This is a genomic window from Caenibacillus caldisaponilyticus (genome assembly GCF_002003465.1).
Classification (GTDB): Bacteria; Bacillota; Bacilli; order Bacillales; family Sporolactobacillaceae; genus Caenibacillus; species Caenibacillus caldisaponilyticus.
In genome coordinates this window covers 57,672-114,926 of sequence record NZ_BDDQ01000006.1, presented here as the reverse complement: position 1 = coordinate 114,926, position 57,255 = coordinate 57,672, and the positions used below count along the sequence as shown (strand labels likewise).

At 54.7% G+C, this 57,255-nt stretch carries 56 protein-coding genes (2 of these 56 running past the window's edge); 11 read left to right on the top strand and 45 right to left on the bottom strand.

Annotation, left to right across the window (positions count from 1 at the left end):
• The 16 genes from murG to CCB157_RS03165 form a co-directional block, all read right to left on the bottom strand.
• On the bottom strand, positions 1-32 hold the start of the coding sequence (gene murG / locus CCB157_RS03245) for an undecaprenyldiphospho-muramoylpentapeptide beta-N-acetylglucosaminyltransferase (RefSeq protein WP_077614492.1). Its footprint begins 1,075 nt before the window's first position; the window shows 32 of its 1,107 coding nt (coding positions 1-32); it begins with the start codon at positions 30-32; its stop codon lies off the left edge, out of view.
• Positions 33-323: 291 nt separating this feature from the next.
• Positions 324-1,424 (bottom strand): stage V sporulation protein E, encoded by a 1,101-nt coding sequence (spoVE, locus tag CCB157_RS03235; protein WP_077614490.1) that lies wholly within the window; start codon positions 1,422-1,424, stop codon positions 324-326.
• 32 nt (positions 1,425-1,456) lie between these two features.
• Positions 1,457-2,809 (bottom strand): UDP-N-acetylmuramoyl-L-alanine--D-glutamate ligase, encoded by a 1,353-nt coding sequence (gene murD, locus CCB157_RS03230; protein ID WP_077614489.1) that lies wholly within the window; start codon positions 2,807-2,809, stop codon positions 1,457-1,459.
• A gap of 33 nt (positions 2,810-2,842) precedes the next feature.
• Positions 2,843-3,817, bottom strand: a complete 975-nt coding sequence (gene mraY / locus CCB157_RS03225; protein ID WP_077614488.1) for a phospho-N-acetylmuramoyl-pentapeptide-transferase — start codon at positions 3,815-3,817, stop codon at positions 2,843-2,845.
• The gene (locus CCB157_RS03220) at positions 3,814-5,190 is read right to left on the bottom strand and encodes a UDP-N-acetylmuramoyl-tripeptide--D-alanyl-D-alanine ligase (RefSeq protein WP_077614487.1); all 1,377 of its coding nucleotides are present in this window, start codon (positions 5,188-5,190) and stop codon (positions 3,814-3,816) included. The genes mraY and CCB157_RS03220 overlap by 4 nt, the downstream gene beginning before the upstream one ends.
• Positions 5,171-6,655, bottom strand: a complete 1,485-nt coding sequence (locus tag CCB157_RS03215; RefSeq protein ID WP_077614486.1) for a UDP-N-acetylmuramoyl-L-alanyl-D-glutamate--2,6-diaminopimelate ligase — start codon at positions 6,653-6,655, stop codon at positions 5,171-5,173. The genes CCB157_RS03220 and CCB157_RS03215 overlap by 20 nt, the downstream gene beginning before the upstream one ends.
• Before the next feature lie 100 nt (positions 6,656-6,755).
• Positions 6,756-8,690: a stage V sporulation protein D gene (locus CCB157_RS03210; protein ID WP_077614485.1), complete on the bottom strand. Its 1,935-nt coding sequence runs from the start codon at positions 8,688-8,690 to the stop codon at positions 6,756-6,758.
• Positions 8,691-8,964: 274 nt separating this feature from the next.
• Complete coding sequence (locus CCB157_RS03205; protein WP_077614484.1) at positions 8,965-11,118, bottom strand: penicillin-binding protein; 2,154 nt, start codon at positions 11,116-11,118, stop codon at positions 8,965-8,967.
• A gap of 14 nt (positions 11,119-11,132) precedes the next feature.
• Positions 11,133-11,486: a cell division protein FtsL gene (gene ftsL / locus CCB157_RS03200; protein WP_158077186.1), complete on the bottom strand. Its 354-nt coding sequence runs from the start codon at positions 11,484-11,486 to the stop codon at positions 11,133-11,135.
• Between the two features lies 1 nt (position 11,487).
• Complete coding sequence (rsmH, locus tag CCB157_RS03195; protein ID WP_077614482.1) at positions 11,488-12,435, bottom strand: 16S rRNA (cytosine(1402)-N(4))-methyltransferase RsmH; 948 nt, start codon at positions 12,433-12,435, stop codon at positions 11,488-11,490.
• 20 nt (positions 12,436-12,455) lie between these two features.
• Positions 12,456-12,887 carry a division/cell wall cluster transcriptional repressor MraZ gene (gene mraZ / locus CCB157_RS03190; protein ID WP_077614481.1) on the bottom strand — a complete coding sequence of 144 codons (432 nt, stop codon included), beginning with the start codon at positions 12,885-12,887 and terminating at the stop codon, positions 12,456-12,458.
• Between the two features lie 168 nt (positions 12,888-13,055).
• Positions 13,056-14,687, bottom strand: a complete 1,632-nt coding sequence (gene bshC, locus CCB157_RS03185) for a bacillithiol biosynthesis cysteine-adding enzyme BshC (protein ID WP_077614480.1) — start codon at positions 14,685-14,687, stop codon at positions 13,056-13,058.
• Positions 14,688-14,772: 85 nt separating this feature from the next.
• Complete coding sequence (locus CCB157_RS03180) at positions 14,773-15,654, bottom strand: 2-dehydropantoate 2-reductase (RefSeq protein WP_158077185.1); 882 nt, start codon at positions 15,652-15,654, stop codon at positions 14,773-14,775.
• A 121-nt stretch (positions 15,655-15,775) separates the two neighbouring features.
• The gene (locus tag CCB157_RS03175) at positions 15,776-17,314 is read right to left on the bottom strand and encodes an acyl-CoA carboxylase subunit beta (protein ID WP_439951302.1); all 1,539 of its coding nucleotides are present in this window, start codon (positions 17,312-17,314) and stop codon (positions 15,776-15,778) included.
• Positions 17,315-17,444: 130 nt separating this feature from the next.
• On the bottom strand, positions 17,445-17,657 hold the full coding sequence (locus tag CCB157_RS03170; RefSeq protein WP_077614477.1) for an acyl-CoA carboxylase biotin carboxyl carrier protein subunit: 213 nt from the start codon (positions 17,655-17,657) through the stop codon (positions 17,445-17,447).
• A gap of 2 nt (positions 17,658-17,659) precedes the next feature.
• A complete protein-coding gene (locus tag CCB157_RS03165; protein ID WP_077614476.1) occupies positions 17,660-19,000 on the bottom strand; it encodes an acetyl-CoA carboxylase biotin carboxylase subunit in 1,341 nt (446 codons plus the stop codon).
• 259 nt (positions 19,001-19,259) lie between these two features.
• Here CCB157_RS03165 and CCB157_RS03155 point away from each other — a divergent pair, with 259 nt between their 5' ends.
• Positions 19,260-19,739 (top strand): N-acetyltransferase, encoded by a 480-nt coding sequence (locus CCB157_RS03155; RefSeq protein ID WP_077614474.1) that lies wholly within the window; start codon positions 19,260-19,262, stop codon positions 19,737-19,739.
• 276 nt (positions 19,740-20,015) lie between these two features.
• Here the strand turns inward: CCB157_RS03155 and CCB157_RS03150 are convergent, their stop codons facing one another.
• The 3 genes from CCB157_RS03150 to CCB157_RS03140 form a co-directional block, all read right to left on the bottom strand.
• Positions 20,016-20,651: an RsfA family transcriptional regulator gene (locus CCB157_RS03150; protein ID WP_077614473.1), complete on the bottom strand. Its 636-nt coding sequence runs from the start codon at positions 20,649-20,651 to the stop codon at positions 20,016-20,018.
• Positions 20,652-20,820: 169 nt separating this feature from the next.
• Positions 20,821-20,994: a 50S ribosomal protein L32 gene (gene rpmF, locus CCB157_RS03145; RefSeq protein ID WP_077614472.1), complete on the bottom strand. Its 174-nt coding sequence runs from the start codon at positions 20,992-20,994 to the stop codon at positions 20,821-20,823.
• 19 nt (positions 20,995-21,013) lie between these two features.
• Entirely contained in the window at positions 21,014-21,529 is a 516-nt protein-coding gene (locus CCB157_RS03140; protein WP_158077184.1) for a YceD family protein, read from the bottom strand.
• Between the two features lie 133 nt (positions 21,530-21,662).
• Between CCB157_RS03140 and CCB157_RS03135 the strand changes: the two genes are divergently transcribed.
• A complete protein-coding gene (locus CCB157_RS03135) occupies positions 21,663-22,889 on the top strand; it encodes a nucleotidyltransferase (RefSeq protein WP_077614470.1) in 1,227 nt (408 codons plus the stop codon).
• Positions 22,890-22,963: 74 nt separating this feature from the next.
• Here CCB157_RS03135 and CCB157_RS03130 read toward each other — a convergent pair whose 3' ends face one another.
• Positions 22,964-24,007, bottom strand: a complete 1,044-nt coding sequence (locus tag CCB157_RS03130) for a SepM family pheromone-processing serine protease (RefSeq protein ID WP_077614469.1) — start codon at positions 24,005-24,007, stop codon at positions 22,964-22,966.
• A gap of 3 nt (positions 24,008-24,010) precedes the next feature.
• On the bottom strand, positions 24,011-24,790 hold the full coding sequence (locus CCB157_RS03125; protein ID WP_238594575.1) for a patatin-like phospholipase family protein: 780 nt from the start codon (positions 24,788-24,790) through the stop codon (positions 24,011-24,013).
• 172 nt (positions 24,791-24,962) lie between these two features.
• Here CCB157_RS03125 and spoVV point away from each other — a divergent pair, with 172 nt between their 5' ends.
• Positions 24,963-26,174, top strand: coding sequence for a dipicolinic acid transporter SpoVV (gene spoVV / locus CCB157_RS03120; RefSeq protein ID WP_077614467.1), 1,212 nt, complete (start codon positions 24,963-24,965; stop codon positions 26,172-26,174).
• A gap of 4 nt (positions 26,175-26,178) precedes the next feature.
• On the opposite strand, the gene coaD is transcribed toward spoVV, so the two are convergent.
• From coaD to CCB157_RS03085, 7 genes are all read right to left on the bottom strand, one after another.
• On the bottom strand, positions 26,179-26,664 hold the full coding sequence (gene coaD, locus CCB157_RS03115) for a pantetheine-phosphate adenylyltransferase (protein WP_077614466.1): 486 nt from the start codon (positions 26,662-26,664) through the stop codon (positions 26,179-26,181).
• 10 nt (positions 26,665-26,674) lie between these two features.
• Positions 26,675-27,232, bottom strand: a complete 558-nt coding sequence (gene rsmD, locus CCB157_RS03110) for a 16S rRNA (guanine(966)-N(2))-methyltransferase RsmD (RefSeq protein ID WP_077614465.1) — start codon at positions 27,230-27,232, stop codon at positions 26,675-26,677.
• A 408-nt stretch (positions 27,233-27,640) separates the two neighbouring features.
• Positions 27,641-27,913: a YlbG family protein gene (locus CCB157_RS03105; RefSeq protein ID WP_158077183.1), complete on the bottom strand. Its 273-nt coding sequence runs from the start codon at positions 27,911-27,913 to the stop codon at positions 27,641-27,643.
• 126 nt (positions 27,914-28,039) lie between these two features.
• Complete coding sequence (locus tag CCB157_RS03100; protein ID WP_077614463.1) at positions 28,040-28,477, bottom strand: YlbF/YmcA family competence regulator; 438 nt, start codon at positions 28,475-28,477, stop codon at positions 28,040-28,042.
• A 178-nt stretch (positions 28,478-28,655) separates the two neighbouring features.
• Positions 28,656-29,081: a spore coat protein YlbD gene (gene ylbD / locus CCB157_RS03095; protein WP_158077182.1), complete on the bottom strand. Its 426-nt coding sequence runs from the start codon at positions 29,079-29,081 to the stop codon at positions 28,656-28,658.
• 121 nt (positions 29,082-29,202) lie between these two features.
• A complete protein-coding gene (locus tag CCB157_RS03090; protein ID WP_077614461.1) occupies positions 29,203-30,399 on the bottom strand; it encodes an amidohydrolase in 1,197 nt (398 codons plus the stop codon).
• 35 nt (positions 30,400-30,434) lie between these two features.
• Entirely contained in the window at positions 30,435-31,517 is a 1,083-nt protein-coding gene (locus CCB157_RS03085; RefSeq protein WP_077614460.1) for a CAP domain-containing protein, read from the bottom strand.
• 461 nt (positions 31,518-31,978) lie between these two features.
• On the opposite strand from CCB157_RS03085, the gene CCB157_RS03080 reads away from it, so the two are divergent.
• Entirely contained in the window at positions 31,979-32,344 is a 366-nt protein-coding gene (locus CCB157_RS03080) for a YugN family protein (RefSeq protein ID WP_077614459.1), read from the top strand.
• A gap of 45 nt (positions 32,345-32,389) precedes the next feature.
• On the opposite strand, the gene CCB157_RS03075 is transcribed toward CCB157_RS03080, so the two are convergent.
• The 6 genes from CCB157_RS03075 to cyoE all read right to left on the bottom strand — a co-directional run bounded on the left by CCB157_RS03075 (position 32,390) and on the right by cyoE (position 38,123).
• Positions 32,390-32,902, bottom strand: coding sequence for a GNAT family N-acetyltransferase (locus tag CCB157_RS03075; protein WP_077614458.1), 513 nt, complete (start codon positions 32,900-32,902; stop codon positions 32,390-32,392).
• 272 nt (positions 32,903-33,174) lie between these two features.
• A complete protein-coding gene (locus tag CCB157_RS03065) occupies positions 33,175-33,501 on the bottom strand; it encodes a cytochrome C oxidase subunit IV family protein (protein ID WP_077614456.1) in 327 nt (108 codons plus the stop codon).
• 2 nt (positions 33,502-33,503) lie between these two features.
• Entirely contained in the window at positions 33,504-34,124 is a 621-nt protein-coding gene (locus CCB157_RS03060) for a cytochrome (ubi)quinol oxidase subunit III (protein ID WP_077614455.1), read from the bottom strand.
• Between the two features lies 1 nt (position 34,125).
• Positions 34,126-35,952, bottom strand: a complete 1,827-nt coding sequence (gene ctaD / locus CCB157_RS03055; protein WP_439951304.1) for a cytochrome c oxidase subunit I — start codon at positions 35,950-35,952, stop codon at positions 34,126-34,128.
• A 102-nt stretch (positions 35,953-36,054) separates the two neighbouring features.
• Entirely contained in the window at positions 36,055-37,089 is a 1,035-nt protein-coding gene (gene coxB / locus CCB157_RS03050; protein ID WP_077614453.1) for a cytochrome c oxidase subunit II, read from the bottom strand.
• Positions 37,090-37,187: 98 nt separating this feature from the next.
• Positions 37,188-38,123, bottom strand: coding sequence for a heme o synthase (gene cyoE, locus CCB157_RS03045; protein ID WP_077614452.1), 936 nt, complete (start codon positions 38,121-38,123; stop codon positions 37,188-37,190).
• A gap of 394 nt (positions 38,124-38,517) precedes the next feature.
• Between cyoE and CCB157_RS03040 the strand changes: the two genes are divergently transcribed.
• Positions 38,518-39,426 (top strand): COX15/CtaA family protein, encoded by a 909-nt coding sequence (locus CCB157_RS03040; RefSeq protein ID WP_238594574.1) that lies wholly within the window; start codon positions 38,518-38,520, stop codon positions 39,424-39,426.
• 134 nt (positions 39,427-39,560) lie between these two features.
• Here CCB157_RS03040 and pyc read toward each other — a convergent pair whose 3' ends face one another.
• The 3 genes from pyc to CCB157_RS03025 all read right to left on the bottom strand — a co-directional run bounded on the left by pyc (position 39,561) and on the right by CCB157_RS03025 (position 44,711).
• The gene (gene pyc / locus CCB157_RS03035; protein WP_077614451.1) at positions 39,561-43,013 is read right to left on the bottom strand and encodes a pyruvate carboxylase; all 3,453 of its coding nucleotides are present in this window, start codon (positions 43,011-43,013) and stop codon (positions 39,561-39,563) included.
• 1 nt (position 43,014) lies between these two features.
• On the bottom strand, positions 43,015-44,154 hold the full coding sequence (locus CCB157_RS03030) for an FtsW/RodA/SpoVE family cell cycle protein (RefSeq protein ID WP_077614450.1): 1,140 nt from the start codon (positions 44,152-44,154) through the stop codon (positions 43,015-43,017).
• A 272-nt stretch (positions 44,155-44,426) separates the two neighbouring features.
• The gene (locus tag CCB157_RS03025) at positions 44,427-44,711 is read right to left on the bottom strand and encodes an Fpa/YlaN family protein (protein ID WP_077614449.1); all 285 of its coding nucleotides are present in this window, start codon (positions 44,709-44,711) and stop codon (positions 44,427-44,429) included.
• A 239-nt stretch (positions 44,712-44,950) separates the two neighbouring features.
• On the opposite strand from CCB157_RS03025, the gene CCB157_RS03020 reads away from it, so the two are divergent.
• The 3 genes from CCB157_RS03020 (at position 44,951) to CCB157_RS03010 (ending at position 46,572) form a co-directional block, all read left to right on the top strand.
• The gene (locus CCB157_RS03020; RefSeq protein WP_077614448.1) at positions 44,951-45,418 is read left to right on the top strand and encodes a hypothetical protein; all 468 of its coding nucleotides are present in this window, start codon (positions 44,951-44,953) and stop codon (positions 45,416-45,418) included.
• 226 nt (positions 45,419-45,644) lie between these two features.
• Positions 45,645-46,268, top strand: a complete 624-nt coding sequence (locus tag CCB157_RS03015) for a YhcN/YlaJ family sporulation lipoprotein (RefSeq protein ID WP_077614447.1) — start codon at positions 45,645-45,647, stop codon at positions 46,266-46,268.
• Between the two features lie 100 nt (positions 46,269-46,368).
• Positions 46,369-46,572: a YlaI family protein gene (locus CCB157_RS03010; RefSeq protein ID WP_077614446.1), complete on the top strand. Its 204-nt coding sequence runs from the start codon at positions 46,369-46,371 to the stop codon at positions 46,570-46,572.
• Between the two features lie 83 nt (positions 46,573-46,655).
• Here CCB157_RS03010 and CCB157_RS03005 read toward each other — a convergent pair whose 3' ends face one another.
• Together CCB157_RS03005 and typA are read right to left on the bottom strand one after the other, a co-directional pair.
• Complete coding sequence (locus CCB157_RS03005; protein WP_238594579.1) at positions 46,656-46,940, bottom strand: YlaH-like family protein; 285 nt, start codon at positions 46,938-46,940, stop codon at positions 46,656-46,658.
• Positions 46,941-47,199: 259 nt separating this feature from the next.
• Positions 47,200-49,038 (bottom strand): translational GTPase TypA, encoded by a 1,839-nt coding sequence (gene typA / locus CCB157_RS03000; RefSeq protein ID WP_077614445.1) that lies wholly within the window; start codon positions 49,036-49,038, stop codon positions 47,200-47,202.
• Positions 49,039-49,150: 112 nt separating this feature from the next.
• Between typA and CCB157_RS17520 the strand changes: the two genes are divergently transcribed.
• Positions 49,151-49,321 carry a DUF5325 family protein gene (locus tag CCB157_RS17520; protein WP_158077181.1) on the top strand — a complete coding sequence of 57 codons (171 nt, stop codon included), beginning with the start codon at positions 49,151-49,153 and terminating at the stop codon, positions 49,319-49,321.
• Between the two features lie 31 nt (positions 49,322-49,352).
• On the opposite strand, the gene CCB157_RS02995 is transcribed toward CCB157_RS17520, so the two are convergent.
• Together CCB157_RS02995 and CCB157_RS02990 are read right to left on the bottom strand one after the other, a co-directional pair.
• A complete protein-coding gene (locus tag CCB157_RS02995; RefSeq protein WP_439951301.1) occupies positions 49,353-50,186 on the bottom strand; it encodes an inositol monophosphatase family protein in 834 nt (277 codons plus the stop codon).
• A 279-nt stretch (positions 50,187-50,465) separates the two neighbouring features.
• Positions 50,466-50,654 (bottom strand): YkzI domain-containing protein, encoded by a 189-nt coding sequence (locus tag CCB157_RS02990; protein ID WP_077614444.1) that lies wholly within the window; start codon positions 50,652-50,654, stop codon positions 50,466-50,468.
• Positions 50,655-51,041: 387 nt separating this feature from the next.
• Between CCB157_RS02990 and CCB157_RS02985 the strand changes: the two genes are divergently transcribed.
• The gene (locus CCB157_RS02985) at positions 51,042-51,659 is read left to right on the top strand and encodes a YktB family protein (protein WP_077614443.1); all 618 of its coding nucleotides are present in this window, start codon (positions 51,042-51,044) and stop codon (positions 51,657-51,659) included.
• A 195-nt stretch (positions 51,660-51,854) separates the two neighbouring features.
• On the opposite strand, the gene CCB157_RS02975 is transcribed toward CCB157_RS02985, so the two are convergent.
• A complete protein-coding gene (locus CCB157_RS02975) occupies positions 51,855-52,820 on the bottom strand; it encodes an NAD(P)H-dependent flavin oxidoreductase (protein WP_439951303.1) in 966 nt (321 codons plus the stop codon).
• Positions 52,821-52,966: 146 nt separating this feature from the next.
• Between CCB157_RS02975 and CCB157_RS02970 the strand changes: the two genes are divergently transcribed.
• Complete coding sequence (locus tag CCB157_RS02970; RefSeq protein ID WP_077614440.1) at positions 52,967-54,439, top strand: aminotransferase class I/II-fold pyridoxal phosphate-dependent enzyme; 1,473 nt, start codon at positions 52,967-52,969, stop codon at positions 54,437-54,439.
• A 138-nt stretch (positions 54,440-54,577) separates the two neighbouring features.
• Here the strand turns inward: CCB157_RS02970 and CCB157_RS02965 are convergent, their stop codons facing one another.
• The 3 genes from CCB157_RS02965 to CCB157_RS02955 form a co-directional block, all read right to left on the bottom strand.
• Positions 54,578-54,709 (bottom strand): GapA-binding peptide SR1P, encoded by a 132-nt coding sequence (locus CCB157_RS02965; protein WP_143286904.1) that lies wholly within the window; start codon positions 54,707-54,709, stop codon positions 54,578-54,580.
• A gap of 291 nt (positions 54,710-55,000) precedes the next feature.
• On the bottom strand, positions 55,001-56,410 hold the full coding sequence (gene lpdA, locus CCB157_RS02960; RefSeq protein ID WP_077614438.1) for a dihydrolipoyl dehydrogenase: 1,410 nt from the start codon (positions 56,408-56,410) through the stop codon (positions 55,001-55,003).
• Between the two features lie 3 nt (positions 56,411-56,413).
• Positions 56,414-57,255 carry the 3' portion of a dihydrolipoamide acetyltransferase family protein gene (locus CCB157_RS02955; protein ID WP_077614437.1) on the bottom strand. Its footprint extends 445 nt past the window's final position, so only the last 842 of its 1,287 coding nucleotides appear in the window; the start codon falls outside the window, past its right edge — the gene reads right to left on this strand; it ends in the stop codon at positions 56,414-56,416.

The following is a 57,255-nucleotide window of genomic DNA, read 5'->3' as shown; positions in this document are numbered from 1 at the left end:
CCCGTTCCGCCTCCGGATACGACGATGTTCATAAAGGAACCTCCATTCGCTGCCGGGAGGCCGTCTCCCGGGATTCTGCGGCCGCTTGTCCCGCGGCATCAACGGCGCGGATCCCCTGCACCCGTTCAAGCCGATGCCGAAGCCCAGCCATGCTTTCGGTTTCAACAAGCACAGCGTCGCCGTTCGCGGACAGCGGTCCGTCATGATGTGTACAATTATTTATTCGGTTTCATCCGCGGATTTTTTGATCACCGCATCCATATTTTTTCCGGATTTCCATGCCCCCGTAAGAAACAAACCCTGCTCGAAAACAGGGTTTTCATTCAATACTTGGAATAGCGGCTGATGTTGAGCAATACGCCGATGGAAACGAGGATGAGCGTCAGCGAAGAGCCCCCGTAGCTCAAAAATGGCAACGTGATGCCCGTGACCGGCAGCAGTCCGGTGACGACCGCGATGTTAATCATCACTTGGACGGCAATCATCCCGACGATGCCGACGGCGAGAAGACTTCCGTAAAGATCGGGCGCCCCGATGGCGATGCGGATGCCGCGCCAGAGCAGCAAACAAAAAAGCAGGAGCACAAACACCGCACCGATGAATCCGAGCTCTTCCGAAACGATAGAAAAAATGAAATCGGTTTGCGGTTCAGGAAGGTATTGAAACTTTTGCCGGCTTTGTCCAAGTCCAAACCCGAACAATCCGCCCGGCCCGATCGCATAGAGGGATTGGATGATTTGGAAGCCGCTTCCGAGCGGGTCTTTCCATGGATCCAGAAAGGACGTAATCCGTTCGACGCGATATGGCGCGGACAGCACAAGACCGACGAAGCCGATCAGCCCCATCGCGCCGAGAAAAACAAAATGCTTGATCCGGGCGCCGGCGACAAACACCATCATGAGGCAAGTGATGACGAGCACCGTGCCCGTGCCAAGATCGGGTTGGAGCAAGATGAGTGCGAAAGCCGAAAACACAAGGGCTAAGGAAGGGAGGATGCCTTTTTTCACCGTCGTGATGTGCTTCTGGTTTTCGGAAAGAAATTTCGCCAAAAATACGATCATCGCCATTTTCATGAATTCGGAAGGCTGAATGGAAAACGCGCCGACGCCCAGCCAGCTGCTCGCGCCGCCCCGCTTCAAGCCGATCCCCGGAATGAGAACGACGATCAAGAGCAAAAAACAAACGCCCAACAGAACCTTTGCCCAAGCGCGCCACGTCAAATAATTCATGTTCATCACGGTGAACATCGCGAGGATGCCCATGCCGGCGAACAATAATTGACGTTTCGCGAAATAGAAAGCATCATCGAATTTATAAGACGCCCAGACGGCGCTTGCGCTGTAAACCATGATCAAGCCCACGGCCAACAGCGTCAAAGTGACGGCGATCAGTAAAAAGTCCGGTGCCGCTTTCGCCTTCGGCATAGTCTCCACCTCGGATCGAGAGAATGACCTGTCTACTTAAGCGTATGCACCGATTTGATAAACATGTCTCCCCGCTCTTCGTACGAACGGTACTGATCCCAGCTCGCACACGCCGGCGACAACAAAATGACGTCGCCCGGTTCGGACAGGCCGTAAGCGGCTGTCACCGCCTCCGCCATATTATCGACCAATCGGACGCGTTTCACACCGGCTTTTTCCGCCGTACCCGCAATCTTTTCTTTCGTCTGGCCGAAAGCGATGACCGCTTTCACCCTGGAAAGCCCCGGAATCAAGCCGTCAAAATCATTGCCGCGATCGAGGCCGCCGGCGAGCAAAATGATCGGCTGATGGAAAGCGTTAAGGGCCTTGGATGTCGCCAATACGTTCGTCGCCTTGGAATCATTGTAAAACGCCCGGCCGTTGATGGTCGTGACGTATTGCAGGCGGTGCTTCATCCCCTTAAAATCCTCTAAGACGCGGCGGATAAAGTCGGTCGCCACGCCATGGACTTTCGCGACCGCAACGGCGGCCAGCGCATTGGCGACATTATGGTCGACGTTCGGCATGCCGAGGCGGTCACGGCGGATGATCGCTTCGCCTCTAAAATATAAAACGCCGTCGGAAAGATAAGCGCCGTCGACTTGTTCTTTCAATGAAAAGGGGACTTTTTGCGCCCGGGTGTTCGCCGTCCATTTCTTGACAAGCGGATCGTCCGCGTTATAGACAAGCACGTCCGCAGGCGTTTGATTTTTCGTGATCATCGCCTTCGCTTGGGCGTAGGCTTCCATGGAACCATGGTAATCCAAATGCGCCTCGAACAAATTCAGAAAAACGGCCGTGCGCGGGCGGAACGTCCGGGTTCCGAGCAGTTGGAAACTGGAGAGCTCGGCGACGATCACGTCTTCCGCTGTCGCGCTTTGGGCGACTTCGCTGAGCGCCGTCCCGATGTTGCCGGCGACGATCGGCCGGGCGGGACCGCCTTTCAGCATTTCGCCGATCAACGCCGTCGTCGTCGTTTTGCCGTTCGATCCGGTGATGCCGACAAACGGCGCCTCCGATACTTGCGCGGCCAATTCCACTTCCGTGATCACGGGGATGCCCAACCGCTCCGCTTTTTCGACGAGCGGATTCGTGTAAGGAATGCCCGGATTTTTAATTATGACGTCCGTTTCTTCCGTCACCAAATCGGACGGATGGCCGCCGCCGACGACCTTCACGCCGAGGGCGGCGAGCTCTCTCGCCCGCGGATCCCCCTCAAGATCGGCGCGATCGTTTACGACGACGCGGGCGCCGAGATGGACGAGGAGCTTCGCCGCCGAATAACCGCTCTTCGCCATGCCGAGGACGAGCACTTGTTTGTCTTTATAATAAGGAATTTCCTTCATGCCGGAGACACCTCGAGTCTTAAAAACAGTTCGTTACAATCCAAACTTGATATAAATGCCGAGCGCGGCGAAGAGAAACCCGACGAACCAGAACGTCGACACGATGCGCCATTCATTCCAGCCGGAGAGGACGTAATGGTTGTGCAGCGGGCTCATCTTAAAGAAGCGCCGTCCCCCGGTCGCCTTAAAATACGCGACTTGGATCATGACGGAGAGCGTTTCGATGACGAAAATCCCTCCGATGATGATCAGATAAAGTTCCGATTTGGTCATCATCGCGACGGCGGCGAGCGCCCCGCCGAGCGCGAGCGATCCCGTGTCCCCCATGAACACTTTGGCCGGGTGGGCGTTAAAGACTAAAAAGCCGAGCAAAGCGCCGCAGACGGCAACGGAAAAAATCGCCACGTCCATCATTGCTTCCCGGTAAGCGATGATCGCAAACGCGCCGAACGCGATCGCCGCGGTTCCCGACAACAACCCGTCCAAACCGTCGGTTAAATTCGTGCCGTTCGAGCTGCCGAGCAGCATGACGACGGCGAGGAAAAAGTACGCCCACGAAAGATGGAAAGACCACGGCGTAAACGGCACGTCGACGCGGGTCGAAAAACCATTATGCACAAGTAAAAGATAAAAAATGATGGCCACGAGAATTTGTCCGATAAGCTTCTGTTTCGACGTCAAGCCCAAATTGCGTTTCATGACGATCTTGATGAAGTCGTCGAGAAAACCGACGGCGCCGAATCCGATCGTCACGAGTAATAATAACCAGATGTCGCCGGTTAAAACCCCGTAACGGACCGCGGTGAAGAGCACGCCGATGGCGAGGGCGAAAACGATGACGACGCCGCCCATCGTCGGCGTGCCCGCTTTCTTTTGATGGCTCTTCGGCCCTTCTTCGCGGATGTATTGGCCGAACTTCAGCGCGCGCAATATCGGTATAAAAATCGGTGCCAATACGACGGCCACAAAAAAAGCGGTGAGCATGGCCGTCAATAAGATCGTCGTCATGTCGTCTGTCCTCCTTCTGTCATCGCTTGGACGAGTGTTTCAAGTCCGGCCAGACGCGAGGCTTTAAAAAGCATGGCGGTGCGGTCCGTCGCAAGCGCGACGAGGTGGGGAAGCGCCTCTTCTTTCGTCGCGAAACGCTTGACCACAAGCCCGGGGCGGAGGGTTTCCGCGCGTTCGGCGATCCACGCCGCTTTCGGGCCGATCGTGACGAGCGTCGTGATGTCATCCGTCAACGCCTCGGCGACTTTCGCGTGCAGTTCACGTTCATCCTTTCCGAGTTCATACATATCGCCGAGAACCGCGACTTTATGAGGGTAACCCGGTAAATCGGCCAGCGTTTCCAGCGCCGCTTTCATGGACGTCGGGCTGGCATTGTATGCGTCATTGATGAGCAACGACCCGTTCGGGCCCGGTAGCCTTTCCAGACGCATCCCGGTGATGCGCAAATCGCTTAAGGCTTCGGTAATTCGTTTTTGATTGATCTTCAACCGCTCGGCGACGGCGATGGCATAAACCGCATTTTTGACGTTGTGCCGGCCGATGAGCGAAATCTCGTAGGCCGCGCCGTTCACGCGGAACGCCGCGCCGCTTACCGACAATTCGAGATTTTCGATGCGATAATCATTGTCCGGACCGAAGCCACAGCGCACCAACGTGCCGCTGTACCCGCGGGCCGGGGTGAGCAACGGTTCGTCGCCGTCGATGATCAGCGCCCCTTCTTTTGTCATGCCCTCGGTAATCTCCATCTTCGCGCGGGCGATGCCGGCGCGGCTCCCCAAAAATTCGATGTGCGATTCACCGATGTTGGTGATCACCGCCACGTCCGGTTCGGCAATTTTGCTCAATGTCGCGATTTCTCCGAAATGGTTCATGCCCATTTCCACAACGCAGACTTCGCAATCATCCGGCATCGCGAGCAGCGTCAGCGGCACGCCGATATGATTGTTCAAATTGCCGCGTGTCCGGTGCGTTCGATAAGCCGTCCCGACGACGCGGGCAATGATGTCTTTGGTCGTCGTTTTTCCGTTGGAACCGGTCACGGCGACGACCACAGGGTTGATCTTGCGGCGGCGCAAGGTAGCCAACGCCTGCAAGGCTTTTAAAGTGTCGTCGACCAAAAAAAGCGGAAAATCGGCCGGCACCGCCTCCGGTATGGGACGGTCGGCTTGCCATAAGGCGGCCGAAGCGCCGTTTTTGATGGTTTCAAGCAAAAAATCGTGGCCGTCAAACCGTTCGCCCACAATCTGGATAAACAGTCCGGCCTTGATCGGACGGCGGCTGTCGGTAAAGACGCCGAGCCGTTCAGGCAGGGCGTCGATATTGCCGCGACAGCCGCATGAGATTTCGATTAAATCACCCTTGTCTACGTTCATGCTGCAAACGCTCCTTAATCGCTTCGCGGGCGACGAGCCGGTCATCGAAATGGATGACTTCGCGGCCGATGATCATGTAGGTTTCATGCCCTTTGCCCGCAAGGAGGACGACGTCATCCTGCTCCGCCAAAGCGATGGCGCGGAAGATCGCTTCCCTGCGGTCCACGATGGTTTCGTAGGAACCCGCCGGCACCCCGGCTTCCATATCGCGGAGGATGCGCATGGGGTCTTCCGTGCGGGGATTGTCGGACGTAAAAATCGCGACGTCGCTGTGCTCCACGGCGACGCGCGCCATCAGCGGGCGCTTCGTGCGATCGCGGTCACCGCCGCAGCCGATGACCGTAATGACCCGCTTTTTCGCGAATTCTCGAATGGTCGTCAAGGCGTTTTTCAAACTGTCCGGAGTGTGGGAGTAGTCGACGATGACGGCAAAATTCTGCCCGGCGTCGACCGTTTCCAGTCGGCCGCTGACGCCTTCCAGCCGTCCGATCGAACGGACGACGTCTTCAAGCGCCACCCCGTTGATATAGCAAGCGAGCGCGGCGGCGAGCGCGTTATAAACATTAAATTTGCCGACCAGCTTCATTTCGACGGGATACGTGCCTTTGGGCGTGATGAAATCAAAGGACGTTTTTCCCGCGGTCACGCGAATGTTCTCGGCCATGAAATCGGCATCACGTTCGATGCCGTACGTCCAAACGGGCGCGGCGGTCATCTGGGCGAGCTGCGCCGAAGCGTCGTCATCGGCGTTCAGCACAGCCGCCTTCAAGCGATCGCGATCATATGTATTGCCGAGCTGTGAAAAAAGAAGGGATTTGGCGTGCAAATACCGTTCCATCGTTTGATGATAATCAAGATGGTCTTGCGTCAAATTGGTAAACACCGCGATGTTGTAGTCACAGCCACGGACGCGGCCCTGGACGAGGGCGTGCGAAGAAACTTCCATGACGGCCGACCGCGCGCCCCGCTCCACCATTGTTTTAAAAGCGCGCTGCAAGGTCACGGCATCCGGCGTCGTATTTGCGGCCGCTTCTTCATAATCCTTGAATTGGATGCCGAGCGTTCCAATGCGTCCCGTCGGCAAGCCGTTCATTTCCTGGATTTGTTGGATGAGCCGGGTGACGGTCGTTTTCCCGTTGGTGCCCGTCACCCCGATGAGTGAAAGCTGATGGGTCGGATGCCCGTAAAAACGATCGGCCAAGACAGCGAGGGCGCGGCGCGCATCGCTGACGAGAACCACAGGAACATCGACGTCGAGCGGGCGCTCGGCGACGACGGCTTTCGCTCCTTTTTTCACGGCATCCGCCGCAAAGCGGTGCCCGTCATTGGCTTCGCCTTTAACACAAATAAAAAGGGCATCTCCCTGCACCTGGCGCGAATCCATCGTGACGGACGTCACTTCCGGATCGCCGGGCGACAAAACGTCTTTCACCGGGAGTCCCTCTATCAGACGACTGAGTTTCATATTCGTGCACATCCTTTTGCTTTCGGGTGCGGATCTATCTTCATTCACCCTGCAAAAATCAATCCCGCGCGAGCGCGGGAACAAAGACTCCATCACTATTTTAATCGCCGGCGTCGTTTTTGTCACCTAAGTATACTCTTATTTTTGATCCGGCCTTCAGTTTCACGCCGGCTTGCGGCTGTTGCCGGATGACCGTATCGCCGGTGCCCTCCGCTTCGATTTTCAAATCATAATATTCTTCGCTGATGGTTTGTTTATCCTCGCCGACCAAATCGGGCACTTCGATCATCTTTTCATCACCCCAGCGGTATTCTTTCTCCATCCCGCCGGTCCGTTTCTTCACGCCGAGGGCTTGCAGGCTGTCGCTGATGATTTTTCCGGCCAGCGGCGCGGCAACGGTTCCCCCGAATTGGACGGTGCCTTTCGGATTGTCCACCGCGACGTAGACGATGATCTGCGGGTCGTCGGCGGGCGCGAATCCCATGAACGATAAAATGTAGTTATTTTCCAGATAACGTCCGCCAGATACTTTTTGCGCCGTCCCGGTCTTGCCGCCGATGCGATAGCCCTCGACGAAGGCATTGCGGCCCGTGCCGTTGGCCACAACGCTTTCCAAAGCATATCGGACTTTTTTCGACGTTTCTTCGGAGATGACGCGCCGGCGAAGTTGCGGCGCGTTGCGGCTCACGACTTCTCCCGTCTCCGGATCGACCCATTCCTTCGCCAGATACGGCGTATAAAGATAACCGCCGTTGATCGCCGCGGCAACCGCCGCGATTTGCTGGATGGGGGTGACGGAAACCCCTTGGCCGAAGGCGGTCGTCGCCGCCTCAAGCGGCCCGATCTTATCTTCCTTGAACAAAATGCCCGTCGATTCCCCTTCCAGATCGATGCCGGTTTTCGCGCCAAATCCGAACTTATGAATGTAGGAGAACAAGCGGTCTTTGCCGAGCCGCTGCCCCAATTCAACAAAGCCGGGGTTACACGAATTCTCGACAACCTCCAAGAACGTTTCCGAGCCGTGGCCGCCCCGCTTCCAACAGTGGAGGTCGGTGCCGGCAACGGTGATGTAACCGGGATCATAGAACGAATCATGCTGTAAATCGACGAGATGTTCCTGAAGGGCGGCGGCCAGAGTGATCACTTTAAACGTCGAGCCCGGTTCATAGGTGCGCCAGATCGGGAGGTTATGGTTATAAATCTCCGGCGCCACGTTTTGATAGTTTTCCGGATTGAAGTCGGGTCGGGTTGATATTCCCAGGATTTCTCCGGTATTGGGGTTCATGGCAATCGCAATCGCATTGTCGGGGTGGTATTTCTGTTCCGTCTGGTCAAGTTCCCGTTCGATGATCGTTTGCACGCGATGATCGATGGTGAGCACCAAATCCAAACCGTCTTTCGGCGGCACATATTTGTCTTTCAGCGACGACATGCGATTGCCTTGGGCGTCGGAATAAAAGTCGACGTGGCCGCGGACGCCTTTCAAAAGGTCGTCATAATAGGATTCGAGGCCGATCAGGCCTTGGTTGTCGACGCCGGCAAAGCCAAGGACGTGGGAAAGAAACCGCCCGTACGGATAATGCCGTTTAAAGTCTTCGGCTATGAAGACGCCCGGCAAATGCAGCGAGCGGACTTCCGCCGCTTTTTCATTGGAGATTTTCCGGCCTTCCGGCTTGATGTAAACCGTCGAGGCTTTTTTGGTGATCAATTGGTAAATATGTTCTTTACTAGCATTGAGAACGCGGGCCAATTTTTCCGCGGTTTTCACAGGATCCCGGACTTGTTTCGGCACAACCAATACGGAAGGCCGGCTCACGTTGGTCGCCAACACTTCCCCGTTCCGGTCCAAGATATCGCCCCGCTCGGCTTCATAGGGGATTTGCCGGCTCCACGAATCGAGAGCCTGCCGGGTGAGCCAGCCATTCATGTAAAATTGCACGTAGGCGAGACGGGCGGTGAATATGCCGAAAATGAGCATGCCGGCGATGAGGATAAAGATCAAGCGCCTTCTCACGGTGACAGCGGATACACGCACATCGTGCCCCTCCAAACTGGGTATGCTTGTATCACACTATATGCCCCGTGCGGACAAGGTAGACCAGGTCGCCGGTTCGAGAGATCGAACGGGAGGTTGGGATTAAACGAGTTGAGGCATGAAAGCGGGGAAAAAGACCATCCGCCCGGTTGCCGATCAAACGGATTCAGCCGAAACGGAAACGGCAAAGGCGCGTCAGCCTTTGGTCAAATAAAAAGACGGCGGGCGATCCGCCGTCCTTATATACCTTATAAGCTGGACTTTAAAAAGCGCTTCATTCATCCTTTGCCGCGGCTCCTGAAGGCCGTTTCAGTTTAACATCGAGCACTTGGCCGCTCCCGATCGCGGCGCCTTTGGCCGGTTTTTGGCTGACGACATAACCATCGCCCGTGACGGCCGTCTCCATCTCCGTGAGCCGCGAAAGTTGCAGCACCTCTGAGAGCGACCAGCCCGTAATGTCCGGCATCCGCTCTTCCCCTGTGCCCAACAGTAAAATTTTCGTGTTCGGCAACACGGAAACGCCGGGCTGCGGCAATTGCGCTCGGACCGTGCCGTTGCCGATGGCGACGGGATGGAGGCCTTGTCCGGCGAGCGCCTTGACCGCCTCATCGACCGGTTTACCCGTCCAATCGTCAATCCGGACGGCTTTTTGAGCTGCGTGATCGGTCGCGTCCGTCTGCGTCGGCTCCACCTTCAAATATTGCAGGGCGTTTTGCATGACCGGATTGAACACTTCGGACACCGGTTCGGAGCCCGCTTGCAGCGGTTTGAGGTGCGGGCGGTCGATCGCGATGTAGACGACCAGCTTTGGATCGTTTTTGGGCGCCATGCCCAAGAAAGAAAAAATATAATTGTCTTCGCCCGTCAGGTACTGGCCGTTCATCGAAATTTGCGCGGTACCGGTTTTTCCGATCACATCGTAACCTTTCAGATTGTAACGGGTGCCCGTGCCGTTTTTGTCGGTGACGACTTTACGCATCAATTCGCGCACTTTTTCGGCGGTCTCTTTCGTAATCGGCCGCCCTGCCACCGCGGGCTTATGGGCGAGCACCGTCTTGCCCGAATTGGGGTCGACGACTTTTTGAATGATGTACGGGCGCATCATTTTTCCGTCGTTGGCGATCGCGGTGGCCGCCTGCACGATCTGGATGGCGGTAAAGGCGGAAGCTTGGCCGAAGCTGTTCATCACTTGGTCCGTATGCCATTTGAAATTAATGCGGCTATCCGCTTCTTTCGGCAAATCGATACCCGTTTTTTTGGTAAAGCCGAAGCGTTCCAAGTATTTGTAAAAGCGGTCCGGGCCTAAATATTTATCCTCGACGATGGAAAAAGCGACATTGGAGGAACGGATGAACCCGTCATTAAAAGTAATCGTCCCCCAATTGCGGATCCAGTCGTGAATCGTCGCTACAGTGGACCGACCGTCCTTCACCTCGTACGCCCCGGATTTGAAGGTTTGGGTGCCCGGCCAAACCCCTTCATTTATGGCGGCGGCCAGCGTGAAGGTTTTCATGACGGAACCCGGCTCATAGGGCGTGGAAATCGCGTCGTTGGTGTAACCCTGGATATTCCGCTCGTTCGGATCGAACGTCGGCCGGTCCGACATCGCCAAGATCGCCCCGGTTTTCGGATCGCAAACAATCGCGATCATCCGCTTCGGGTCATACTTCTCGTAGACGCGATCCATCGCGTCTTCCAAGACGGTCTGGATGCGTCGGTCGATCGTCAAGTAGACGTCATCGCCGTTCTTCGGTTTTTTTAAATCTTTCACGCCATCGGGCAAAATATCGCCGTTGCGATCGCTGTAAAATTTGATCAAGCCGTCCTGTTCGGTGAGGTAGCTGTTTAAAGATTTTTCGATGCCCAGGACGCCGACTTCTTTGTCCGCATCATCCAAATGATTGGTGAATCCGATGACGTATGAGGCAAATGTGCCGTTCGGATAATAGCGCTTGGAGTCGCGGATGAATCCGATCCCCGGAAGGTGAAGGTTTTTGATCCTTTCCATCGTGTCCGCGTCCAGCTTTTGCCCGTGCACGCCGAATTCGACCTGATACAGAGGTTTATTTAAGATTTTCAAGATGTCCGTTTCTTTCATTTTCAAGATGGGCGCAAGTTCACGGGCGGTTTTTTCTTTGTCTTTGACATAGGACGGCGCTTTGTGGCTCAAAACGGCGTAAAGATCGTAGGCGGGCACATCGCGGGCGAGCACATCGCCGTTGCGGCTTAAAATTTTGCCGCGTTCGGCGTCGACGACTTTGACTTGCGTCCAGTTATTTTTTCCGATTTTGACTAAATCGTGGCCGTCGACTTCCTTCGCTTCGGCGAGAAAGACGAAACGACCGAAAATGGTCGCGAAGACGAGCATAAAACAAAGGGCCAAAAAGGCCGCCCAGCGATTGATCGTTTTATTTTTCCGCGGAAACATGGGTCCTCCACGCCTTATTTAATGACTTTGACGTTGTTGATGTTTAAAGAGTAACCGTGTTTTTTCGCGTATTCCATGAGGCGTTTCGGATCGGAAAGCTTCGTTTTTTCAACGGTGAGCCGTTGGTTTTCTTCCGTCGCTTTTTCAATCTTCGCCTCCGCGTCGTTGATCGCGCGGTTGGCGATATAAATCCGCGCCTGCATTGAGATGATCGCGAGGCTCAGCGCCATGACGACGACGAGCGCGAGCGACCATAACAATTTTTCCCCTTTCGTTATGCGCTTTTTCGGGAACGTGCTCGGGATCCGGGCGTGCGAACGTCTTTCTATGGCTTCATGGACTGCCATTTGGCGCGCGACTTGGCTCATCTCATCGTTCCTCCTCATTCGTTCTCAATTTCTCGGCGGCCCTCAGCTTTGCCGAATGGGCTCTGTGATTTCTCTTTAATTCTTCTTCCGTCGGCAAAATCGGTTTTTTATTTACGAGGCGCAATACCGGATGAAAATCCGGCGGCGCGGGCATCCCCGGCGGAATATCCGGACCTTTGCTGTATTTATTGAAAATCTGTTTGCAAATCCTGTCTTCAAGGGAATGAAACGTGATGGCGACGATGCGGCCGCCGGCGCTCGCCATGGCGATCGCCTGTTCCAACGATTCTTCAAAGGCGGTCAATTCATCATTGACGGCAATGCGCAACGCTTGAAAAACCCGCTTGGCGGGATGTCCGCCTTTGCGGCGGGCGGCGTGCGGGATCGCATCCTTGATGATTTCGACGAGCGCCCCCGTCGACGCGATCCGTTCTTTCGCGCGCACCGCTTCGATTTTTCGCGCGATCGCTTTTGAGAACCTTTCTTCTCCGTATTTAAAAAAAATGCTGACAAGCTTTTCATACGGCCATTCATTGACGATGTCGGCCGCCGTCAACGGAGCATCGGGATTCATCCGCATATCAAGGGGGCCGTCGAAGCGGTAGCTGAATCCGCGCTCCGACCGATCAAATTGGGGAGAGGAAACCCCCAAATCGTACAAGACGCCGTCGACGCGGTCGACGCCGCGCGCGTTCAACTCCTCGCGTAAATGGCGGAAGTTTCGGGGAATGATGGTGAGACGTTCTTGAAAAGGCTTGAGGCGTTCGGCGGCCGCCCGGCGCGCTTCCGGATCCTGATCGAAAGCGTAAAGCCTGCCGGTTGTCAGGCGTTCCAAGATCGCCTCGCTGTGCCCGCCGCCTCCAAGCGTGCAATCGACGTAAACCCCGTCGGGTTTGATGTTTAAAGCCTCGATCGCCTCGTTTTTCAGGACGCTTTCATGTTCAAACATAGCCGTAAAAACCTTTCCGATTAGAGGTCAAAGTCGAGCAGGCTTTCGGCGATTTCACCAAACGATGCTTCCGAAGCCTCGTAATAGCTTTCCCAAATCGATTTGTTCCAAATCTCGATTCGATTCGACACGCCGATGATGACGCATTCTTTTTCTAATTTGGCGTATTCCCGCAGAGGGGGGGAGATGTTCACGCGCCCTTGCTTGTCCAGTTGCGATTCCGATGCACCCGAAAAGAAAAAACGGGTAAAGGCGCGCGCATCTTTCTTGGTGAAGGGGAGGGCTTTAAGTTTTTGTTCCAATTGCTTCCATTCATCCATGGGGTAACCGAACACACACTGATCCAACCCCCGCGTCAAAACGAAGGTTTGACCGAGTTCCTCGCGAAATTTCGAAGGAATGATGATCCTTCCTTTTTCATCGATGGTATGTTGGTATTCCCCCATGAACATGGCCCGTGCCCCTCTTTCTAACCCTACTTTACCACAATGCCCCACTTTCCACCACTCTATTTTTTTATTTCTCCTCAATAAAAAAAATCCTGCCCGGAAGGCAAGATTTTTTTAAAAAATTTGTCTGTTTTTGCCGGTGCGCCGAACGATACGACACGGCACCATTCGCTACAATTCGACGACGGCGTGGCAGCCGTCAAACGGCTCGAGATCCAGAGCAACGAGGCGGTCGACGAGATCCCGGCCCCAATAATTAATAAAGTAATAGATGTTCCACACCCGCTCCTGGGGACGACGGTTCGGCAACAGCGCCGCCTCGACGCGATCAAATTTCGAAAGTTCGGTGGCGTGGCGAAGGCGCAGTTCGCGATCGATCGCCTTTTTCATAAAATTTAATTGCTCTTCGATCAACCGCCAATTCTTTTCGCGAATCCGTTCAAGCGCGGGACTGACCGCGCCGGCGAGTTCCCCGAGCGGGTGGTAAGCCGTTCGGACCGCTTCCACAACCGACTGATGGATCGCGTCGACATCCCAATCGTGCTGGCTGCGAAGCCACTCTTCTTTCCGCGTGCTCAGGCCGCCGGTCAACGCTTCGCGGATCGCGACGGCTTTTTCATCCAGCCAGCGCTTCGTTCGGCGGTCGATCATGGTGATCCGTTTGCGCGGAACGACGGGCGGCATGACGAGCCCGACGGCGCGAAACGCCCCTTTCAGCGCCGCCCAATAGGCGATTTCTCCGGGCCCGCCGATAAAGGCGACGGTCGGCAACAGCATTTCCTGCATGAGCGGCCGCGTCACGACGTTATTGCTCAGTCGTTCCGGACGGGTTTCGGCGAGAGCGAAAAGCTCTTCACGGCTGATCCTGACGCCTTTGCTCTCGTTGGCGAAGGCGCCCGACTCCGCCCGGTCCAGCAAAATGCGTTCACCCTGCTCATTATGATAGAACAAGTTGGCGCTCGTCGGGCGCTGATCAAGGGGGGAGCCGTAGCCCTCGGCTTTCAATAACGAAAGCTGTTCCATCACGTTGGCGCAAATCGCTTCGCTCTGCTCAATGAGCTTCCTGAAATATGGCGCCTCTAACCGGCGCAACGCGGGATCGCCGGAGTCCAACAAGACAAGCCCTTGGTCGCCGAACAAATCGTGGAGCAGTTGGGCGAAGAAAGCGACCAACGTGTCGGATTGAGCCGCCTTGCGGAGCAGATCGTCCACGAGCGGGCGGGTGTGTGCGGTTTCACCGTAGGCTTGAAAGACGGCCTCGACCCAACGGCCGAGTTGTTTCCTGTCGACGACAAGGCGCGAAATCGACGTTTGGCCGGCATCGGGATGGCGGAAGTCGATCTTTCGGATTCGGCCCTGTTCGAAGACGTGGACGTGATTGACTTCGGCAAAATCGTGATCCTCGCCGGCAATCCAAAAGACCGGGATGACCGGAACGCCGAGAGTGGTTTCCAAATGGCGGGCGACTTGGACGATCGACAGACACTTATGTATGGTGTAAGCCGGGCCCGTGAGCAAACCGGCTTGCTGGCCGCCGACGACGACCACCGCCCGTTTGTCCCTTAAGCGTTCAATGTTGGCCAAAACGTTTGTGGGCGCGCCGTATTTCCGATTGAAAGCGGCCAGATACTCGACGAGCGCTTCCCGTTGAAAGTCGTATTTGCGGATATCGTTCAGACGTTCCCGATAGATTTCCGGATTTTTGTAATCATATTCAAAATACGCGGAGAGCCGTTCAAAATGGTGGACGTAATCGTTCATGAGCTTGGAGGGTTCGGGAAGATCCAGCTTTTTTATCTCCATGACCTTCTTCCTCTCTCTGTAGTCGCTTTTTGAGTATAACAAATTTGCGGCCGTACCCCAATCGCAGTGCTCAAATCAGGAATGGTCATCGCCTCCCTCTCTCCAAACCCGAGATGCTGTGATAAAGAAAATCGATGAGCGTCAGCTTTTCGCCGCGCGCTTCGGCGACGGCGAGCGCCTCGCCCAATATCGCATCGATTTCCGTTTTTCTGCCGGCCTCGATGTCTTGCAGCATGGACGAGCGATTGTCCCGCGTCTGCCGGCAGATCGCGGTAAGGCGGCGCCATGCCGCCTCGCGATCGCCCACATCGATGACGCGAACCGCTTCGTCGAAGACGTTGCGCATTGCACGCCGTAAAGGCTCGTTATCGAGCAAAGCCCCATTCGGGACGCGATATAAGGCCGTCAACGGATTGATGACCGCGTTGGCCAGCCATTTTTGGTTCACGATTTCCCGCCAATCGTCCGCCGGGACAAACGGGAAGGACGCGTCATGAAACAACGGATCTAACAGTGAGAGGCGGCCGCGGACGGCGGCGACCAAGATGCGGCCGCTGCCGCGATGGACGACCGTCGTGTCCGAGCGCTTCCAAGCGCCGTGTTCGACGATGCCGACGTACAAATTTTCATAATCAAGCCGGTCGAACAGACGGAGATGGCCGGCGCCGTTTTGCAAAAACATGAGCGCTTGATCCGGACGGACGGGCCGTTCGCGCTTTTCCAAAAGGGCGGGCAATTGGTGTTGTTTCACGGCCAGAAGGATGACGTCGTCTTCCCACGGCTCATCGGACAAGGCGACGCGGAAGCCGCGAATCCTTCCCGGCCCGTTTTCGACGGTGAGGCCCTCTTCCGCCAACAGCCGCTTTTGCGCATTGCGGCGGACGTATAGAGTGACCGGAAACCGCAAGCTCAAATATCCCGCGATCAAAAGGCCGACGGCTCCCCCGCCAATCACGCCGATTTTCATCATTCTCCGCCTCCTTTTTCGATAACATGTTACTGTGAAAGCGGACGGCTTGCAATTCCGAGCCCAAGCCGGTCAGCCTCTCGTTCGTTGACAAAAAGAACGCCTCGCCGGGCGAGACGATTCAGACGGGATAGACGGGATGTTTTTTTTCGGCGAACGCCGTCTCTTTGGTTTCATAGAGTTCAAAACGGCGGATCAGCTCTTCGCGCAAATCATGGCCTGGGACGATGTCATCGACGATCAATTCGGAAGCCAATTTATAGATATCAATGGTTTTCTGGTATTCCGCTTGTTTTTCCTGAACGAAACGTAGGCGTTCCCGCGGATCTTCAATTTCCGCGATCTTGTTGGAATACACGGCATTCACCGCCGCCTCCGGCCCCATGACCGCAATCTGGGCGGTCGGGAGCGCGAGGCAACAATCCGGTTCGAACGCGGGCCCGGCCATCGCATACAATCCAGCGCCATAAGCTTTGCGGACGATGACCGAGATTTTCGGAACCGTGGCTTCGCTGACGGCGGCGATCAATTTGGCGCCGTGGCGGATGATGCCCGCGCGTTCCACCTTTGTCCCGATCATGAAGCCCGGGACATCGGCCAAAAACAGCAGAGGGATGTTGAACGCGTCGCAAAGGTGGATGAAGCGCGCTCCTTTGTCTGCGGAATCGACGAACAAAACCCCGCCCTTCACCTTCGGTTGATTGGCGACGATGCCGATGACTTTTCCGCCGAGCCGGGCGAAACCCGTGATCAATTCGGGCGCGAACAATTTTTTGATCTCATAAAAGCTGCCTTCGTCGACGAGCGCGTCGATCAGCTCATACATGTCAAACGGCACGTTTTGGTGCTCCGGAACGATCGCGCTGATGGGGCGCCCTGCTTTCGGCGGCTTCGGCACCGCCGCCTTCGGTTTTTCTTTATAATATCGGGGAAAATACGACAAATAACGGCGAAACGAAGCGATCGCCTCTTCTTCATCGCGGGCGAGCACGTCTCCGGAACCGCTCACGGTGCAGTGCATGCGGGCGCCGCCCATTTCTTCGAGGCTGACTTTCTCGCCGATCACCTTTTCCGCCATCCGCGGCGAACCGAGGTACATGGAACTGTTGCCGTCGACCATGATGACGATGTCGCAAAATGCCGGAATGTAAGCGCCGCCGGCCGCCGACGGGCCAAAGAGGAGGCAGACTTGCGGCACCATGCCGGACATTTTGACCTGATTGTAAAAAATCCTTCCGGCGCCGCGACGGTTCGGGAACATCTCCACCTGATCCGTGATGCGGGCCCCGGCGGAATCGACGAGGTAAACCATCGGCACCTTCAATTTCTGAGCCGTCTCTTGAATTCGGATGATTTTTTCGACCGTGCGCGCCCCCCAAGAACCGGCTTTGACCGTCGCGTCGTTCGCCATGACGCACACCGTCTGTCCGCCGACTTTGCCGACGGCGGTGACGACGCCGTCAGCCGGCAGATCGCCGGCTTCGTAATTCGCGAAACGCCCGTCTTCGATCCGGTAAGCCCCGGGGTCAAAAAGGGCTTCCAACCGCTTGCGGACAAACATTTTACGGTTTTCTTTCAGCTTTTGGTGGTATTTTTCGGCGCCGCCGGCTTCGATTTTTTCAATGGCAGCGGCGAGCCGCCGTTCCAATGCATTGTCCATATTTTCCCTCCTCGCCATATTCCGCGTAGAATCGGACGCCGGGCCGTGTTCGGGACCGGCTCAGGCGCCCCGATGACGCCCTTTCGGCACGCGCAGCGGCGCGCCGTTGCCACGGATCAGACGCCGCTTCTTATACAAGCACGATGAGGGGGTCCCCCTCGTTGACGAAATCGCCCGCTGCCGCTTTGATCTCGGCGACCGTTCCATCCGCCCCGCTTTCGATCGGGATTTCCATCTTCATCGATTCCAGAACGGCCACTTGATCGCCGGCTTTGACTTCATCGCCTTTTTTCACCAAAACGCTCAGCAGCGTACCCGCCATCGGCGCTTCAATGTGTCTCATGGTCACTTCTCCTTTGCCATGCGATTTAACAGTGAGGTATCGTATTGCCCCGCGACAAAGCGCGGATCGCTCAACAACTTGAGATGCAACGCTTGGTTCGTTTTGATGCCCCGGATCGTCATCCCAGTGAAAAAACGGCGCGCTTTCTGTAGAACAGCAGCGCGGTCCGGGGCATGGACGATGACCTTGGCGATCATCGGATCGTAAAACGGAGGGACCGGGCTGCCGGCGGCATAACCCGTGTCGACGCGGACGCCTTCGATGTCGGGGCACGCCCACGCTTCGATCGTGCCCGGCGACGGATAAAACGTTTCCGGGTCTTCGGCATAAAGTCGGAATTCCACGGCCGCTCCTCGGGGACGGATGTCGTCTTGCCCAAGCGACAACGGTTGGCCGTCGGCCACGGCGACTTGCCATTCGACAAGATCCAATCCGGTGATCGCTTCAGTGACGGGATGCTCCACTTGGAGGCGGGTGTTCATTTCCAAGAAATAGAATTTTTCATCGGCATCGACGATAAACTCCACCGTTCCGGCATTATGGTATCGAACCGCCCGAGCCGCACGAACGGCAGCTTGCGTGATGGCGCGCCGCGTCGCTTCAGAGAGAGACGGCGCGGGCGCTTCTTCCACCACCTTTTGATGGCGCCGCTGCACCGAGCACTCCCGTTCAAACAGATGGATGACCCGACCGCTTTTGTCGCCGAAAATTTGCACCTCTATATGGCGGCCGCCTTCGATCGCTTTCTCGATGAACAAGGCGGCGTTTCCAAAATACGTTTTTGCCCGCGTTTGCGTCGAGACAAACGCCCGTTCGAGCGCCTCGCGGTCCGCGCACCGCACCATGCCGATGCCCCCGCCGCCCGCCGCCGCTTTCAACATGACCGGATAGCCGACCCGATCGGCGACGGCAGCCGCTTCGTCCGGCGTCGTCACGGGATGGTCGCTCCCCGGAACGACGGGCACGCCGGCCGCCTTCATATGCGCTCGCGCCGCAATCTTGTCGCCCATGAGCCGGACGGCTTCGGCATCCGGACCGATGAAAACGAGCCCCGCTTCTTCAACGGCGCGGACGAACGCCGGATTCTCAGACAAAAATCCGTAACCGGGATGGACCGCATCGCATCCGGTCGCCTTGGCCGCCTCGATCAAAGCGTCGATTTTCATATAAGACTTCGCCGCGGGCGGCTCGCCGATTCTGCGCGCGACCGTTGCCTGTTCGAGATAGGGAAGATCGCGGTCGGCGTCGGAATAGACGGCAACCGTTTCAATGCCCAGGCGGCGGCACGTTTTGATGATTCGGGCCGCGATTTCCCCGCGATTGGCAATCAAAACCCTTTTCAAAGTTTCCCTCCTCTTTTTCGATGCTCCGGCACAAGCGGCGCCAGATCACCCCCGTTTGATGATGAATGGACATGAAAGTAAACGCTTACATTTATAGTTATATTAACAAACTTCGCCTCCTCATTCAAAAGCCTTTTGCACCTATTCTTCTCCGAATGGATCTTTCTATGTTCGATCGGCATTTTCCCTTAGTTTATATTATAATAATAAGGGAAACAATCCGATTTTTATCTATCGACCGAAAAAGGGGGCAAAACGCATGAACGAATATAAAGTGGAGCGCCTGAAAATAAACTTCAAAACCCTAGAAGAATTCGAAAAGTTCCGCGAATACGGCGCCCAAGAATTGTCGATGCTGGAAGACTTAGAGGCCAACATCATCGAAAACGACAGCGATTCGCCATTTTACGGCATCTATTATGGCGATAAATTGGTGGCGCGCATGAGCCTCTACCGCATCGACAAGAAATACGACCGCTATTTTGATCCGCCCCAAGATTATCTAGAGCTATGGAAATTGGAAGTCTTGCCGATGTACCAAGGCAAAGGGTACGGCAAGGCTCTCGTCGACTTCGCGAAAAGTTTTAATTTGCCGATCAAAACGAACGCGCGCCAACAATCCCATGGCTTCTGGGAGAAGATGGGCTTTGAACCGGTCACATATAACGTGGAACGCGACCGCGGCGAAAATCCTTACGTCTGGTTCCCGAAAGGGGTTAAAGAACGGGCGCTGAAGTGACCCGGCTCCGCTGCGGTGGCGCAAAGGATTTTTTCTGAAATCATAAGGCCTGTACTACCGCTTCACCCCCGCCCTGGCGAACGCCCGCCGGTTGCGATGGCCTTTCATGATTAAACGTCGAAGGAGACGGCAAGCAAAAAAGTCCCGACAAAAATGGGACTTTTTTTGCTGCCGCACCGATGCCGCGGCTCGGGCGGTTCGGTTGCGGACGCGGCCTTCGCCTCCATAAAACGCCGACCAATCGTTTGGCATTCAGATTTCTCTTTCGTCTGGACTTCACGATTCATCCGCCTCATGGGCCATCACCGCAACGGGGAGTTCCTCGTTTTCGTCGGCGGGCTCTTCACCCGGCGCGGCCGCCCATTTGCGCGCCCTTTCCATAATGGACAGCAACGCTTGGTATTCTCTCTTTATCGTCTCGTAATCACTCTGTACCTTCTCAAATGCTTTTTCGGCGGTCAAGCGCTTTTCTTTTTCAAGCTTGACCTCTTGGCTGAGCCGTTCGTTTTCCTCGCGCAGGCGAAGCAGTTCCGCCTCTTCGCTCTTGAGCTTTTCAAGGTAGCGAATGACGGCTTTGATGTCTATGCGCCATTCCGCTTGCGCGGCGTTCGCGTCGTTCGCCGCGGCGATCTGTCCGCTTTTTGCTTCCTCCCTTTTTTTCTTCCTACCGGATTTCTTGCGGGCCAACACTTCTTTCCGCTGCTTTTTGGCGAGAGCGATCGCGGCTTCATATTTTTTGCGGACGAGAGAATTCCAGCGAAACCCGCAGGCGGCCGCCGTCCGGGAAAGCTTTTTTCCGACTTCCTCAAAAGCGGCGAGCTGGGTGCTCCCTTCCCGAATATGGCGCAAGACGGTTTCGGACAGAATCAGATCTTCCTCTTCGGTCCAGGCATCTTGGCGGACATTGGACATAGAATCCCTCCAATCAATATCTTTGCCATATAATATGCGTTTGCTAGGAAAGATAGACTTGATATTCTATCAGGCTTTGGAGGGCGTCCCGCCCGAGAAGGCTCTCTCGTCGCATGCTTTCAGGCAAAAACTAAAGGGGAGCTCTTCGCTCCCCTTGTTGCCAATCGCATTATTTTTCAATAACCGTTTTTCCTTTATACGAACCGCATGACGGGCAAACGCGGTGAGACAGTTTGTATTCTCCGCAGTTGTCGCATTGCACCATGCCCGGAACGCGCAGTTTGAAATGCGTGCGGCGTTTGTCCCGGCGCGTTGAAGAGACTCTTTGTTTTGGTACCGCCATGTTTCCCACCTCCTTGGCGTCATTCGTTAAACCATTCTTTCAGCTTTTCGAAACGCGGATCGATCGACGGTTTCCTTTCCGGTGCGTTAATGAGCTGCCATCCCGGCCCGTTCAAATCCGTGCGATTTTTTGCCTCTTCGCTGACGACGCGCATCGGTTTTTCCACCAAGATCGCTTCTTCAACGGCCGGCAATAAATCGACGGTTTGGCCTTCGACATGATGGACGTTTTCTTCCCCTTCCGCTTCCGGCGCCGAATGACCGCCAAAACGAAAGATCTCGGTCGTCTCGATGCGAAACGGATAATCGACATCGACGAGCGTCAATGCGCAAGGCAAGGTCATCCTCCCGGTCACGGTGAGGAAAAACGTCACGGCGTTGCGATCCACGTCCGCGCGGCCCGTCACCCGAACCGGCGTCACCTTCCGGATCTCCGCGTCCCTTTTTTTCAATTCGTCAACCGTTACGGTGGCGTCAAAACTGAAACCGCCTTTTTGGTGCTCCAAAAGTTCCGGAATCGACCATTTAAGTGTCATTGGCGAACACCTCAAAACAACAAGTGTATTATAGATGACGCTGAAAAGATTGTCAATATGACGCCCTTTACAGCGAGCGGGCGACACCTTATGCTTTATAGTAAAAACGCCTAACCGAGAGGGGGATGTGCCGTTGCGCGCCGCGGGCATCATCGTCGAATACAATCCGTTTCACAACGGTCATTTATATCATTTACAACAAACGAAAAAACAAACGCAGGCCGATATCGTCATCGCCGTGATGAGCGGTGATTTTCTCCAAAGAGGCGAACCCGCTCTCCTGTCCAAATGGACAAGGACGGCGCTCGCTCTGAAAGCGGGCGTCGATCTCGTGGTGGAGTTGCCTTACGCGTACGCCACGCAAAAAGCCGAGGTATTCGCCTGGGGCGCCGTTTGCATCCTCGCTGACTTGGGAGTGACCGACATCGTTTTCGGGAGCGAAGCCGGCGACATCGAACCGTTTCACCGGACCGTGCGCGCCATGGAAAGCCGCAAAGCGGCATTCGACCGCGCCGTCAAAGCCCATACCGCCCTGGGCGTCAGTTATCCGAAAGCGGCCAGCTTTGCGTTTCGCGATCTCGGCTTGTCGGGGGAGGAATACATCGACCTTTCACAGCCGAACAACATTCTCGGCTATCATTACGTCGATGCGGTCCGGCGGCTTGGACGGCCGATCCGAACGGCGACCGTCAAACGCCTAAAAGCGGATTACCACGACAACGACATTCGCGATGACCGCATCGCAAGCGCGACGGCCATTCGCCAAGCGCTTTTTGCCGGATCAGCCCGCCGCGAAGAGCTCCGCCGCCTCGTGCCGCCATACACCGCAGACGCCTTGTTTGCAGCCCAGGACAACGGAACGCTGCGGAGCTGGGAGGATTATTTTCCCTTTTTAAAATATCGGCTCTTGACCGCCAGGCACCAGGAGCTTTCCGCCATTTATGAAGCCGAGGAAGGTTTGGAAAACCGGCTCAAGGCGTTCGCTCTCCGCGCCGCGAATTTTAAAGAATGGATGGAGCTGATCAAAACCAAGCGCTACACGTGGACGCGTCTCCAAAGATTGGCGACGCACGTCTTAACAGGCGCAACGAAAGAAGAAATGGCCGGGGCGGGCCGCTTTCAGAAACCGCCGTACATCCGCCTGCTCGGCATGAACGGCAAAGGCCAAAAGTACTTGAACCGCATAAAAAAAGACTTGAAGGTCCCCATCATCACGAAAATCGCAAGCAGCCGCTCACCGGTCGCCGCCCTGGACGAACGCGCCGCCCTCTGCTACCGGCTCATCAAGCCGTCCGATGACCGCGACGATTTCGACCGCTCACCCGTCCGTTACGATGAGGCGAGCGGACGAACGCTTTAATCGGCAAAACCCGCCGCATGTTATGCGCCAAAAACGGGCCGCCATTTGACAAAAAACCAACCGCCGTACGGCGGTCAGTTTTTCGGTTTCAGCGATCGCAAATAGCGGACGGCATCGTCAAAAGTCTTGACCGGAACGATCTTCATGTCGGAGCCGATGTCACGCGCGGCGGCGCGCGCATCGTCCGCCTCGTGCTTGGCGACGGGCGCGAAGAAAATCTCCGCTCCCGCCCGGTCGGCGGCAACCACCTTTTGTTTAATGCCGCCGATCGGGCCGACATTTCCGTTGAAGTCGATCGTACCCGTCCCGCATATATCGTATCCCTTGGACAAGTCCTCAGGCGTCAATTGCTCATAAATTTCAAGAGACATCATCAAACCGGCCGAAGGGCCTCCGATCCCGCCCGTGTTGAAGCGGACCGGCGGAGCGGCGTCAAGGTCGATGGCTTCTGCCTGTAAAATCCCTAGGCCGACTTTATGGTCCGTTCCCGCGGGCAGCCAATCTTTCGGAAACGGCGCCGTTTCCGTCTCGACGTCCAGGCGCTTACCGTTCCGATTCACCGTCAAATCGATCCGCTCGCCCGCCTTCGCATTTTTCAAGGCATTTTGCAAATCCTTTATCGTCCGAACGGTGCGCCCGTTCGCGGAAACGATGATATCCCCGGCCCTCAGGACGCGGGCGGCCAGCATTTTCGAATGGACGTTGACGATGAGAACGCCGCGATGTTCGAGCTTCGGGTTCTTCCCAGCCGCTTTATAGGCGACGTAAGTGGAAGCGATTTGCGACGTTTTCATATAATTTAATTGGCGAACGTTCATTTCGGTTTTACTCTCGTCGGGATACGCCACTTGATCAGCTTTTAAAACTTGCGTATACGGATTGAAGTCCATCTTCGCCCGGAGGAACTGCCAAACGTTCGCTCTGCCTTCCAACACGGTCACTAAACGAAACGACCCGCTTTCCTTGTATCCATTCTTCACCTTCACCATCGGAGCCAACCGATCGGCACTCCCCGGCTGGGTGACATAATACGGCAGCTGGATGAGATTTCCGGCGATCGCCGCCATCAGGAGAATGACGGCGATCACATAAACGGATTTTCTGCGGCCCTTTTGCAAATATTAACGCTCCTTCCATGCATCGATCAGTCGTCGGATATCCCGCAATCGTCGGCGGGCGGATTCTTCGCCCATTTTAATGAGTTGATCGAGATCGTTGTAAACCTTGGCCTGTTTGTCGACAACATTCGGCTTGATGACGATGTCGGCGCTCATCTCTTGTAACTTAACCAGTTGCTGCTGCATGATGTCAATGCTGCGCATGATGACATCGAAAAAGGAACGGATCACCGCCTTTTCCGCAAAACCGGAAACGTCGACGGCAATGACGATGTCCGCCCCCATTTCCCGGACGACGGAGGACGGCACGCGATCGATGACCCCGCCGTCAACGAGAAGGCGGCCATTCATTTTCAGCGGTTGAAAAATGCCGGGAATCGAAATGCTGGCCCGCACCGCTTTATAGAGCTCGCCTTTCGTGAACACGACGCGTTCGCCGGATATCAAATCGGTCGCGACGACCGCAAGCGGAATCCGGGTGTCTTCAAACCGTTTTTGCCGCGTGATCGCTTTGATGATCGCGGCCGCCTTGCGCCCGGAAATCATCCCGGTCTTGGACGGCGGCCAATCGAGGATCAACCTGCGGCTGAACGCCCTCGCCAGCGCCGTCATGCTCCGCCAATCGTGGCCTACTCCGTATAAAGCAGCGGCGAGCGCCCCGATGCTTGAACCGGCCATAAAATCGATCGGCACGCCTTCTTCTTCAAACGCTTTTAATACCCCGATATGGGCCAAGCCTTTCTCTCCGCCCGAACCGAGCGCCACGCCAATCCTCGGCCTCACGGCTGATCGCTCCCATCTTCCGGCGCCCCCCGATGACGCCATGCGTCCTTTGGTCTAATTCATCTCCGAGCGCGTATATCTATATTCTGAGAGGACAAACCGGGGTCTACTTAAGAATTTATGCTCGTTTTCACGGAGCATGTGCGGAAGACGAACGGAGAGGTGAACCGAAATGTACCGATCAATCATCAAAACCATGGTTTTGGCAGGCTCCGCTCTCCTCATCGCGATCAGCCTCGTCTATTTTCCGGAACCGGCCGTGGACGCGGCGATCTCCGGGCTCAAACTATGGTGGAACATCGTCTTTCCGTCGCTTTTGCCCTTCTTTATCATCTCGGAACTCCTCATCGGTTTCGGCACGGTGACGTTTATCGGCGTTCTGCTCGAGCCGATCATGCGCCCGATTTTCAAAGTCCCCGGCGTCGGCGCCTTCGTCTTCGCCATGGGCATGTGCTCCGGCTTTCCGGCGGGTGCCAAGATCACCGCCAGGCTCTATGAAGAAAAAAAGATCAGCAAAACGGAAGCGGAGCGCCTGGCCAGTTTCACGAATTTTTCAAACCCCTTGTTCATGTTCGGAGCCGTCGCGGTCGGTTTTTTTCACCGCTCGTCGCTCGGGCTCATCTTTGCTCTCTCCCATTATATAGGAAACGTGTGCGTCGGACTTATTATGCGCTTCTACAAACGCCATGAACACGCTTCGATGCCCGACAATCGAATACAGGCGGGAAGAATCGCCGTGGCGTTTCGCCGCATGCATCGAGAACGGGTGAACAACAAACGGCCGATCGGGCAAATGCTCGGAGACGCCGTGCAGTCCTCCATGTCGACGCTCTTGATGGTCGGCGGATTCATCATCTTGTTTTCCGTTTTCAACAAACTGCTCGATGAAATCGGCGGAATGACGCTCATCGCCGCCGCCTTTTCTCACGGGCTCCATTGGATGGGGATGAGCCCGGAGCTCGGCGAGGCCATTGTGCCGGGCCTGTTTGAAATCACCGTCGGAGCTCAACGCATTAGCGAAACCGGCGCCCCGCTCCCCGAAGCGGTGGCGGCGACCGCATTTATTCTCGGCTTTGGCGGCTTTTCCATTCAGGCCCAAGTTGCGAGCATCCTTTCTCAAGCCAAATTGAGCGCCAAACCTTTCTTTGCCGGACGCTTGTTGCACGGCGTTTTTTCGGCGCTGAGCGCGGGCGTTCTCTACCGATGGCTGGCCGTAAGCGAGGCGTCCGGCGCGCGAACGCTGGCGGTGACCGGACCCGTTTTGTCGGAATGGCCAGCCGCTGCGCCCGAAATGGTGCGAATCGGTTCCTTAATGACTTTAATCGCCCTGGTCGGATACATCCTATTTAAAGCCCGCAGGTATCTTAAAGAAGTTGAAAGGTAAGGCATCATTCCGCTTTGAATTTTAACTTGAGCGCCCGTTCCACCGGCTCCGGAACGAGGTCGGAAACCGATCCGTGGTATTTGGCCACTTCTTTGACGATGCTTGAGCTTAAAAATGAATATTTGTTGCTCGTCATCATAAACAGCGTTTCGATCTGTTCGTCCAATGTTTTGTTGATCGACGTGATTTGCAATTCGTATTCAAAATCCGAGACGGCCCGCAATCCCCTGAGAACCGCGTCCACCTTTCTTTTTTTCGCGTATTCAATCATCAGGCCTTCAAAAGAATCGATCTCGACGTTTGGGATGTCGGCCGTCGATTCCTTGAGCAATTGCACGCGTTCTTCGACGGTAAAAAGCGGTTGGCGTTTTTCGGAATTGTTGAGAACGGCGACGATGACCTTGTCAAAAATCTTCGCCCCCCGCTTGATGATGTCCAGATGTCCCAAAGTGACCGGGTCAAAGCTGCCCGGATACAGTGCAACACTCATGCGTCTCCCCCTATTCGTGGACATAAAAAGATAAGGCGGTATGGCTTTGGTAAGCTTCGGATCTAAAACGCGCGATCCGCTCCGACAGGCGGTCGGGCAGCGCAACGTTCACATCGTGTTCGGCAACGATCAAACCGCCTTCCCGCAAAAGCCCATACCGGACAATTCGGTCGAAATCACGGTCGAACCGCGCTTCTTCATACGGCGGATCGAGAAAAATGAGATCGAAGCGTTCGCCGCGCTGCCCGAGGATGTTTAACGCGCGGCCCGCATCCTTGCGGTACACTTCCGCTTGCTCCGAAAGGCCGCACGCATCGAGATTCCGCCTGATCGTCATGACGGCGGGGCCGTGGCGATCGATGAAAACGGCCCGGTCCATCCCGCGGCTGAGGGCTTCAATTCCCAGCGAACCGCTTCCACCGTACAAGTCGAGCACCTGACCGCCCTCAAAAAATGGACCGATGATGTTGAAGAGCGTTTCCTTGACCCGATCCGTCGTCGGCCTCGTCGTTCGACCGGGTACCGCTTTAAGCGCACGGCCTTTGCATTTGCCGGCAATGACTCTCATGCTTCGACACCTCAAAACCGTTTTTCGCTTACATCCTACCATAAAGTTGACCGATAAAAAAATCCAGCGCTTTCGCTTACCGGCTTGGGGATGTATAGCGTCTGATCCTTTCGGCCATAATAAAAATAACAACATCGCAATGATGTTGTTCCAACCGCGGAGACTTACGTTTCCCCATAAGTTTTTCCGCCGGTTTCTCCTCTCCCATTGTCTTGGCATACGGGATGTATGCGTCGAGACACCCGCAGGTTCATCCTGCGGGATCTTCTTTTTTGCGGAGCTATGCGCCCCAACGCCGTTTGGCATCGCCGGCCGCCTGGACCGTTCACAAAACGCGTTTTCGTGTTTTATTAGAAACCCCTCTAGTCGTCGAACGCCTCATCCGTAGCACGGTCGGACATGGCGCTTTCAAAGGAGCTCGTCTTCCTCCCGCCGGCGCTCCGTTTTATGCTTTTTTTGATAACGGTTGTCCAGTTCTTTCAAGTGGGACAAGTCCACCCGTTTGGTAAACCGCTGTTTCGCCAAGCGCTCCATCACGGCATCCCGTTTGTCCGCATCGCAATAAAGAATCGCATAGCGCATTTTTTTCGATACATAGTGCACATTGCCATATTTTTTCAATGCCTTCGCGTGTCTTGTATGATGAAGCCAGACGATCAAACCGGCACGTCCAGATGCCATTTCCATTCTCTCCATTGTCAGCGTTTTCACTGCAATGCCAGTCTATCATGATCGGGCAAAAAAAAGCAAGGGGCTTCCCCCCTTGCGCATCTGGCTCGCCGCGTCGCTTGTTCGGCGGCCGGTTCTTTAATGGCAACCGCACGCTCCGCCGACTCCGCATCCGCCGCCGCAACCTCTGTCAAAAAAAGGATCGCCGGTCGGCACTTTGATGGACGGAGAAACCGCGTTCGCAATCGCGGCGCTGATTTCGTACAAAAGCGTATTGAGATCATCTTCGGCCTTTTTATACGCGCTGATCGCGTCGTTCATATCGAGTTCCCGTTTGACTTCCATCATTTCCTTGATGACCGTTTTGTAATCGGGATGGTATTTGCCAAACCGTTGAACTTCGTCGTATTTTTCCCGCAAGCGGACGAAGCGGCGAATCAAAGCCAAAGCCTCTTCATCGCGGGCCAGCTTGTCCTTGGATAAACGATATCTGGCAAAGACGTCCGATTCGGTCAACATATCGACGAGCCGATCAGCGGCATCGAGCAGCTGAAGATGTTCTAGAGTCGCAATCAATTGAGGTCACCCCATTTTATTGTAACACGGCTTGAACGATTTGCCATCCGCACGCTCCGATCATTCGGCATGAGGGTCCTCTACTTCGTCATAGAAAAAGAACGGCGCGCTGAAACGCCACGCCTCCCGCGTCTGATCCGCCCGGCCGCGAGGCATCGTCCGCTCAAACGGCGGACGTCTACCGGTTGTAATAATAGGGCGGTTGGGGATAAGGAGGCGTGGGCGGAGCGGGAAGCGATCCCGCCGCATACGGCCTTGAATTTGCCGGAGCTCCGCTGGCGGGCGATTGCCAATTTTGCAGCAACGATTGGATCGCATCCAACGCGCCGTTGATTTCGCCCAAACGTTTTTGAATGGATTCGGCATCCAGATTTCCGATCATGTCGAAGAGGCGCATGAATTCATTCGCCAACGGCGGCTTTTTCTTCGGTGCGGTTTCCAAGCCGTAGGCTTCCCAAATTTTATGATCTTCGCCGAACAATACCCATTCATCAAATACGTCTTTCCACGTCTTTCCTTGTTCTTTGACGCCTTTAATCAGCTCCGGATGTTTGCGCACAAACGCCTTAAAAGCTCTGATCGCATCTTCTGTCGTCTGTGCCACGGTCATCCCCCCTCTCGTTCGCCGTTCCTAAAGACAGTATAAGTCAACAGGCGGCAACGCGTGCGCCCAATCGCGGGCGCATCACCCGGCTGTCCGGATTTTTTGGGGGGGACGGCAACGATCATCTTGTCACGGCCGCCTCATTTAAAAACCGCAACGCGGCGTGAACGAAGATCGTGACCCCTTTTTCCATGGCATCTTCGTCGATCGTAAAGCGCTCGTGATGATGCGGAAAAACGATGCCTTTTTCGCGGTTGCCGGCGCCGATTAAAATGAAAGCTCCGGGCGCTTTTTGTTGATAAGCAGAAAAATCTTCGCCGACCATGATCGGTTTAGGATGGGCGATCGCTTCCTCGCCGTAGACGGACCGAACGATCGCCTCCAATTTCGCCGTAACGTCCGCGTCGTTCACGACGGGGCGGTAGCCTCTTTCATAAACGAATTCATAATCCGCCCCGTGCGCGGCGGTCACGCCCTTAATGATCCGCTCCATGAGAGCGGGCACTTTATCGCGCCAAGCTTCATCGAACACGCGAACGGTGCCGGTCAGCTCTGCCGTACCCGGGATGACGTTGTGCGTCGTCCCCGCGACAAATTTCGTCACGCTCACGACGAGCGGCTCAAGAGGATTGACGTTTCTCGATACGATGTGTTGCAGGTTGGTGACGACTTGGGCGCCGATGGCGATGCTGTCGATCGTCTGATCGGGGATGGCGGCATGGCCGCCTTTGCCCTTGATGATAATGTGAAAGATATCGGGTGCCGCCATCATCGGTCCGTAAAGGATCCCGATTTTTCCGAATTCGAGCGGCGACCATAAATGGGCACCGATCACCCAATCGACGCCGTCCATGACGCCGGCTCGGACGAGTTCTTCGGCCCCGCCGGGCGCCAATTCTTCGGCATGTTGGAAGATCAAGCGAATTTCACCGGAAAAATGATGCCGCAATCGCGTCAGGACAAACGCCGCGGCGAGAAGCATCGCGGTGTGGCCGTCGTGTCCGCACGCGTGCATGACGCCGGGATTTTGTGATTTAAACGGGAAGTCATTGTTTTCCTCGATGGGCAAGGCATCCATATCCGCCCGGATGGCCAGCGTCGGACCGGGGCCTTTTCCTCCTGTGATCTTGCCGACGACGCTCGTCTTCGTCGGCCTCGACAACTGAATGCCGCCGAAGGACTGCAGCTTATCATAGACAAATTGCGACGTCTCCACTTCCTGAAAAGACAATTCCGGATGTTGATGGAGATGCCGGCGCCAAGCGATCGCCTTCGGCATGACGTCTGCAATGAGCGCGCGCACGTTTTCCGCTTCCATCGATCGATCCTCTCCCATATCTCTCTGTTGCTTCATCACTCAATCCACAATTTGACAAAATCTTGTGTATAATACTTATGATAAACCCCGACGCCCAGATCCGTAAAGCTCGGGTTGAACAAATTCTTGCGGTGATCTTCGCTGTTCATCCAGCCGATGACAGCGGAAATGCCGTCGGGGTATCCCGCGGCGATGTTTTCGCCGGCCATGGTAAAGTCCACGCCCGCCTGATGCAAGCGGTCTCCGGGTCCGCCCGACCATTTCGATTCATGGGCGAAATAATGTTTTTCCATCATCTCACGGCTGTGCTGATAAGCCGCTTGCGCCGCCTCCGCGTTCCATTGCAACGGATCCAAGCCTTGCCTCATGCGCAATATATTCGTAATGTTAAAGATTTCTCTGGCTTCAGCGTTTTGGATATCATCCCATTTTTTCTCGGTCGGTTCGGGCGCTTCATCCAATTTCCCTTCGTAAACGATCGTATAAGGTCTCTGCTTGATCAAAATATCGCTCGTCAAATAACGGACGCACATCAAGCGGTTCGTAAAGTGGTCGATGTAGAGCTGAACCCATATTTTGCCGAAACGGACGAGCGGACTGACCATCATTTCATCCTCTTTAAACTCAAACTCGATGCGCGAGCCTTTGTAATTAAACGTCACGGTATCCGCCAAATCGACCTTTTTTATGATGTGGTTGGCGTCTTCTCCAATCTTAAAAGGTTCCGTCGGCAATTGTTTCCCCAAGGCATAGATCGTGACCACTTTTCCCTTTTCCATTCCGATTTGCAAATAGTGCTCGGAATGGCTTCCATAGATCCACCAGTCATACCCGTATGGCGTGGGATCGATATGTTCGGGTTCCCCGAAGTGTTTTTTAATCTCTTTTTCGGAAGCGCCGATGAACGTATGAATGCCTTTATGAGGCACCTTGAAACCCGGCGGCTCGACGGCCTCTTCTTTCGGCAAGTTTTGCTTCTTGGTGGGCGTCGTGTTTTCCGAAAAATTAAACAGGAAAGTAATGAAGAAGACGATGATGGCGATGAACAAAATGAATAAATTTGTTTTTCTCAGTGACTTCCCCTCCATTCTGCGCGGATGGTGAATGAATTTAGTCATCTGCCGCTTTTTTAAGACATCGGCAAGTCATATCATCTGATCATCATGCAGCGGCTATATGGTTGGGTCGAGATGATAAACAACCATTGTTACTTTGAGTGTACCATTCGATCCTCGCCGTTTGAAACCCTCTGCTTGGCGACGGTTCATTTTCATATTTTATCCAAGAAACGGTAAATTCAACCTAGTCCACAGCCTGTGTCTTCAGGCGATTGGCGCTTTACCCGCTTTTCATCACTCCGGGCCGCTTCAAACAACGGTTTCCTTTAAATCGCTCCGCGCCCTATTGGCAATTAAGCAAGTGCGCACCGCGGCCAAACCGGCATTTTCGACGGGGCATAATGCCCCGCTGTGACCGTTTTCACATTGCATTCTTTAAAGGTTAGTACTATTATTAAATTGAATGAAAATACGAAGAATAGTCGATCGACGCGCGGCAACGACTGAAGGAGGTAACTTGTGTGCGATTTGAAAATACCGGAATTGAGGGCATCGTCGTCCCCTTCCCCGAACTCGAACATATCATGGAAGGCGTCGGCTTTGTCCGCGGAGGGCAATGGGATTGGAAACGCGTGACATACGACTTTAAATTTGAAAATAAACATGACGGCAGCGTTTATTATTTACGCGTCCCCGGCGTGGCCGTTGAAAGCGAGATCGAGCGCCGCGACGCTAAAGTCGAACTGAGAACGCCGTATCTCGGCCGCCATTATTATCCGCACGGCATTGAATACGATGAAGAATTTCCCGTCCAAGTGGTCAACACGTGCCGCGAACGCCTCGCCGTACTCAGCGATGCGTTGCAGGCATTTAAAGTTGAAAAATAATGAAAGAAAAACGGCCTATACAGTATCGGCCGTTTTTTCCTGCTCTCAATCCGGTCGCAGCATTTTGCTCATGTAAAATTCATCGACATATTGTCCATCGACGAAGCGTGCCCGGCGGCGAATGCCTTCCACATGATAGCCGAGACCGCTGTACAACCACAGGGCGTCCGTGTTTTGCATGGCCACCGTCGCTTCCAAGCGCAAAATGCCGCGCTTTGCCGCCCATTCTTCCGCCTGAAGGAGCAGGCGCTTGCCCCACCCCATGCCCCGATGCGCGGCCAAAATCCCGACGACGACGGAGGCGCGATGTTTCACGCGCTGCAAACCGTTCCCGGAAACGGCGGCAAAGCCGATGATCGCTTCTTGTGCCAAGGCAATAAAGATCGTCGAAACCCCGTCCCTTTTCATCGCCTTGATTTTTTCCGCTTGTGCTTCCGCATCATCGCCGCGTTCCCCCGGTTCAAACAGCAGAAAACTGGTTTCATGATCCAGCGTGTTTAAAAAGTTTAAATAAGCCGGCGCATCATCGAGCTCAATCTCCCGAATCACAAGTGCCATTCGCTCACCCACTCGTCGATCTAGTCCTTTGTTATTAACTTATTCAAGCGTTCCCCGCCCTTATGACCGCGGTTGAAAAGGGCTCGAAGGAACGGCCATCCGGTTCACCTCCCCATAGCTCCCGCTTTTTTACAGCCATCCCGAATAGGCGAAAACCGCTGAAGACGGCGTTCCATCCGAACATAGGCCGCCATTGCCGAGGCATTCCCTTGTTTTCCCCGCAAACAAAAAAGCGCCTTTCCATAAGGAAAAGCGCTGGGCCGGCGCCGGCCTCATATCCAGATCATTGTGACAAACGCCAAGACCGTCACGAAAACGACCAGTGCGCCCCCGTAGATAAAAAGCGCGGGGAATCCGTGGTCTTTCTCCTTCATGTGCATGAAATAGTAAAGTTGGAAAGCGACTTGCACCACCGCCATGGTCACGATAAAAAACGCGATCAAATAGTCGTTGATATCTTTTCGAAGCGCCACGGCGATAAAAGCGAGCACGGTGAAAACGATCATGGACGCGAACGTGACGAGGTAATGGAGCAGTTCTTGGCGCCGCCGCTGTTTCGCCACGTATTCGGCCACTTGATCCTTCGACGTCAATGCCATTCTTATCCCCCCAATATGCCGAGAAGATAAACGACGGTAAAGATGAAGACCCATACGACATCGATGAAGTGCCAATAAAGCGCCGCCACATAGTACTTTGGTGCGGTCACCGTCGTAATTCCCTTTTTGTAAGATTGGAGCATCAGTTCCGAAATCCAGAGGACGCCGAAAAGGACATGGCAGCCGTGCGTCCCGACCAACGTATAGAAAGCCGATGAAAAGGCGCTCGTCGTAAACCCGAAATGTTCACCGAGATATTCATGGAACTCATAAATTTCCAAACCCAGAAACGCGAGGCCGAGCAAGACCGTGATCCAAAACCAGAGCCGCATCGCTCCGGCTTTATAATCCTTCATGGCAAGGATGGCAAACACGCTCGTCAAACTGCTCGTGAGCAAAATAATGGTCGATAAAAAGGTGAGCGGCAGGCTGAACAGTTCATGAGCCGACGGGCCGCTCGCCACCTTATCGCGCAAGGCGAGAAAGGTGGCGAACAATGTGCCAAAAAGCACGGTTTCGCCGCCGAGGAAAAACCAGAAGCCGAGAAATTTATTTTTTCCCTCGAGCGTCGCCTTCTCGGGGTTTGGGATCGCTTGAAGGCCGGCGTTTTCCGTTCCCGACATGTCATTCAGCCTCCTTTTCGATGCGCATGATTTCCTCTTTATGAATGTGGAAACCATGGTCGTCTTTTATGGAATGAATCAGCATTAAGAGCAACATCAAACCGATGCCGATCGCGGCGGTGATCAGCCCGCCCGTATGCGGCTTTCCGGCTTGATTGGCCGCGAAGATGAACCCGAAGCTCGCCAACGTCAACGACAGCGACATCAAAAACGGAATGACGGTCGGAGACGGCATGTGGACGTCGCCGAGCGGTTCCGCCGGCGTCATTTTCTTGTTGCCGGCCATCTTTTCTTTCCAGAACGCGTCAATGCCCTTCACCAACGGCGTTTGCGCAAAATTGTACTCGGGCGCCGGCGAAGCGATGGACCATTCGAGCGTGCGTCCGATTCCCCAAGCGTCCCCTTTTGCGCGCTTGCCTTTCGCCGTCGTCACCACGATGTTGATCAAGAGAACGATGACGCCGACCGCCATGCCGAACGCACCGATCGAGCTGAGCATGTTGCCGAGCTCGAAATGTTCACCGGGCAGGTACGTAAAATAGCGGCGCGGCATGCCCATGAGCCCGAGGAAATGCTGCGGGAAGAACGTCAAATGGAATCCCAAGAAGAAGAACCAGAACGTGATCTTCCCGAGGGTTTCATTCAACATCCGCCCAAACATTTTCGGCCACCAATAGAAGACGCCGGCGAGCAGGCCAAAGACGACGCCGCCCAAGATGACGTAGTGGAAGTGCGCCACCACAAAGTAGCTGTCATGGTATTGGGCATCGGCGGGCGGAACCGCGAGCATAACGCCGGTGACGCCGCCCATGACAAACGTCGGAATGAATCCGATCGCAAAGAGGTTGGCGGTCGTAAAATGGATTTGGCCGCCCCACATCGTAAACAACCAGTTAAAGATTTTGATGCCCGTCGGCACCGCGATGGTCATCGTCGCGATGGCGAATACGGCGTTCGCTACCGGACCGAGGCCGACCGTAAACATGTGATGCACCCACACCATGAACGAAAGGAAACCGATGAGAACGGTGGCGAATACCATCGACGAATAACCGAAGAGTCTCTTTTTGGAGAACGTTGCGACAACTTCAGATATAATACCAAACGCCGGTAGCACTAGGATGTACACTTCAGGATGGCCGAAAATCCAGAAGATATGTTCCCAAATAATGCCGTTCCCGCCGTTTGCCGTATTAAAGAAATTGGCATGGAAAATGTGATCGAAAAACTCGAAGAACAACCCGACGGTCAGTGGCGGAAAAGCGAACAAAATCAGCGCTGAAGTGACCAATGACGTCCAACAGAAGAGCGGCATCCGCATGAAAGTCATGCCCGGCGCCCTCATATTGATGATCGTCACGAGAAAGTTGATCGCGCCCATCAGCGTTCCGGCGCCGCTCAATTGCAAGCCGAGAATGTAAAAGTCCATGCCGCTGCCGAGATATTCTGTGGCGAGCGGAGTGTAAGCCGTCCATCCGCCGGCCGGTGCGCCGCCGAAAAACCAGCTCGTGTTCAGCACGATGCCGCCGAGAAAAAACAGCCAAAAACCGAGGGCGTTGACGAACGGAAAGGCGACGTCGCGCGCCCCGATTTGCAAGGGAATGACGGCGTTCATCATCGCAAAGATGAGCGGCATCGCCGCAAGGAAGATCATGGTCGTCCCATGCATCGTCATGACTTGGTTATATTCGGAACCGACGAGAAAATGATTGTTCGGCACAGCGAGCTGGATGCGAATCAACAGCGCTTCGATCCCGCCGATGAGAAAAAACAATCCGCCGCCGAACAAATACAGAATGGCGATCTTTTTGTGATCGACGGTCGTAATCCACGTCCAAAGCCAATGGAGAAAGCCTTTTCTCTGGCTGGATACCGCAAGACTTTGCGCGTGTGTCGTCACGGTTGCAACCTCCCTTTAGTCATGTTCGAACTACTTTTCAACCGACAGCGTAAACAGATAATCGGCGATTTGTTTGATTTGTTCATCGGTCAGTTTGCCGCTCGCGCCCCGCGCCGGCATCGTCGCTCCGGGTTTCAAAGCGCTCGGATCGGCGATCCATTTTTCCAGCGTTTTTTTGTCGTGATCGAGGAATCCGGCGATGTATTTCCGGTCCGCGAAGTTCGTCAAGTTGGGCGCGAGTTTATTCGTTTGACTGGCGCCGACCGCATGGCAAGACATGCAATTTTGCTTAAACAGCTGCTCGCCTTGTTTGGCGCTCGCGGAGGCCGGCTGATCGGGACCCGCTTTCATCTCTTTGATCCACCGATCAAATTCGGCGGAGCTGACGGCTTTGACGTTAAAGTACATCAAAGCGTGGGATGATCCGCACAGTTCCGCGCAACGGCCGCGATATGTACCTTCTTTATCCGCTTCCAATTTGAGCGTCGTCACTTGTCCCGGATTGGCGTCAACCTTGCCGCCGAGCGCCGGCACCCAGAACGAGTGAATGACGTCGTTGGACGTTAACTTAAAGACGACGGGGCGGTCCGTCGGAATGACGACATCTTGCGCCGTTGTCACCTTTTGTTTGGGATAGGTGAATTGCCACCAAAATTGATTGGCGCTCACTTCAATCTCTAAAGCGCTCTCTTTTTTGGCCGAATGCGTATCGGAAAGCGAGAACGTTTTGGGCACTGTCGGAACGGCCAAAATGCAGAGCAAGACGATCGGGATGACCGTCCAGACGATTTCCAGCGTCGTATTGCCTTCCACTTGTTTCGGGATGTAATCTTCTTGGCCTTTGCGCTTGCGGAATCGGATCAGGACGTAGAAATAGATAAAGCCAACTACCAGCACGACAACAACCATGATCAAGACGCTGATCAACATGAGATCGGCTTGATCTTTCGCGACAGGACCCAGCGGCTCAAGCGCGGAGACGCCTTCTTTGCCGCATCCCGACAACAGCAAAGCGAGCGCGGCCAACGGAAGGAGGCGAAACCATCGCTGCCATTTTCTCTTCATGTCGTTACCCTCTCTTTCTATTCCTATTTTTATATGGTAAACGGCCGCAGCACCTTCGATGATGAGATGGAAGTGTCTATTGCCGCGGCCATTTTATCTTATAAAACGGATACCACCATCACGATGAACAAGATGGTTAAATAATTCAACGAGTAAACGAACATTCGTTTCGACCATTTCATGACGTCCTTCGTGAACAAGCCGGCGACGGCGACCGCTATCCAGCCGATGCCGAGCAAAACGGCGAACGTGAGATAAAGCGGGCCGAGCTCATAGAGCATGAGCGACGCCGGTAGCAAAAGAACGACATAGAAGATCATCTGCCGCTTCGTCATGTTCATCCCGGCGACGACCGGGAGCATTGGGACGCCGGCTCTTCGGTATTCATCGACGCGCTTGATCGCCAGCGCAAGGAAATGCGGGGGTTGCCACAAAAAAACAATAAGGAAAAGGAGCCATGGCGTGAGAGAAACGAGTCCCGGATCAATCGCCGCCCAGCCGATGACGGGCGGGATGGCTCCGGATATGCCGCCGACGATCGTGTTGATGGAATGGGTTCTTTTGAGCCAGAGCGTATAAACGACGACATAGACGAACAAGCCGACCAGTCCGAGCACGGCGGCCGTATACGATGCCTGTATCAGTACAATTGTGCCCAAAGTCGACATTATAATACCGGTCCAAAAGACTTGTCTCGCCGTCAACTGCCCGGTCGCCGAAGGCCGATCCTTCGTCCGTTCCATCAATTGATCGATGTCGCGGTCAATAAAATTGTTTAACGCGCAGCCGCCGGCCATGACAAGTCCGGAGCCGACGAGCGCGGCGATCACCGTTCCGATGTGATCAAAAAACGATTGTCCGGTCTCATCCAATGCGAGCCAGAGCCCGGCAAACGTCGTGATCAAATTGGAGAAGACGATCCCCATTTTCAAAATATGTAAAAAATCTTTCCACGTCGCCGAACGATCGGCTTCTGAAGCCTCAGCGCCGCGGATCGCATCGGTCGAATCAAAAAACACAAGCGGTTTCGACAAAATCTCCACTTCCTTTTTCTCGATCCGTCATGAAAAGTATCAAAAACCGACGGATTGACCATTTATATATAAACGAACCATCGTGAGAACGCTTTAATCAAAAAAGAAAACACTTGTACAGTTCGCCGCGGTCTTTATTTCAGAAAAACGCGGCGGGAGCAACGAACCTTGTCACAAAAAGTGTACAAAAGTGTCTCATGGCGTTCACAATTGAGCGCCCTTGCCGGGACGCTGTATGATACTATAATTAGTGAAATTTAGCATATCTACCTGTTCTAATTATATACGAAGACAATTTCTTTGTATACTTTACACAGAATTGACACTAAATCGACAAATTTGCAGGCTGGAAATGGGTAAAAGGTCACAGAAACAAAAAAAGAAGGTGAAACTCGTGGATCGCATCTTGCGCTATTTCGGCGCCCTGACCACATTTGGCATGCTCGTGGTCATGATCATGGGCGCGGCCGTCACCAACACCGGCTCTTCGCAAGGCTGTGGGCATTCATGGCCGCTCTGTTACGGGAAATTCGTCCCCGACACCATGCATCCGCATACGTTGATCGAATGGAGCCATCGCCTCGTATCCGGTCTCCTCGGTTTGATGATCATCATCCTCGCTGTCTGGGCATGGCTTCGCTTCAGTCGAGTCAAAGGCGTCAAACTGAACGCCGTACTCGCGGTTCTTTTTGTTATCATCCAATCACTGCTCGGCGCAGGAGCCGTGGTTTGGGGGCAATCGTCGGTCGTTCTCGCCATGCATTTCGGGATTTCCCTCATCTCGTTCGCGTCCGTCCTGCTATTGACCGTGATTTTGTATGAAGAAACGACCGGAATCGGGAGAACGTTTCCGAACGTGAGCCGGGCCTGGAAGTGGAATTTTAACTTATTGATCATTTATGCCTACATCGTGATTTATTCCGGCGCCTTCGTTCGCCATACCGATTCCGCCCTCGGCTGTTTAGACTTTCCGCGCTGCAACGGCCAGTGGGTACCCCATTTGTACAGCCGGGCGGGCATTCAATACATCCACCGAACGCTCGCGTTGATTCTTTTCGTCTGGATTTTAGTCACCTTTTTGAAGGCCGTGTTGCAAAAGCAAAAAGAGCGTTGGATGGTATGGGGAACGCTGATCGCCTTCCTGTCGATCCTCGGCCAGATCGCCTCGGGCATTTACGTCATCTATACGCGCATGGCGCTCACCTTCCTGCTCTTGCATTCTTTCTTTGTGACCGTTCTGTTCGGCGCCTTGGCGGTCCTCACGATGATCGCAAACCGCAAAAAAACTCCGGCTTATTCATAAGCCGGAGTTTTTTCAATGCCGCATAACCTGGGTTGCATTTCACCGCGAAAGGGAAATCGTGTCGGAAGGGGCAGCGTCTTGGCCGCTGAGAACGGCCTTGGCAACCGGGCCAGCCAGCGGCTTGCGGTCCCCTATTAATTTTGGGGCCGCAAAACGAGGAGCAAGTCGCCCGTTTGAATCGCGTCGCCTTCTTTCACGTGCACTTCCTCGACGACGCCGCTGACCGGCGCCTGGATCGTCGTCTCCATTTTCATCGCTTCCGTGACGAGCAAATGGTCGCCCTTTTTCACCTTTTCCCCTTCTTTAACGAGCACTTTGACCACCGCACCGGGCATCGTCGCGCCGATTTCATTGGGATTGTCCCGATTCGCTTTCCGCTTCGCCTCGACGCTGACGTCCGCGCTCCGATCGCGGATGACGACCTCCCTGGGTTGACCGTTCAGCTCGAAGTAGACGATGCGCGTGCCGTCCTTTTGCAGTTGGCCGATCGACACCAGCTTGACGATCAAGGTTTTGCCGCGTTCGATCTCGACTTGCACTTCTTCGCCCAGCCGCAGGCCATAGAAGAAAGTCGGCGTGTCGAGCACGCTCATTTTTCCGTATTTTTCTAAGCGCTCATTAAACTCGAGAAAGACCTTCGGGTACATGATGTAAGAGAGCACGTCGCGATCGCTCGGTTTTCGGCCAATCTTTTGTTCGAGAGATTTTCTCAATTCCTCAAAATCGACCGGCTGCAAATGCTCGCCGGGGCGTCCCTCGATCGGTTGACGCCCTTTCAAGACGATGCGCTGAAGTTCTTTCGGGAAGCCTTGATAGGGCACGCCGATCGCCCCTTTGAAAAACGAAACGACGGAATCGGGGAAATCAAGCGTCTCGCCGCGTTCGTAAATATCGTCTTCCGTCAAACGGTTTTGCACCATGAAAAGCGCCATGTCGCCGACGACTTTCGAAGACGGCGTGACTTTGACGATATCGCCGAACAGTAAGTTCACGCGCCGATACATGTCTTTGACTTCTTCCCAGCGCTCGCCGAGGCCGACCGCCTGGGCTTGTTGTTTCAGATTGGTATATTGACCGCCCGGCATTTCATACTTGTACACTTCGGCGTTCGGCGCCTTCATGCCGCTTTCAAATGGCTGATAATATTCCCGGACCACTTCCCAATATCGGCTCAGGGCATCATAATCGTCGATGTTCCCTTTGAACAGGCGGGGGTTGCCTTGCAGCGCATAATATAAAGAATTCAGGCTCGGTTGGCTCGTCAGTCCAGCCATGGCGCCAAAGGCGGTGTCGACGATGTCGACGCCCGCTTCGATCGCTTTAAGGTACAGCGCGATGCCGTTGCCGCTCGTATCGTGCGTGTGCAAATGAATCGGCAGATCGACCGCCGCTTTCAATTCGCTGATTAAAATGTAGGCCGCTTCCGGTTTCAACAGCCCGGCCATGTCTTTGATCGCGAGAATGTGCGCGCCCAGCGACTCCAGTTCTTTCGCCAGCTCTTTATAGTATCGGATGTCGTATTTTCGCCTGGTCGGATCCAGAATGTCGCCCGTATAACAGATGGCGGCTTCGGCGATTTTTCCGGATTCCCGGACCGCTTCGATCGACAACCTCATGCCTTCCACCCAGTTTAAGCTGTCAAAAATGCGGAAGACGTCGATGCCGGCGGCCGCCGCTTCTTTGATGAACGCTTGGATGGCGTTGTCGGGGTAATTGGTGTAGCCGACCGCGTTGGCGCCGCGGAAAAGCATTTGAAACAAAATGTTCGGAATTCGCTTTCTCAATTCGATGAGGCGCTCCCACGGATCTTCCATCAAGAAGCGCATGCTGGTGTCAAACGTCGCCCCGCCCCACATCTCCAGCGAAAACAGATCCGGGGCAATGCGGGCCAGCGGTTCGGCGATCTTGAGCATATCGCGCGTGCGCATGCGCGTGGCGAGCAAGCTTTGATGGGCGTCGCGAAACGTCGTGTCCGTGATGAGCACTTCGTTTTGCTCTTTGATCCAGCGCACCAAACCTTCGGGACCTTTTTCGTCGAGGATCTGTTTCGTGCCGGGACGCGGGGCTTCCGACAATTTCGCCTCGGGTATCGGCGGTTCATCAAACGCCGGTTTTTTCGTCTTCGGAATGCCGGGGAAACCGTTGACCGTCGTATCGGCGATGTAGGTCAACATCTTCGTGCCCCGGTTCAAGCTCGGCGGAAAGACGAACAGCTCCGGCGTGGTGTCGATGAAGGACGTATCGACTTCCCCTTTAAGAAAATTCGGATGGGTGATGACGTTCTCCAAAAAGGCAATGTTCGTCTTTATACCTCGTATACGGAATTCTCTTAAATTTCTGTGCATTTTGGCGGCCGCATCTTCAAACGTCAGCGCGTGCGTCGACACTTTAACGAGCAAAGAATCATAGTGAGGAGTAATCACGGCGCCTTGAAAACCGTTGCCGGCATCCAACCGCACGCCAAACCCGCCGCCCGTCCGGTAAGCCATGATCTTTCCGGTATCCAGCATAAAATTATTCGCCGGATCTTCCGTCGTGACGCGGCATTGAATGGCGTAGCCGATGGTGCGAATCTCATCTTGAGGCGGCAATGAAATCGGCGGTTCATGAAGGCCGTAGCCTTCGGCGATGCGGATTTGCGTTTGAACGATGTCGATGCCGGTGATCAACTCGGTGATGGTATGTTCGACTTGAATGCGCGGGTTGACTTCGATGAAATAAAATTGATGGTCAGGCGTCACCAAAAATTCAACCGTGCCGGCGTTGACGTAGCCGACGCTCTCCATGAGCCGAACCGCCGCGCGGCAGATGTCCTCGCGCACGCGTTCAGGCAAATTGCGGCTTGGCGCGACTTCCACGACCTTTTGATGCCGGCGTTGAACGGAACAGTCGCGCTCGTACAGATGAACGACTTCGCCGTACCGGTCGGCGAGAATTTGCACCTCGATGTGGCGCGGCCGTTCCAATAATTTTTCGATGTACACCTCTTCCCGTCCGAAGGCAGCCTTGGCTTCCGATTGCGCCCGTTCAAAGGCGTCTTTAAGCCCTTGTTTGCTCCGGACGATGCGCATGCCCCGGCCGCCTCCGCCCGACACCGCCTTGATCATGATCGGATAACCGTGCGTCTCCGCAAAGCGCTCGGCTTCCTCCAGCGTCGCGACCGGCCCGTCGCTCCCCGGAACAACGGGAATCCCGGCTTTCATCGCCGCTTCCCGCGCCTTTGCCTTATCGCCAAACATCAACAAATGTTCGACCTTCGGACCGATGAAAACGATGCCCTCCTCTTCACAACGGCGGGCAAAATCGGCATTTTCCGATAGGAAGCCGTAACCCGGATGGATGGCGTCGACGTCGTTTGCCTTGGCGATCTCCAAAATGCCTTCGATGTCCAAATAAGCGTCGATCGGCTTTTTCCCCTCGCCGACGAGATAGGCTTCGTCCGCTTTGTAGCGATGATAAGAGCCAGAGTCCTCGCGCGAGTAGATAGCGACCGTGCGAATGCCGAGTTCCGTGCACGCCCTGAATATGCGGATAGCGATTTCACCGCGGTTGGCAACCAACACTTTTTTGATCGCCCGTTTCTCCATATCATGCCGCCTCCCGTTTTTTGGATTTTTCCCTCATGTTCACAAACGCCGAAATATTGACCAACACGCCTGTCGAAAACATCATCATGACGAGCGAGCTCCCTCCGTAACTGATGAAAGGGAGGGTAACGCCGGTGATCGGCAACAATCCGGAAACCGCTCCGAGGTTGACGAACGTCTGAATCGCTATAAAGCTGGAAATACCGATGGCGAGCAGACTGCCGAACACGTCCTGGCAGCGGATCCCGATCAAAATGCCTTTGATGACGAGATAAGCGAGACACAAAAGGACAAAGAAGACGCCGAGCACCCCGAGTTCTTCCGCGATGACGGCCATTATGAAATCGGTGTGCGGCTCAGGCAAAAAACCGGCCTTTTCGATGCTGTTGCCGAGACCCTTGCCTTCCAGCCCGCCCGAAGCGATCGCTATGTAAGAATGAATGAGCTGCCAGCCGCCGTCTTTGGCCACGCCGGGGGCAAACGGGTCGTACGTGGACGTAAACCGGCTCATTTGTTCGGAACTGAGCGATGAAGTAAAAATGACGGCGATCGCCCCCGCCGCGAGCAGGAGCAGGATCAAAATATGTTTGACGCGAATGCCGGAACAAAGAATGACGGCGCCGGAGATGCCGGCGATGATCATGGCGGAACCGAGGTCCGGCTGCTTGGCGATCAGCAAAAACACCAAAGAGATCATGATGAGCGGCGGCAAAACGCTGGATTTAAAATCGGAAATATGAGCCTGTTTGTTGGAGAAAACCGAAGCTAGATAAATGATGACCGAAAGCTTGGCGATCTCCGCCGGCTGGATGGAAAAACCGCCGATGGAAAACCACGATTGCGCATGGTTGGCGGTATGGCCGACCAGCAAAACGAGAACGAGCAACAGAAGCGTGCCCAAGATGATCGGTTTGACCAACATCTTGTACATCTTGTATGGGATGACCATGCCCGCCAGCCCGAAGAAAAGAGCGATCGCCGCCCACACGAGTTGCTTGTAAAAATAAATGTTGGGATTGCCGTCGTTCATGACCGCAATGATCGAGCTTGCGCTATACACCATGACGATGCCGAAACCGGTCAACAGCAAAGCGGTTACGACAATCGTGAAATCGAAATGCTTCATCATTTTTTTTAACATATGTTCCTATCCTGCCGTTTCAACTAATCTACTGATGTCTAATATACTGATGTCAACACAATATAAGTTCGCGGATCACGCGGCGCCCTGCGTCCGCCGCAAGGCCAAAACCGCCACCGCCGTGGGCAAGCCCTTGTCGGCTTGTCCGGACAGCGTCTGTACCGGGGGAAACACGAACGATCATGGCGAATCCGAGCGCGGAGGGATTCGTTGAGCCCTTAGGTATTAAAAAACCCAAACCATCGGTTCGACATCGATAGTTTGAGTTTTGATCATTTATTGCGCGTCACCGCCTCGTGAAGCAACGACAATTGCCTTTCCAGCGATTCCAACAGCGCCTTCCCTTCTTTTTCATCGATCAGGCCGAGCCGGATGGCAAAATCGATTTCCCGCGAAAGGCCAAACATTTGTGTATCCAATACTTCCTCATAAACCGGGCATTGCGGCATCGTGAGGTTTTCCAATTGCACTTCTATTAAATTCAGGATCTTTTGGGCATCGGCTTTGAGCAGCTCATAAGCTTTCTCCCGCTGACTCGCCTCGATTTCCGTCGTCAATGCGATCCCTCCGTTCAAATACCGTCCTATCTTTCATCTTAAAATTTAAAAGGCGAAAATGCAAGGAATAGTTGTTTTGCAAGTGATGTTCGTCACACCCTTCCCCATCTTCTGCCGGACCGTGTGACAAATGTTTTTTAACTCATTATACTTAGACATTGAGCGGGTTATACCGATGCGCCCTGAAAGCGTTTAGACGCTTCGCATACGGATGACATCATCAGAAAGAAGGATGGTCCATGCTGGAAATCATACCGATCGTCGGACGCGTTAAATTCCCCATCACCTTGGATCCGAGCAGTTGGATTTTCGACGACCGAAAAATTGCGCTCGAAGATTTTTTGGCGGATGATTTTGATCTCGATCGCTTTCTTGAGGAACAAAAGGATGAACGGGCGGGCGCGGCCATGCCGCGGCTCGCCAAAAGCCGGCGTCGCTACAATAAAGAGGAATGGCTCACGCGCTCCTTCGTCATCCCTGTCAAACCGTTCATCGAAAACGCCGAGCCTTTGGAAGGAGCGGCGGCGGTCATCTTCGAAACGGCGGACGGGAAGCGGACCTCTCTTCCCCTTGAAACCGTCATGAAGGGGGCTTTTCAATTCAGCCGCGACGGCAAAATCCTGAAGGAAGACGGCCCTCTCGTTTATTTGGACAAACAGGCCCCTGACAAACCGGTCACCCACATCACGCGCATCCATGTTGAATGACGCGGCGGCAGCGGCAGGCGGCGGCCCTCTTTCCGGACTGGCCGTCCGCCCGGCGCTTGCCGCGGAGCGCCCATACGCCTCATGAACGAAACAAAATAGAACAGGCGTCGCGGCAAAACGGCGGCATTCACGGACGCCGCACGGACACGGCGTCGGCGAAAGAATAATTACGAACGGTCGGGTAACAATACGGGTAAAACCTGTTTTATCAAAGGAGGCCTTTTTCATGCTCAAACAGGTTTTCGCCGTGACCGCCGTTCTTTTTTTGCTATCGGGATGCGGCACGGACCGCAACGCCAGCGATGGCAATGCCCGCGGCGTCCGTGAAGTGAAACAAAGCGTCGACCGCCCCGATCGCAATCCATCCAACCGCGAAATCGCCAAAAGACTCGTCACGCTGGCGAATGATGTGCCGGGCGTACGCGACGCGACGGCGATCGTGGCCGGCGATTACGCCGTCGTCGGCATCGACGTCGACAAAGATTTGGATCGGAGCCGCGTCGGCACCATTAAATATTCCGTCGCTCAAGCATTAAAGAACGATCCGTACGGGGCAAACGCCGCCGTCACCAGCGATCCGGATATCGTGCAGCGATTGAAAAACATGGGAAACAAAATCCGGCGCGGCCAACCTTTATCCGGGGTGGCCAACGAATTGGCGGCGATCGTCGAACGCATTGTCCCGGAAGTGCCGCAACAACCTTTGCAGCCGAGCGACAATCTGCAAAACGACGGCAACCGGCGCATCAATAACCCGGTCCGAACGCAACCTTCCAAAAAACAAGCGCCGACGGACACCGGCGAACAGCGCCGGCTCGATCAGGCGCGCAAAACCGAAACCCAACCATGATGAATATTGAACCGGACGGCCGCCCGAATGACGGGCAAGCCGTCTTTTTTTGTCCGCGCCGCACATGTTATAATGATGAGGACAAGGTGGTGAGGCTTGAATGAAAGTCAAATGCGCGTTATGCGATAAAATAGAAGAACTTCCGGACGATAGCCCGCTGGCAAAGCGGCTCCGCAACCGTCCGATTCACACCTATCTCTGCAAGGCTTGCTACGACCGGATTACCGAGCGCACGATCGAACGCTTGGAAACGGGGAAATATCGCGTTCCTCATAGATTGAGAAATACAAATGAGGATTGGTAAGCCTTCCGGCAGCCGAATTGCCGAATCATTCCGCACGCACAAAGGCCCGCTCGAGACGACATCGAGCGGGCCCGTTAGCATGATCAGGCGTCTTTATCCGCACCGCTTTTTTTCTTGAACAGCTTGAGCCGGATTTTGTACACGATGAGCACGACCGCGCTGATGAATAAGGCGCCGACGATCGGCAACTGAAGTGCGAGCACCGAGAGAATGACGCAACCGATGAGGAGCAGGACATAGATGATGAGCGACTTCAGCAACGGCAATTTTCTCGCAAACCCGAGTTTGTAAACGATGATCGACAGCACAACGATGGTGAGATAAAGATATAATCCCATATACCGGCTGGTCAACGGGTGATCGAGCAAAAACTGAACATAGCCCGAAAAGTGAAATTTCTCCGATCCGTCCACCCATCTTTCCCTCCTCTAATCGACCGTGCAAACGCCGATCGATGATTCGCCCGCCGCAATGAATCGCCGGGTTTCCATCAAGCCATCACTGCCGCCCAGCTTGCGGTTTAAAACGGACGGTCGGCGATCGTCTTCATTTCCAACGCCGCAAAATCGTCCGACATTCGTCCATTGCCGGCGAATGGAGCTGAAACGGCGTGCCGAAAAAACACACTTATTTTTTGACCGCCTTGTTCCTTCGTTCTGCGCGTTCCCGCTCGGTTTTGTTGAGAATTTTTTTCCGCAGGCGGATGTTTTTCGGCGTGACCTCGCAATATTCATCCTCATTCAAATAAGCGAGCGCGTCTTCCAAAGACAGGAGGCGCGGCGCTTTTAAAGTCGAGGTCTGTTCCTTCGTCGCGCTCCGGACGTTGGTCATATGCTTTTCTTTCGTCACGTTGACGGTCAAATCGTTCTCGCGCGTATGCTCGCCGACGATCATGCCTTCGTAGACCATCGTTCCGGGTTCAATGAACATCGTGCCGCGGTCTTCCAGCTGCAGCAAAGCGTACGCCGTGGCCTGTCCGGTTTCCATGGCGACGAGCACTCCTTGCCGGCGGCCTCCGATCGGTTCAGGGATAACCGGCCGATAATGGTCGAACCGATGGCTCATGATGCCGTAACCGCGCGTCTCCGTGAGAAAATCGCGGCGGTAACCGATGAGGCCGCGCGACGGCGCGATGAATTCCAATTTGTAATGGCCGTCCGCTTGTTGTTCCATGTTTTGCAATTCGGCTTTGCGCCGTCCGAGCGACTCGATGACCGCCCCCGCGTATTCTTCCGGCACGTCGATTTGCACGTATTCGTACGGCTCGCACAAAACGCCGTCGATTTCTTTCTGGATGACCACGGGTTTCGAGACTTGAAGCTCATAACCTTCCCGGCGCATCGTCTCGATGAGGATGGACAAGTGCAGTTCCCCGCGGCCCGATACGACCCAGGCGTCGGTGGAATCCGTCGGTTCGACGCGCAAGCTGACGTCGCGTTCGGTCTCCGCATACAGCCTTTCCTGCAATTTGCGGCTCGTCACATATTCCCCTTCCCGGCCGGCGAACGGGCTGTCATTGACGAGGAACGTCATCTGCATGGTCGGTTCGTCGATGTTCAACAACGGCAGCGGTTCGATGTGTTCCGGATCGCTGATCGTCTCGCCGATGTTGATGTCCTCAATCCCGGTGATCGCGATGAGATCGCCGGCTTTCGCTTCATCGATCTCGAGGCGTTTTAATCCGAAGAACCCGAACAATTTGGTGACGCGGAACGTTTTTTGGCGGCCGTCCGTTTTGATGAGGACAGCGGAATCGCCGACTTTAATCGAGCCGCGGAAAATGCGGCCGATGCCGATGCGGCCGACATAATCGTTGTAATCGAGCATCGTCACTTGAAACTGCAGCGGCTCGTCGGCGTTGTCAACGGGAGCGGGCACGTGGTCCAAAATCATGTCGAACACGACCGACATGTCGTGCGTCACATCAGACGGATCGGTGCCGGCGACGCCATGGATGGCCGACGTATAGACGACCGGAAATTCCAATTGATCGTCATCGGCGCCGAGATCGATGAACAATTCCAAAACCTCGTCGACGACCGCTTCCGGGCGGGCCATCGGCTTATCGATCTTGTTCACGACAACGATCGGCTTGAGGCCGGCTTCGAGCGCTTTTTTCAGAACAAACCGCGTCTGCGGCATGACGCCTTCGTACGCATCGACGAGCAACAGCACGCCGTCCACCATTTTCATGATCCGTTCGACTTCGCCGCTGAAGTCGGCGTGGCCGGGGGTGTCGACAATATTTATTTTGACGTCTTTATACATCAGGCTCGTGTTTTTCGCAAGAATCGTAATGCCGCGCTCGCGCTCCAGGTCATTGGAATCCAACGCGCGTTCGCGCACGTGTTCATTTTTCCGGAAAGTTCCGGATTGCTTGAGCAGCTGGTCGACGAGCGTCGTCTTGCCATGGTCGACGTGTGCAATGATCGCGATATTGCGCAAATCCGTTCTCTGCTTGGTCATGTCGATTGACTCCTTACTAAATCAATACACAAACGTTTATATTATAACATATTCTTTTCTTTTTTCCCTTTCTTGCGGTAAACTGATAATTATACGGGAGGTCTGAAAAAAGATGAAAGCCGTTTTTTTAACCTTGAGCATCTTAACGGTGGCAAGCCTTGTGGCCATCGGTTACTTCATCGCCGTCACAAGCGTCGCGGGCATCATCGCTTCCATTTTGGCCGTCTTCCTTTTTATGGGCATCGGTTTCGGCTTGAAGCGCAAGGTGTCCGATGAAAGTTGACCTTCCCGCCGGTTGGCGGGTTTTTCTTTAATTATTGCCCTTCCACATAAAGGCCGTCGGCGATCGCTTGCCGGATGACTTGAGAGATTTCCCGGTGAACGCCCTTTTTGCCGACAAGGAGCGAGCCGCCTTTCAATAAGTTGAGCTCACGTCCGTCGACATGGCTGATCACGCCTCCGACCTCTTCGATCAAAATCAAGCCGGCGCCGTAATCCCAAGGCGCAAGCCGCATCGTCAAATAAGCGTCCAACCGCCCGGCCGCGACATAGGCCAGCTCGATCGCGGCCGAACCGTACGAACGCGTGCCGCGCGCCCGCCGAGCGATCGTGCGCACGATCTCGGGATCGATGCGGCGATTGCGGTTGAGCCATGTGCCGTTAATGGACAAAACGGCCGTATCCAGCCGTCCTTCATCGAGCAGCTCCAAGCGCGTTTCATTATAATAGGCGCCGTCGCCGCGCACGACGTGGTAGAGGTCGTCGGCCATGACGTCATAGATCAAGCCGACCCGGCCGACGCCGTTTTCATAGACGCCGACGGAAACGGCAAAATGGCGCTTTTGGTGAACGAAATTCATCGTTCCGTCGATCGGATCCAACAGCCAAATCACGCCTTCATCGGCATTCACCTCGTCGCCGTAACCTTCTTCCGAAACAATGCGATGCCCGGGATAGGCCGCGCGAATGCGCTCGATAAAAAAGCGTTCAATTTCTTTATCCATATTGGTGACCAGATCATCCGGCGACGCTTTCGTCTGCACGTCCAATGGCCCGGCAATGGCTTTTTTCAGCAATGCCCCCGCTTCACGGATCCATTTTTCCGCATCCTCATGAATCTTGTGCCATATCGAAGTCTCCATCGCCATCTTCCGAACTCCTTTACTCACATCATCTTCTCTATTATGACACAAGAAACCGCCGAGATTGCAAATCTTTGGCATCCTCCGCCGGCCGCGTCAGGCGTTCCCGCACGCCCGGTCCGCTTTCAGCGATTCGGGCGCTTCAAAAAGCCTAGTCCGGTTTGTCTCCTGCCGCACGCGTGCCGTCGCGCGCGCCTTATCGGTGGGCGACGAAAAAACCCCCTGTTTGAAGGGGGAAATAAAAGGGGTTCATGGTACGCCCCGACCGCTTCTTTGTGAATGGTATCAAGCTTCCAATCGGAGCATTTCCTGGCGTAGCCTTTCGAGACGCTGCTTTGCCGCTTCGATTTCTTCGAGATTTTCATTCACCATCGCTTCGTGCAACGTTGCCAATTCATAATCGATTTCCAATCGCAGGACGGGAATGCGCCTTTCCGCGTCGGTTCTTTTGAGCGTCTGGATCACCTGTTTCATTTTTCGATCCACATCCTTTCAAATTGGGGGATGAACGAGGTATCCAACGATCACGACAGCGGCTCTTCCCTATCACGGTTCATCCGTTTTGTCCCTTTAGTGTTGATATCATATGATTTTTATCAATACTATGCAACAAAATGTTTTTTTTGATCATGAAAATCCGCATCGGTCCCTCCCTTGCCTTGCGGGCATAGAGGCGTGTATTCTAATTAGGAAAAACCCTGTTTTGTATAAAATGGGGCATTAAGCGCGGAAGGCGCGGCGGCGTTCCCCTCCGACCTTCCGTTTATGAACCTCGCGGCAACCCCGGAGTGTTTCGCAGTGCGCGATGCCCCGGCGTTCATTCCGTCGGATTCCGTACCCATTAATAAAGGAGGAACTGCCATGGCGTTCACTGGATTTACCGAAAAGGATTTTGAGGTCTTTGCCGTCGAAGGATTGGAACCGCGCATGCAAGCGCTCATCGCCACCGTCCGTCCGAAATTGGAAGCGCTCGGTGAAATGTTCGCGCCGATGTTGACCGCCATGACCGGCGAGGACGTGTACGCCCACGTCGCCAAACACGCCCGGCGCACCGTTCATCCTCCGGACAATACGTGGGTGGCGTTCAGCAGCGATAAAAGAGGATATAAAAAACATCCGCATTTTCAAATCGGTCTGTGGCGGACCCATGTGTTCGTCTGGTTCGCCGTCCTCGATGAAGCGGCCAACAAAGCCGCCTATGCCCGGGCGTTGGCGGAGCGCGAGGCGGAAATCCGCGCCATCATCCCTCCGTCTTTCGTCTGGTCAACCGATCATACCCGTCCGGAAACGGTCAACCGGTTGGATGCCGAGATGATCGAGCGGCTCGGAAAAGTCAAGAAGGCCGAATTGCTTTGCGGCGTGACGATCCCAAGGGAGGAGGCCGTCCGCCGCACGGATCTTATCGAGATCTTTGAACAAACATTCACCGCGCTGGCTCCCCTTTACCAGTGGACGACCCGCGCGGCGGTCCTGCTTTGAGCGCCGCGCCGCACGCCGGCGCTCAAAGCCGTTCTTAAGCGAAACGGTTCAACGAAAACGTGAGCGGCTTCCGATCCCACCGCGGTGAGAAAACTTAGAACCGATTCCAAGGGCGCCGGCCTCGCTGGCGCTTTTTGCGCCTTCTCATCATCGCGGGCTTGCTCGCGGCCGCACCGGCGCAAAGCGAGGCGCCTTTTATAGCGCTCCCAGCGCCCACGCCTTTCTGATCGCTTCGGCCTCTTTGAACATGCGTTCAAACAGCTCCGCAACCGTCGGCACATCATGAATGCGGCCGACAATCTGCCCGGCCCAACCGAAGCCCGTTTCGCGATCGCCTTGATGAATCAGGCGGCGATTCGCGTCCCCGCTTATATAATCCTTTAATGCCTCGTAGCCGCCTCCCTCCGCTTCCAGCGCCGCAATCCGATCCGTCCATGCGTTTTTCAGCGCGCGCGCCGGCATCCCCAACGATTTTTTGATCACGACCGTGCTCGTTTCATCGGCCTCAAGCAGCATCTGTTTGTATGCGGGATGGGCGGCGACGCACTCCTTCGTGGCGATGAAGCGCGTTCCCATTTCAATGCCGTCGGCGCCGAGCGCCATAGCGGCCATGAAGCCGCGGCCGTCGCCGATGCCTCCCGAAGCGACGACCGGGATCCGGACGGCATCGACCACTTGCGGGATGAGGACGAGGCTTCCGACATCGTCGCGGCCGAGATGCCCGCCGCCTTCAAAACCGACGGCCATCACCGCATCGGCGCCGAGGGATTCGGCTTTTTGCGCCTGTCGCCGCGAAGAGACAAGCACCAATTTTTTGATCGGCGTACCTTCAAGCGCTTTCAAAACAGGCGCAGGATTGCCGCCGGTGATCGTGACGACGGGGACTTCTTCCTCGATGGCGATGCGCAAATAATCCATGTACGGCCGGCCGTGTTGGCCGATGGCAAAATTCACCCCGAACGGATGGGGCGTCATCTCCCGCATTTTTTGGATCTCCGCGCGCAACGCTTCGGGAGATGCGCACGTCATGGCGGTCAATTGTCCGAGGCCGCCGGCATTCGAAACCGCTGCGGCCAGCTCGCTGTATGCGAGGTGCGCCAGGCCGCCCTGAATGACGGGATAGCGGATGCCGAGCAATTCGGTCAGACGCGTTTTCCATATGTTCACGGTTTGCTGCCCTCCCTGTTTCCTGTAAGACTTCGTTTTTTGATTTTGTTAAATATTTTAGGTTCAACGATTTCAATTGCGCGATGCAACCCTCATGGATTAATATAAGGCTAGTTTGTTCAGAAAACGAGGTGTCCCGAGTGAATCAACAAGATACACCGTTGTTCAGCGGTTTACTCCATTATATCAAAAACAATCCTCTTCCTTTTCATATTCCCGGGCATAAAAAAGGTCGCGGCATGGACCGGGCTTTTCGCGAATTCATGGGCGAAAACGCCTTGGCCATCGATCTCATCAACATCGCGCCGCTCGATGATTTGCATCATCCGCACGGCATGATTCAAGACGCGCAAAAATTGGCGGCCGAAGCGTTCGGAGCCGACGCCACCTTCTTTTCCGTCCAAGGGACGAGCGGCGCCATCATGGCGATGGTGCTCGCGGCGACGCGGCCGGGGGAGAAAATCCTCGTTCCCCGAAACGTCCATAAATCGGTTTTGAGCGCGATCATTTTTTCCGGGGCGATTCCCGTCTTCATTTATCCCGAAATCGATCGCACGCTCGGCATTTCCCACGGGGTGACAACGGACGCGGTCGCCAAGGCCTTGGAACAACATCCCGACGCCAAAGCCTTGCTCGTCATCAACCCGACCTATTACGGCGTGTGCGCCGATTTAAAACGAATCGTCGAGCTTGCCCATGCGAAAAACATTCCGGTGCTCGTCGATGAAGCGCACGGCGTGCACATTCATTTCCATGAACGGCTGCCGATGTCGGCCATGCAGGCCGGCGCCGATATGGCGGCGACGAGCGTGCATAAACTCGGGGGATCGATGACGCAAAGTTCCGTCCTGAACGTCAGGGAAGGCCTCGTTTCGGCCAAGCACGTTCAGGCGATCCTCAGCATGATTACGACGACGTCGACGTCTTATCTCCTGCTCGCGTCGTTGGACGCGGCACGCCGCTTCCTCGCGACGGAAGGGCGCGAACGGCTGTCCGAAGCGATCCGGCTCGCGGAAGCGGCGCGTACGGCGATCAATGAAATTGACGGTCTTTATTGCCCGGGCAAAGAAATTTTACAGACGTCGGCGACGTACGCACTGGATCCGACCAAATTGCTGATATCGGTCAAAGATCTCGGCATGACCGGCTATGAAGCGGAAGTGTGGCTGCGCGACCACCATCGCATCGAAGTCGAACTTTCGGATCTGTACAACATTCTCTGCATCGTCACGCCCGGAGATGATCAGACTTCGATTTCCGCGTTGATTGCCGCGTTGAAAGAGATGGCCGCCGCTCACCGCGGCCGCGGTACGGCCTGCCGGGAAATGCCGGTTCACGTCGCCGCCATGCCGCGCCTTGCCCTGTCCCCGCGCGACGCGTTTTACGCTGAGACGGAATCCGTTCCGTTTCGAGAATCCGTCGGACGGATCATCGCGGAGTTTGTCATGGTCTACCCGCCCGGCATTCCCATTTTTACGCCGGGGGAAATCATCAATGGCGAAAACTTGGATTTCATCGAAGAAAACATCAAAGCCGGTTTGCCCGTTCAAGGCCCGGAAGATCCCACCCTTGCCAAGTTAAAAGTCGTCAAGGAAACAACGCCGATAAAATAAAAAAAGCGCGGACGCGGCAGGCAACGCCTTTTGCGCCCCGCTCAAACAAAAGGCGCATCTTTTCCGCATGAACGGGAAAGATGCGCGCATCCCTGGACGAAAGCAGCGGTCTTCCCATTGAAGCCGCTGCTTTTCATTTTATTCTTTATGCTTTCTTTTTTCGTTTTCGTTCTGCTGGCACGTTTGGCAAGTGGCGAACAAGGTGCGGACTTTGATGTCGTCGACATGGGCGATGATCCGGTCGCAATGTTGACAGACGATGATGCCCAAGGCCCTCGCTCCTTTTACAAGCGCTTTATCGTTTGGCAATTTTATATTATGACATACTATTTATTATGTCAAGTTCATTTTGTATATCACATATTATTTTTTATATCACCCTATTGGCTGTATTATAGGTTTATTGAAACATCCTTAAGGAAGCCTTCGCATGTAGAGGCGTTTTATTGATGGAAAACCTCTGTTGAATGGGTGGCAGCCACAAAATGTATGGGAGGTTTGGCGCATAAACAAAACACCGATGGAGGCATCGTCCATCGGTGTTTTTGCATGTGAAGAAGATTATTTTGCGATGTGGATCGGATGGCCGAGGGCCACTTCCGCGGTTTCCATGGCGATTTCGCCGAGGGTCGGATGGGCGTGAATCGTCAAGGCCACGTCCTCCGCGGTCATCCCCGCTTCGATCGCCAAGCCCATTTCCGCGATCATGTCGCTGGCGCCGGAGCCGGCGATTTGCGCGCCAAGGATGAGACCGTCTTCTTTTCTCGTGACGAGCTTCATGAAGCCGTCCGTATCGTTGAGCGACAGCGCGCGTCCGTTGGCGGCAAACGGGAATTGCGCGACGTTGACGTCATAGCCTTGCGCTTTGGCTTCCTCTTCCGTCAAGCCGACGGTCGCCAATTCCGGATCGGAGAAGACGACGGCCGGGATGCATTGATAATCGACGACCGACGGTTTCCCGCTGATCGCTTCGGCCGCGACTTTGCCTTCATAGGAAGCTTTATGGGCGAGAGCCGGACCCGCGACGACGTCGCCGATCGCGTAGATGTGTTCGACATTCGTCCGGCATTGGTTGTCGACTTTGATCAAGCCGCGTTCGGTCACCTCAACGCCGGCGAGATCGAGGCCGAGCTCATCCGTGTTTGGCCGCCGTCCGACGGTGACGAGGACGTAATCGGCATCAAAGGATTCCTCTTTGCCTTTGATTTCCGCTTTGACCGTCACGCCGTTTTCCGTTTCTTCGACGCCTTTGGCCATCGCTTCGGTATAGATTTGCACGCCTTTTTGTTTGAGGCGACGGCTGACGAGCTGGCTCATCCGTTTTTCAAATCCCGGCAAGATGGACGGCGAGCCTTCGAGGATGACGACTTCGGTGCCGAAGCCCGCATAGGCGTTACCGAGCTCGATGCCGATGTAACCGCCGCCGATGACGACGAGTTTTTTCGGAATTTCTTTCAGCGCGAGCGCGCCCGTCGAGGAGAGGACGCGGTCGGACCATTTAAAAGTCGGCAGTTCGATCGGACGCGAACCGGTGGCGATGATGCAGTTGTTGAATTTGTAACGGTTGGACTCGTAGCCGTGGTTCACCCGGACTTCGTTCGGTGAAACGAAGAGCGCTTCACCTTTGACGATTTCGACTTTGTTGGCTTTGAGCAGGCTTTCGACCCCGCCGGTCAGTTTGTTGACGACGGATTGTTTCCATTCTTGGACCTTGCTGAAATCAACCGTGACATTTTCCGCTTTAATCCCTAAGGCCTCGGAATTTTTGGCGTGTTCATAGCGGTGGCTCGCGGTGATCAGCGCTTTGGACGGAATACATCCGACGTTCAGGCAGACCCCACCGAGATTTTCTTTTTCGACGATGACGACTTTTTGGCCGAGTTGAGCCGCGCGGATCGCAGCCACGTAACCGCCCGGACCGGCACCGATGACAATCGTATCGACTTCGGTGGTGAATTCTCCTACAACCATGTTTTACGCCTCCATTATTAAGCGTTGCGGGTCATTGAGCAAACGCTTGATTTTATTTAACGCGTTTTGCGCGGTCACGCCGTCGATGAGACGATGGTCGAAGCTCAGAGACAAAGCAAGAACCGGTGCGGCGACGACTTCTCCGTCCCGAACGATTGCTTTCTCTTGAATGCGGCCGATGCCGAGAATCGCGACTTCCGGATGGTTAATGACCGGTGTGAACCATTGACCTCCGGCCGACCCGATGTTCGTGATCGTGCACGTGCCGCCCTTCATGTCTTCGGGAGCGAGTTTGCCCGCACGAGCTTTTTCCGCGTATTCGGCGATTTCTTTGGCGATTTGGTAAATGGATTTGCGGTCCGCGTCTTTGATGACCGGCACCATCAGACCGTTTTCCGTGTCGGTGGCGATGCCGATGTTGTAATAGTGTTTATATACGATTTCTTCATTTTCGTCGTCGATGGACGCGTTCAATGCCGGATATTCGCGGAGCGTGGAAACGAGCGCCTTGACGACGTACGGGAGATACGTCAGCTTGATGCCTTGCGCAGCCGCTTCTTCTTTAAATTGTTTGCGGTGAGCGACGGTTTTGGTGACGTCGACTTCATCCAACAAGGTGACGTGCGGCGCCGTATGTTTGGAGTTCACCATCGCATTCGCAATGACTTTGCGGATGCCGCGCAGTTTTTCGCGCGTTTCTGTGCCGTAAACCGGAGCCTGAGCCGCCGCCTTTGGCGCTTCGGCAACCGTAGCCGTGGCCGCTGCCGCGTTTTCTTCTTTCGTTTGGGTGCCGCCGGACAGATAACGATCGATGTCTTCTTTCAGCACGCGACCGTTTTTGCCCG

Excerpts from the sequence above, each read along its gene's own strand:
- rpmF (WP_077614472.1), bottom strand. The coding sequence starts at position 20,994 with ATGGCGGTACCAAAACAAAGAGTCTCTTCAACGCGCCGGGACAAACGC.
- spoVE (WP_077614490.1), bottom strand. The coding sequence starts at position 1,424 with ATGCCGAAGGCGAAAGCGGCACCGGACTTTTTACTGATCGCCGTCACT.
- coaD (WP_077614466.1), bottom strand. The coding sequence starts at position 26,664 with ATGAGTGTTGCACTGTATCCGGGCAGCTTTGACCCGGTCACTTTGGGA.
- CCB157_RS03030 (WP_077614450.1), bottom strand. The coding sequence starts at position 44,154 with ATGTTAAAAAAAATGATGAAGCATTTCGATTTCACGATTGTCGTAACC.
- CCB157_RS03065 (WP_077614456.1), bottom strand. The coding sequence starts at position 33,501 with ATGGCATTGACGTCGAAGGATCAAGTGGCCGAATACGTGGCGAAACAG.
- bshC (WP_077614480.1), bottom strand. The coding sequence starts at position 14,687 with ATGGAGATAAAAAAGCTGGATCTTCCCGAACCCTCCAAGCTCATGAAC.
- CCB157_RS03085 (WP_077614460.1), bottom strand. The coding sequence starts at position 31,517 with ATGACTAAATTCATTCACCATCCGCGCAGAATGGAGGGGAAGTCACTG.
- CCB157_RS02995 (WP_439951301.1), bottom strand. The coding sequence starts at position 50,186 with ATGGCGATGGAGACTTCGATATGGCACAAGATTCATGAGGATGCGGAA.
- rsmH (WP_077614482.1), bottom strand. The coding sequence starts at position 12,435 with ATGTTTGAACATGAAAGCGTCCTGAAAAACGAGGCGATCGAGGCTTTA.
- CCB157_RS03175 (WP_439951302.1), bottom strand. The coding sequence starts at position 17,314 with ATGGACAATGCATTGGAACGGCGGCTCGCCGCTGCCATTGAAAAAATC.
- CCB157_RS03090 (WP_077614461.1), bottom strand. The coding sequence starts at position 30,399 with ATGGAAGCGGAAAACGTGCGCGCGCTCATTGCAGACGTCATGCCGAAG.
- CCB157_RS02990 (WP_077614444.1), bottom strand. The coding sequence starts at position 50,654 with ATGAAACAGGTGATCCAGACGCTCAAAAGAACCGACGCGGAAAGGCGC.
- CCB157_RS03170 (WP_077614477.1), bottom strand. The coding sequence starts at position 17,657 with ATGAGACACATTGAAGCGCCGATGGCGGGTACGCTGCTGAGCGTTTTG.
- CCB157_RS03075 (WP_077614458.1), bottom strand. The coding sequence starts at position 32,902 with ATGGCACTTGTGATTCGGGAGATTGAGCTCGATGATGCGCCGGCTTAT.
- CCB157_RS03215 (WP_077614486.1), bottom strand. The coding sequence starts at position 6,655 with ATGAAACTCAGTCGTCTGATAGAGGGACTCCCGGTGAAAGACGTTTTG.
- CCB157_RS17520 (WP_158077181.1), top strand. The coding sequence starts at position 49,151 with ATGAAAGCCGTTTTTTTAACCTTGAGCATCTTAACGGTGGCAAGCCTT.
- pyc (WP_077614451.1), bottom strand. The coding sequence starts at position 43,013 with ATGGAGAAACGGGCGATCAAAAAAGTGTTGGTTGCCAACCGCGGTGAA.
- mraY (WP_077614488.1), bottom strand. The coding sequence starts at position 3,817 with ATGACGACGATCTTATTGACGGCCATGCTCACCGCTTTTTTTGTGGCC.
- CCB157_RS03015 (WP_077614447.1), top strand. The coding sequence starts at position 45,645 with ATGCTCAAACAGGTTTTCGCCGTGACCGCCGTTCTTTTTTTGCTATCG.
- CCB157_RS03140 (WP_158077184.1), bottom strand. The coding sequence starts at position 21,529 with ATGACACTTAAATGGTCGATTCCGGAACTTTTGGAGCACCAAAAAGGC.
- CCB157_RS03180 (WP_158077185.1), bottom strand. The coding sequence starts at position 15,654 with ATGAAAATCGGCGTGATTGGCGGGGGAGCCGTCGGCCTTTTGATCGCG.
- CCB157_RS03205 (WP_077614484.1), bottom strand. The coding sequence starts at position 11,118 with ATGTTTCCGCGGAAAAATAAAACGATCAATCGCTGGGCGGCCTTTTTG.
- CCB157_RS03010 (WP_077614446.1), top strand. The coding sequence starts at position 46,369 with ATGAAAGTCAAATGCGCGTTATGCGATAAAATAGAAGAACTTCCGGAC.
- rsmD (WP_077614465.1), bottom strand. The coding sequence starts at position 27,232 with ATGAGAGTCATTGCCGGCAAATGCAAAGGCCGTGCGCTTAAAGCGGTA.
- ftsL (WP_158077186.1), bottom strand. The coding sequence starts at position 11,486 with ATGAGCCAAGTCGCGCGCCAAATGGCAGTCCATGAAGCCATAGAAAGA.
- CCB157_RS03105 (WP_158077183.1), bottom strand. The coding sequence starts at position 27,913 with ATGGCATCTGGACGTGCCGGTTTGATCGTCTGGCTTCATCATACAAGA.
- typA (WP_077614445.1), bottom strand. The coding sequence starts at position 49,038 with ATGACCAAGCAGAGAACGGATTTGCGCAATATCGCGATCATTGCACAC.
- murD (WP_077614489.1), bottom strand. The coding sequence starts at position 2,809 with ATGAAGGAAATTCCTTATTATAAAGACAAACAAGTGCTCGTCCTCGGC.
- coxB (WP_077614453.1), bottom strand. The coding sequence starts at position 37,089 with ATGAAGAGAAAATGGCAGCGATGGTTTCGCCTCCTTCCGTTGGCCGCG.
- CCB157_RS02985 (WP_077614443.1), top strand. The coding sequence starts at position 51,042 with ATGGCGTTCACTGGATTTACCGAAAAGGATTTTGAGGTCTTTGCCGTC.
- spoVV (WP_077614467.1), top strand. The coding sequence starts at position 24,963 with ATGTACCGATCAATCATCAAAACCATGGTTTTGGCAGGCTCCGCTCTC.
- CCB157_RS03155 (WP_077614474.1), top strand. The coding sequence starts at position 19,260 with ATGAACGAATATAAAGTGGAGCGCCTGAAAATAAACTTCAAAACCCTA.
- lpdA (WP_077614438.1), bottom strand. The coding sequence starts at position 56,410 with ATGGTTGTAGGAGAATTCACCACCGAAGTCGATACGATTGTCATCGGT.
- CCB157_RS03220 (WP_077614487.1), bottom strand. The coding sequence starts at position 5,190 with ATGAACGTAGACAAGGGTGATTTAATCGAAATCTCATGCGGCTGTCGC.
- CCB157_RS03020 (WP_077614448.1), top strand. The coding sequence starts at position 44,951 with ATGCTGGAAATCATACCGATCGTCGGACGCGTTAAATTCCCCATCACC.
- CCB157_RS03060 (WP_077614455.1), bottom strand. The coding sequence starts at position 34,124 with ATGTCGGGAACGGAAAACGCCGGCCTTCAAGCGATCCCAAACCCCGAG.
- CCB157_RS03150 (WP_077614473.1), bottom strand. The coding sequence starts at position 20,651 with ATGTCCAATGTCCGCCAAGATGCCTGGACCGAAGAGGAAGATCTGATT.
- mraZ (WP_077614481.1), bottom strand. The coding sequence starts at position 12,887 with ATGTTCATGGGGGAATACCAACATACCATCGATGAAAAAGGAAGGATC.